The 54,421-nt window shown below is 69.8% G+C and carries 61 protein-coding genes (2 of these 61 only partly in view); 27 read left to right on the forward strand and 34 right to left on the reverse strand.

The annotated features are described in order from the left end of the window. From NF557_RS16685 to NF557_RS16705, 5 genes are all read right to left on the reverse strand, one after another. A protein-coding gene (locus NF557_RS16685; RefSeq protein WP_252620896.1) for an amidase crosses the window boundary here: on the reverse strand, positions 1–657 show its 5' end (the start). The gene continues 750 nt to the left of window position 1, outside the view; only the first 657 of its 1,407 coding nucleotides appear in the window; its start codon is at positions 655–657; its stop codon lies off the left edge, out of view. A 68-nt stretch (positions 658–725) separates the two neighbouring features. Continuing rightward, positions 726–1,955, reverse strand: a complete 1,230-nt coding sequence (locus NF557_RS16690; protein WP_252620897.1) for a M20 metallopeptidase family protein — start codon at positions 1,953–1,955, stop codon at positions 726–728. A 30-nt stretch (positions 1,956–1,985) separates the two neighbouring features. After that, positions 1,986–3,095, reverse strand: coding sequence for a C40 family peptidase (locus tag NF557_RS16695; protein WP_252620898.1), 1,110 nt, complete (start codon positions 3,093–3,095; stop codon positions 1,986–1,988). A gap of 367 nt (positions 3,096–3,462) precedes the next feature. Further along, positions 3,463–3,720: a hypothetical protein gene (locus NF557_RS16700; protein WP_252620899.1), complete on the reverse strand. Its 258-nt coding sequence runs from the start codon at positions 3,718–3,720 to the stop codon at positions 3,463–3,465. Continuing rightward, complete coding sequence (locus NF557_RS16705; protein ID WP_252620900.1) at positions 3,717–4,580, reverse strand: hypothetical protein; 864 nt, start codon at positions 4,578–4,580, stop codon at positions 3,717–3,719. The genes NF557_RS16700 and NF557_RS16705 overlap by 4 nt, the downstream gene beginning before the upstream one ends. 68 nt (positions 4,581–4,648) lie before the next feature. On the opposite strand from NF557_RS16705, the gene NF557_RS16710 reads away from it, so the two are divergent. From NF557_RS16710 to NF557_RS16730, 5 genes are all read left to right on the forward strand, one after another. After that, positions 4,649–5,800, forward strand: coding sequence for a MauE/DoxX family redox-associated membrane protein (locus NF557_RS16710; protein ID WP_252620901.1), 1,152 nt, complete (start codon positions 4,649–4,651; stop codon positions 5,798–5,800). Next, on the forward strand, positions 5,801–6,301 hold the full coding sequence (locus NF557_RS16715) for an SNARE-associated domain-containing protein (protein WP_252620902.1): 501 nt from the start codon (positions 5,801–5,803) through the stop codon (positions 6,299–6,301). 30 nt (positions 6,302–6,331) lie between these two features. Then, the gene (locus NF557_RS16720; protein WP_252620903.1) at positions 6,332–8,719 is read left to right on the forward strand and encodes an ATP-binding cassette domain-containing protein; all 2,388 of its coding nucleotides are present in this window, start codon (positions 6,332–6,334) and stop codon (positions 8,717–8,719) included. Continuing rightward, entirely contained in the window at positions 8,716–9,501 is a 786-nt protein-coding gene (locus NF557_RS16725; protein ID WP_370584417.1) for a DNA alkylation repair protein, read from the forward strand. Before NF557_RS16720 ends, NF557_RS16725 begins: the two co-directional genes overlap by 4 nt. Positions 9,502–9,721: 220 nt before the next feature. Then, positions 9,722–12,193, forward strand: a complete 2,472-nt coding sequence (locus NF557_RS16730) for an HNH endonuclease signature motif containing protein (RefSeq protein WP_252620905.1) — start codon at positions 9,722–9,724, stop codon at positions 12,191–12,193. 28 nt (positions 12,194–12,221) lie between these two features. On the opposite strand, the gene NF557_RS16735 is transcribed toward NF557_RS16730, so the two are convergent. The 3 genes from NF557_RS16735 to NF557_RS16745 form a co-directional block, all read right to left on the reverse strand. Continuing rightward, positions 12,222–12,575 (reverse strand): hypothetical protein, encoded by a 354-nt coding sequence (locus NF557_RS16735; RefSeq protein WP_252620906.1) that lies wholly within the window; start codon positions 12,573–12,575, stop codon positions 12,222–12,224. Positions 12,576–12,658: 83 nt separating this feature from the next. After that, a complete protein-coding gene (locus tag NF557_RS16740; protein WP_252620907.1) occupies positions 12,659–13,222 on the reverse strand; it encodes a cob(I)yrinic acid a,c-diamide adenosyltransferase in 564 nt (187 codons plus the stop codon). A gap of 36 nt (positions 13,223–13,258) precedes the next feature. Then, positions 13,259–13,996, reverse strand: coding sequence for an FAD-binding oxidoreductase (locus NF557_RS16745; protein ID WP_252620908.1), 738 nt, complete (start codon positions 13,994–13,996; stop codon positions 13,259–13,261). 51 nt (positions 13,997–14,047) lie between these two features. Between NF557_RS16745 and NF557_RS16750 the strand changes: the two genes are divergently transcribed. The 5 genes from NF557_RS16750 (at position 14,048) to NF557_RS16770 (ending at position 18,515) form a co-directional block, all read left to right on the forward strand. Further along, entirely contained in the window at positions 14,048–15,244 is a 1,197-nt protein-coding gene (locus NF557_RS16750) for a hypothetical protein (protein ID WP_252620909.1), read from the forward strand. A 1-nt stretch (position 15,245) separates the two neighbouring features. Next, a complete protein-coding gene (locus NF557_RS16755) occupies positions 15,246–16,106 on the forward strand; it encodes a phosphotransferase (protein WP_252620910.1) in 861 nt (286 codons plus the stop codon). Between the two features lie 68 nt (positions 16,107–16,174). Then, positions 16,175–16,504: a hypothetical protein gene (locus NF557_RS16760; RefSeq protein WP_252620911.1), complete on the forward strand. Its 330-nt coding sequence runs from the start codon at positions 16,175–16,177 to the stop codon at positions 16,502–16,504. Positions 16,505–16,656: 152 nt separating this feature from the next. Further along, positions 16,657–17,457 carry a crotonase/enoyl-CoA hydratase family protein gene (locus tag NF557_RS16765; protein WP_252620912.1) on the forward strand — a complete coding sequence of 267 codons (801 nt, stop codon included), beginning with the start codon at positions 16,657–16,659 and terminating at the stop codon, positions 17,455–17,457. Positions 17,458–17,480: 23 nt separating this feature from the next. Then, entirely contained in the window at positions 17,481–18,515 is a 1,035-nt protein-coding gene (locus NF557_RS16770) for an NAD-dependent epimerase/dehydratase family protein (protein ID WP_252620913.1), read from the forward strand. On the opposite strand, the gene NF557_RS16775 is transcribed toward NF557_RS16770, so the two are convergent. The 3 genes from NF557_RS16775 to NF557_RS16785 form a co-directional block, all read right to left on the reverse strand. Continuing rightward, complete coding sequence (locus tag NF557_RS16775; RefSeq protein ID WP_252620914.1) at positions 18,505–19,332, reverse strand: MOSC domain-containing protein; 828 nt, start codon at positions 19,330–19,332, stop codon at positions 18,505–18,507. The genes NF557_RS16770 and NF557_RS16775 overlap by 11 nt on opposite strands. A 9-nt stretch (positions 19,333–19,341) precedes the next feature. Then, a complete protein-coding gene (locus NF557_RS16780; RefSeq protein ID WP_252620915.1) occupies positions 19,342–19,839 on the reverse strand; it encodes a glutathione peroxidase in 498 nt (165 codons plus the stop codon). Positions 19,840–19,914: 75 nt separating this feature from the next. After that, the gene (locus NF557_RS16785; RefSeq protein WP_252620916.1) at positions 19,915–21,132 is read right to left on the reverse strand and encodes an alanine racemase; all 1,218 of its coding nucleotides are present in this window, start codon (positions 21,130–21,132) and stop codon (positions 19,915–19,917) included. An 82-nt stretch (positions 21,133–21,214) separates the two neighbouring features. Here NF557_RS16785 and NF557_RS16790 point away from each other — a divergent pair, with 82 nt between their 5' ends. Both NF557_RS16790 and NF557_RS16795 read left to right on the forward strand, forming a co-directional pair. Continuing rightward, a complete protein-coding gene (locus NF557_RS16790; RefSeq protein WP_252620917.1) occupies positions 21,215–21,961 on the forward strand; it encodes a class I SAM-dependent methyltransferase in 747 nt (248 codons plus the stop codon). 117 nt (positions 21,962–22,078) lie between these two features. Continuing rightward, complete coding sequence (locus NF557_RS16795; RefSeq protein WP_252620918.1) at positions 22,079–23,104, forward strand: 6-phosphofructokinase; 1,026 nt, start codon at positions 22,079–22,081, stop codon at positions 23,102–23,104. A gap of 94 nt (positions 23,105–23,198) precedes the next feature. Here the strand turns inward: NF557_RS16795 and NF557_RS16800 are convergent, their stop codons facing one another. Together NF557_RS16800 and NF557_RS16805 are read right to left on the reverse strand one after the other, a co-directional pair. Continuing rightward, the gene (locus tag NF557_RS16800) at positions 23,199–23,639 is read right to left on the reverse strand and encodes a TA system VapC family ribonuclease toxin (protein ID WP_252620919.1); all 441 of its coding nucleotides are present in this window, start codon (positions 23,637–23,639) and stop codon (positions 23,199–23,201) included. Position 23,640: 1 nt separating this feature from the next. Further along, entirely contained in the window at positions 23,641–23,907 is a 267-nt protein-coding gene (locus NF557_RS16805; protein WP_252620920.1) for a type II toxin-antitoxin system VapB family antitoxin, read from the reverse strand. A gap of 225 nt (positions 23,908–24,132) precedes the next feature. Between NF557_RS16805 and ilvA the strand changes: the two genes are divergently transcribed. Next, entirely contained in the window at positions 24,133–25,413 is a 1,281-nt protein-coding gene (ilvA, locus tag NF557_RS16810; RefSeq protein ID WP_252620921.1) for a threonine ammonia-lyase IlvA, read from the forward strand. 15 nt (positions 25,414–25,428) lie between these two features. On the opposite strand, the gene NF557_RS16815 is transcribed toward ilvA, so the two are convergent. Next, a complete protein-coding gene (locus tag NF557_RS16815) occupies positions 25,429–26,415 on the reverse strand; it encodes a GNAT family N-acetyltransferase (protein WP_252620922.1) in 987 nt (328 codons plus the stop codon). A 51-nt stretch (positions 26,416–26,466) separates the two neighbouring features. After that, positions 26,467–27,162, reverse strand: coding sequence for a M50 family metallopeptidase (locus NF557_RS16820; RefSeq protein ID WP_252620923.1), 696 nt, complete (start codon positions 27,160–27,162; stop codon positions 26,467–26,469). A gap of 40 nt (positions 27,163–27,202) precedes the next feature. On the opposite strand from NF557_RS16820, the gene NF557_RS16825 reads away from it, so the two are divergent. Then, positions 27,203–27,583, forward strand: coding sequence for a DUF1304 domain-containing protein (locus NF557_RS16825; protein WP_252620924.1), 381 nt, complete (start codon positions 27,203–27,205; stop codon positions 27,581–27,583). A 43-nt stretch (positions 27,584–27,626) separates the two neighbouring features. Here the strand turns inward: NF557_RS16825 and NF557_RS16830 are convergent, their stop codons facing one another. Then, positions 27,627–28,109: a nucleoside deaminase gene (locus tag NF557_RS16830; protein ID WP_252620925.1), complete on the reverse strand. Its 483-nt coding sequence runs from the start codon at positions 28,107–28,109 to the stop codon at positions 27,627–27,629. A gap of 89 nt (positions 28,110–28,198) precedes the next feature. Between NF557_RS16830 and NF557_RS16835 the strand changes: the two genes are divergently transcribed. The 5 genes from NF557_RS16835 to moaA all read left to right on the forward strand — a co-directional run bounded on the left by NF557_RS16835 (position 28,199) and on the right by moaA (position 31,135). Continuing rightward, complete coding sequence (locus NF557_RS16835) at positions 28,199–28,717, forward strand: universal stress protein (RefSeq protein ID WP_252620926.1); 519 nt, start codon at positions 28,199–28,201, stop codon at positions 28,715–28,717. 6 nt (positions 28,718–28,723) lie between these two features. Next, a complete protein-coding gene (gene crcB / locus NF557_RS16840) occupies positions 28,724–29,149 on the forward strand; it encodes a fluoride efflux transporter CrcB (RefSeq protein ID WP_252620927.1) in 426 nt (141 codons plus the stop codon). After that, positions 29,142–29,525, forward strand: coding sequence for a fluoride efflux transporter FluC (locus NF557_RS16845; protein ID WP_252620928.1), 384 nt, complete (start codon positions 29,142–29,144; stop codon positions 29,523–29,525). The genes crcB and NF557_RS16845 overlap by 8 nt, the downstream gene beginning before the upstream one ends. 114 nt (positions 29,526–29,639) lie before the next feature. After that, complete coding sequence (locus tag NF557_RS16850) at positions 29,640–30,158, forward strand: MogA/MoaB family molybdenum cofactor biosynthesis protein (protein ID WP_252620929.1); 519 nt, start codon at positions 29,640–29,642, stop codon at positions 30,156–30,158. Continuing rightward, on the forward strand, positions 30,158–31,135 hold the full coding sequence (moaA, locus tag NF557_RS16855; RefSeq protein ID WP_252620930.1) for a GTP 3',8-cyclase MoaA: 978 nt from the start codon (positions 30,158–30,160) through the stop codon (positions 31,133–31,135). Before NF557_RS16850 ends, moaA begins: the two co-directional genes overlap by 1 nt. 21 nt (positions 31,136–31,156) lie before the next feature. Here moaA and NF557_RS16860 read toward each other — a convergent pair whose 3' ends face one another. After that, positions 31,157–31,495: a cupin domain-containing protein gene (locus NF557_RS16860; protein WP_252620931.1), complete on the reverse strand. Its 339-nt coding sequence runs from the start codon at positions 31,493–31,495 to the stop codon at positions 31,157–31,159. Positions 31,496–31,512: 17 nt separating this feature from the next. Continuing rightward, the gene (locus NF557_RS16865) at positions 31,513–32,121 is read right to left on the reverse strand and encodes a biotin transporter BioY (protein ID WP_252620932.1); all 609 of its coding nucleotides are present in this window, start codon (positions 32,119–32,121) and stop codon (positions 31,513–31,515) included. Between the two features lie 102 nt (positions 32,122–32,223). Here NF557_RS16865 and thiD point away from each other — a divergent pair, with 102 nt between their 5' ends. The 3 genes from thiD to NF557_RS16880 are packed head-to-tail and all read left to right on the forward strand — an operon-like array spanning position 32,224 to position 34,761. Further along, on the forward strand, positions 32,224–33,030 hold the full coding sequence (gene thiD, locus NF557_RS16870) for a bifunctional hydroxymethylpyrimidine kinase/phosphomethylpyrimidine kinase (RefSeq protein WP_252620933.1): 807 nt from the start codon (positions 32,224–32,226) through the stop codon (positions 33,028–33,030). Continuing rightward, positions 33,027–33,965 (forward strand): EamA family transporter, encoded by a 939-nt coding sequence (locus NF557_RS16875; RefSeq protein WP_252620934.1) that lies wholly within the window; start codon positions 33,027–33,029, stop codon positions 33,963–33,965. The genes thiD and NF557_RS16875 overlap by 4 nt, the downstream gene beginning before the upstream one ends. Before the next feature lie 49 nt (positions 33,966–34,014). Further along, a complete protein-coding gene (locus tag NF557_RS16880) occupies positions 34,015–34,761 on the forward strand; it encodes a B3/B4 domain-containing protein (protein ID WP_370584229.1) in 747 nt (248 codons plus the stop codon). Positions 34,762–34,842: 81 nt separating this feature from the next. Here NF557_RS16880 and mgrA read toward each other — a convergent pair whose 3' ends face one another. The 3 genes from mgrA to NF557_RS16895 all read right to left on the reverse strand — a co-directional run bounded on the left by mgrA (position 34,843) and on the right by NF557_RS16895 (position 38,432). After that, positions 34,843–35,877 carry an L-glyceraldehyde 3-phosphate reductase gene (gene mgrA, locus NF557_RS16885; protein WP_252620935.1) on the reverse strand — a complete coding sequence of 345 codons (1,035 nt, stop codon included), beginning with the start codon at positions 35,875–35,877 and terminating at the stop codon, positions 34,843–34,845. Then, complete coding sequence (locus NF557_RS16890; protein WP_252620936.1) at positions 35,877–37,691, reverse strand: alpha-amylase family glycosyl hydrolase; 1,815 nt, start codon at positions 37,689–37,691, stop codon at positions 35,877–35,879. The genes mgrA and NF557_RS16890 overlap by 1 nt, the downstream gene beginning before the upstream one ends. A gap of 255 nt (positions 37,692–37,946) precedes the next feature. Continuing rightward, positions 37,947–38,432 (reverse strand): mycothiol transferase, encoded by a 486-nt coding sequence (locus NF557_RS16895; protein WP_252620937.1) that lies wholly within the window; start codon positions 38,430–38,432, stop codon positions 37,947–37,949. 212 nt (positions 38,433–38,644) lie between these two features. Here NF557_RS16895 and NF557_RS16900 point away from each other — a divergent pair, with 212 nt between their 5' ends. Beyond that, a complete protein-coding gene (locus NF557_RS16900) occupies positions 38,645–39,085 on the forward strand; it encodes a VOC family protein (protein ID WP_252620938.1) in 441 nt (146 codons plus the stop codon). A 207-nt stretch (positions 39,086–39,292) separates the two neighbouring features. Here the strand turns inward: NF557_RS16900 and NF557_RS16905 are convergent, their stop codons facing one another. The 9 genes from NF557_RS16905 to NF557_RS16945 all read right to left on the reverse strand — a co-directional run bounded on the left by NF557_RS16905 (position 39,293) and on the right by NF557_RS16945 (position 47,449). Then, complete coding sequence (locus NF557_RS16905; protein WP_252620939.1) at positions 39,293–39,598, reverse strand: MTH1187 family thiamine-binding protein; 306 nt, start codon at positions 39,596–39,598, stop codon at positions 39,293–39,295. A 128-nt stretch (positions 39,599–39,726) separates the two neighbouring features. Beyond that, positions 39,727–41,214, reverse strand: coding sequence for an HNH endonuclease signature motif containing protein (locus NF557_RS16910; protein ID WP_252620940.1), 1,488 nt, complete (start codon positions 41,212–41,214; stop codon positions 39,727–39,729). 12 nt (positions 41,215–41,226) lie between these two features. Continuing rightward, positions 41,227–42,519 (reverse strand): MFS transporter, encoded by a 1,293-nt coding sequence (locus NF557_RS16915; protein ID WP_252620941.1) that lies wholly within the window; start codon positions 42,517–42,519, stop codon positions 41,227–41,229. 122 nt (positions 42,520–42,641) lie between these two features. After that, entirely contained in the window at positions 42,642–43,163 is a 522-nt protein-coding gene (locus NF557_RS16920; protein ID WP_252620942.1) for a hypothetical protein, read from the reverse strand. A gap of 99 nt (positions 43,164–43,262) precedes the next feature. Then, complete coding sequence (locus NF557_RS16925) at positions 43,263–43,934, reverse strand: response regulator transcription factor (protein ID WP_252620943.1); 672 nt, start codon at positions 43,932–43,934, stop codon at positions 43,263–43,265. 10 nt (positions 43,935–43,944) lie between these two features. Beyond that, a complete protein-coding gene (locus NF557_RS16930; protein ID WP_252620944.1) occupies positions 43,945–45,459 on the reverse strand; it encodes a sensor histidine kinase in 1,515 nt (504 codons plus the stop codon). A gap of 90 nt (positions 45,460–45,549) precedes the next feature. Then, on the reverse strand, positions 45,550–45,750 hold the full coding sequence (locus NF557_RS16935; protein ID WP_252620945.1) for a hypothetical protein: 201 nt from the start codon (positions 45,748–45,750) through the stop codon (positions 45,550–45,552). Beyond that, positions 45,747–46,406: a DsbA family oxidoreductase gene (locus tag NF557_RS16940; protein WP_252620946.1), complete on the reverse strand. Its 660-nt coding sequence runs from the start codon at positions 46,404–46,406 to the stop codon at positions 45,747–45,749. Before NF557_RS16940 ends, NF557_RS16935 begins: the two co-directional genes overlap by 4 nt. Before the next feature lie 92 nt (positions 46,407–46,498). Beyond that, a complete protein-coding gene (locus NF557_RS16945) occupies positions 46,499–47,449 on the reverse strand; it encodes an SDR family NAD(P)-dependent oxidoreductase (RefSeq protein WP_252620947.1) in 951 nt (316 codons plus the stop codon). Between the two features lie 65 nt (positions 47,450–47,514). Between NF557_RS16945 and NF557_RS16950 the strand changes: the two genes are divergently transcribed. Continuing rightward, positions 47,515–48,699: a zinc-dependent alcohol dehydrogenase gene (locus NF557_RS16950; RefSeq protein ID WP_252620948.1), complete on the forward strand. Its 1,185-nt coding sequence runs from the start codon at positions 47,515–47,517 to the stop codon at positions 48,697–48,699. Here NF557_RS16950 and NF557_RS16955 read toward each other — a convergent pair. The 3 genes from NF557_RS16955 to NF557_RS16965 all read right to left on the reverse strand — a co-directional run bounded on the left by NF557_RS16955 (position 48,683) and on the right by NF557_RS16965 (position 50,732). Then, entirely contained in the window at positions 48,683–49,543 is an 861-nt protein-coding gene (locus NF557_RS16955) for a glycosyltransferase family 2 protein (RefSeq protein ID WP_252620949.1), read from the reverse strand. The two genes, NF557_RS16950 and NF557_RS16955, sit on opposite strands and share 17 nt — an antisense overlap. Continuing rightward, the gene (locus NF557_RS16960) at positions 49,540–49,803 is read right to left on the reverse strand and encodes a WhiB family transcriptional regulator (protein ID WP_332460470.1); all 264 of its coding nucleotides are present in this window, start codon (positions 49,801–49,803) and stop codon (positions 49,540–49,542) included. Before NF557_RS16960 ends, NF557_RS16955 begins: the two co-directional genes overlap by 4 nt. A 200-nt stretch (positions 49,804–50,003) precedes the next feature. After that, positions 50,004–50,732: a GAF and ANTAR domain-containing protein gene (locus NF557_RS16965; protein ID WP_252620951.1), complete on the reverse strand. Its 729-nt coding sequence runs from the start codon at positions 50,730–50,732 to the stop codon at positions 50,004–50,006. Positions 50,733–50,960: 228 nt separating this feature from the next. Here NF557_RS16965 and NF557_RS16970 point away from each other — a divergent pair, with 228 nt between their 5' ends. From NF557_RS16970 to fdxA, 3 genes are all read left to right on the forward strand, one after another. After that, positions 50,961–52,178, forward strand: a complete 1,218-nt coding sequence (locus NF557_RS16970; protein WP_252620952.1) for an amidohydrolase — start codon at positions 50,961–50,963, stop codon at positions 52,176–52,178. A 27-nt stretch (positions 52,179–52,205) separates the two neighbouring features. Beyond that, positions 52,206–53,306 carry a DNA glycosylase AlkZ-like family protein gene (locus NF557_RS16975; protein WP_252620953.1) on the forward strand — a complete coding sequence of 367 codons (1,101 nt, stop codon included), beginning with the start codon at positions 52,206–52,208 and terminating at the stop codon, positions 53,304–53,306. Positions 53,307–53,396: 90 nt separating this feature from the next. After that, positions 53,397–53,741, forward strand: coding sequence for a ferredoxin (fdxA, locus tag NF557_RS16980; RefSeq protein WP_252620954.1), 345 nt, complete (start codon positions 53,397–53,399; stop codon positions 53,739–53,741). A gap of 7 nt (positions 53,742–53,748) precedes the next feature. Here the strand turns inward: fdxA and NF557_RS16985 are convergent, their stop codons facing one another. Continuing rightward, positions 53,749–54,421: the 3' portion of a helix-turn-helix transcriptional regulator gene (locus NF557_RS16985; RefSeq protein ID WP_252620955.1), read on the reverse strand. It continues 44 nt past the right edge of the window; only the last 673 of its 717 coding nucleotides appear in the window; the start codon falls outside the window, past its right edge; its stop codon occupies positions 53,749–53,751.

Raw genomic sequence — 54,421 nt, forward strand, 5'->3', positions numbered from 1 at the left:
CCCGCGCGTCGGCTTCAGCCCGACGACCCCGCACAGCGCGGCCGGGATGCGGATCGAGCCGGAGGTGTCGGTCCCGAGCGTGAGCGCTGCGCTGCGCTCGGCGACGGCCACCGCCGAGCCGCTGCTCGAACCACCGGGGATAGCACCAGGGGAGGCAGGGTTGCGTGGGACGCCCCAGTCACTGCTGGTGCCCGTGGCGCCATAGGCGAGGGCGTGCAGGTTGGTCGTCCCGCGGATCGTCGCTCCCGCAGCCCGCAGCGCGTGCACGGCGGGAGCGTCGCGGACCGCGGGACCAGCGCGGTGCGCCCGCGTCCCGGCCGTGACCGTGCAGCCCTCGACGTCCAGCAGGTCCTTGATGCCGACCTCGAAGCCGGTGAGCCGTCCACCGGGGTGCACACGTGGAGCGTCGAGCACCGTGATCCAGGTCGGCGCCTCGCGGGCCACCACCGGCAGAGCCGGCGGCGTGGGGAGCGGCCGGCGTCCGGCCCAGCTCAACTCCGGCAGACCACCTGGACGCTCAGCGTCCATCGAGTGGGCGTCAAAAGCGCGCAGCGTCTCCAGCGTCGCCTCGTCCTGACGATGTCGCTGCTCCAGTTCGTCGGCCGAAGAGAGGAGGGTCAGGCCGAGCGACTCGGCGCGCTCTCGCAGCTGCGACAAGTTCCTGCTGACCAGCGCCGCCACTGGTCAGCGGCCCCCGGTGCGTCCACCACCGTGGGTGAGCATGCTCAGCCGTGCTCCGTGCCGACCTGAGCGGTCCGACGCAGCGCCACCTCGGCATACCAGGCAGCGGCGTCCGGGACGACGACGTCGTCAAACTCCGCCCTCGGCGAGTGGTTGGTCGGTGCGTTGCGATAGTCCTGCGCCGGGCAGGCACTGACGAAGAAGTAGGCACCGGGCACCTCGTTCAGCACGAACGACATGTCTTCCGAGCCCATCTCGGGGGTGGGGCGGTCGACATACTGCTCGGGGCCGAACAGGTCCTCGACGGCCCGGCGAGCGAGCGCATACTCCCGCTCGTCGTTGATCGTCGCGGGATAGGCCTCCGTCGTCCACATCCGCGCGGTCTGCCCATGCGCGGCGGCGACGTGGTGCGTGACGCGCTCGATGTTGGCCAGCGCCAGCTCGCGGGTCTCGGGCGAGAAGGTGCGCAGGGTCGCGGACAGCTCGCCGGTGTCGCCGATGATGTTGTCCTTGGTGCCGGCTGCGATGCGCCCCACCGTCAGCACCACGGTGTCAAAGGGGTCGAAGCTGCGGCTGAGCATCGTCTGCAGCGCCAGCACGATCTCGCACAGGACCGGCACGGGGTCGAGCGAGAAGTGCGGCTGCGACCCGTGACCGCCCCGACCGGTCACCTCGATGTGCACCGTGTCGGCCGCCGCCATGATGGCGGTCGGCCGCGAGAACCACTGGCGCAGAGGGAACTCCGAGGACGAGACGTGCATCGCATAGGCCGCCTCGACCGGCCGGCCGGCCGCGGACAGCAGCCCCTCGGCCAGCATTGGCTCAGCCCCGCCCGGTCCCTCCTCGGCGGGCTGGAACATCAGGACGACGTCGCCCGCCAGCTCATCGCGCAGTCGGTGCAGGATGCGCGCGGCACCGACCAGGGAGGCCGTATGCAGATCGTGCCCGCAGGCGTGCATCTGTCCGACGTGGGTGGACTGGTAGTCCAGGTGGGCCAGGTCCTCGGTCACCGGCAGGCCGTCCATATCGCCGCGCAGGAGCACGACGGGACGGTCGGTCCGGCCCTCGGGAGGCGGCGCGGTGCCACGCAGGACGGCCACGACCGAGGAGAGCCCCTCGCCGGTGGTGATCTCCAGGTCGAGGCCGGCCAGCTCGTCCAGCACCTTCTGCTGGGTCAGCGGGAGGTGGAGCCCCAGCTCCGGGATCTGGTGCAGCTCACGCCGGAGGGCGACCAGCTCGGGTCGCAGCTCCTCGGCGATCTCACGGGTGCGCATAGCCCCCATCCTGACAGCACCGGGTGTGGCTCAGTTGACCCGTCCGTAGCCGGAGACGCCGGAGAAGATGTTGCGCTTCTGGACCGGGATGCCGGGCTTGCCCGAGTCCCAGATCTGCCCGCCGCCGGCATAGATGCCGACGTGGTAGGCGGGGGAGCCCCAGAAGACGAGGTCGCCGGGCTGCGGGCTGCTGACCGGGGTGGCGTAGGACTGCTGGGCGGCGGCGGAGCGCGGGAGGCTGATGCCGAGCTGGCCGAAGACATACTGCGTGTAGCCGGAGCAGTCGAAGCCGGTGCTCGGGCTGGTGCCGCCGTAGCGGTACATGATGCCCGCGTACTTCTCAGCCTCGGCCAGGATCGCGCTGCCCGAGACGTTGTCCGTCGGGTCCTCGGTGACGAGCACGCTGCCGGCCACGTAGCGGCTCGCGGAGGTCTGCAGCCAGCCGTTGCTGGTCAGCGTCCCGGTCAGCTCGGTGCCCTTGGCGTGGCCGCCGACGACCGAGTGGCTCGTGCTCGGGCCGGAGCGCACGTTGACACTGGTCCGGGTGTAGCGGGTGACCTCGGTGCTGGACTCCGGCGGGGTCGACACGAGCACCGTGCCGGCGACATAGCGCCCGTTGCCGATGTGCAGCCAGCCGTTAGTCCACGTGCCGGTCACCTTCGTACCCTTGGGGTAGCCACCGACGACCGAGTGGCTCGTGCTCGGGCCGGAGCGCACGTTGACGCTGGTGCGGGTGTAGCGGGTGACGTCACCGGAGGACGGCGGCGTGGAGACCAGAACACTGCCTGCGACATAGCGGCCGTTCCCGAGGTGCAACCAGCCGTTGCTGGTCCAGGTGCCGGTCACCTTCGTGCCCTTGGCGTAACCGCCGACGACCGAGTGGCTCGTGCTCGGGCCGGAGCGCACGTTGACGCTGGTGCGGGTATACATCGTCACGCTCAGGACGTTGTCCATCGGCAGCACGACCGGGGTAGCCGGGACCGGCACAGTCGGGGCGGCAGAGCTGGGTCCGGCGGTCAGCAGCGGGACCGCGAGCGCGATCGCCAGCGCGGTCGTCAGCGCGCGCCGCGGACGGCAGGTGACCACCGGCTTGGGCGTGGTGGCGCGGACAGAGCTGTGGCAGGGCAGGGACGTGGGCATAGGGCAGTCCAGAGTGTCAGAGGCGATGAGGATGGCCGGGGGCCACCACCAGTGAACCCAAACCCCGCGAGTGAACGCAAGTTGCGTCATACACCGTTGTGCACGCTGTGTTGCGCCATCTGCCCGTGATGTTGCTCACAACACCGTTGTGGTTCTGCAGGTCAGGGCGACGGGTGGGGCGGACGGGTCGAAGTTGCCAGAAATGTGCCCGTCTCGGGGGCCGCGCAGCGATTCTGCGCGCGTCGCGCGGTCACAATTGCAGCTGGAGGCGCAGCGCTTCGTCGACCGCAGCCATGAGGCACATGCGCGGCGTGACGGCGGCCGGTTGGGGAACTACCGCGGCCCGCCGCGCGGCGCTGGCTGCACCTCAGTCGCGGGTCTCGACCAGCCCTGCGGAGGCCAGGTCCGCCACGACCGGGGTCAGGGCGTCCATCAGGTCACCGTCCGGCGCACCGTGCCGTTGCGCGAGCGCCACCGCCAGGTCGGACAGCTCGATCCAGTCCCTCGAGAGCTCACGGATGCTGTGTGCGAGCGCGCTCACCCGCAGGATCTGGCCGTCCCACAGGACCACCGCCTCGTCTCCGCGCACGACCTCGTCCAGGACCTGCTGGGCCCGCACCCTCACCGCTGCCTCCCGCAGATCTCGTCGACCAGCGGCCGCAGGTCCTCGGCCGCACCATAGGTCACCCGGCGGACACCGCCGGTGGACTCCAGCACCTGCGCCAACCAGGTCAGGGGTCGCTCGGTCGCCATGAAGCCCGAGGTCTCCGGCGCGATCTCGGTCAGTGCCTCCAGGGTCTCCAGCGTCGTGATCTCCGGCGGCTCCTGCCGGTCCGGCTCCCGGCGCAGCACCAGCACCCCCGCGGCCCAGGCCGGCACCGGCGGCGCGACCAGGTCCAGGGCGGATGGGGCCACCTCGTCCTTGATGCCCGACCAGTCGGCGCGGCGGGTGGAAATCGGCTTCAGATAGGGCGCGATCGTGCCGTCTCTGCGGATGCCGACCGTCTCGTCGCTCAGATAGGCACGCTCGGGCCCCAGCACCCGACAGGCCGTCGACTTGCCGGTCCCTCCGGGGGCGATGAAGATCGCCGCCGCCCCGGTGTCCCGGTGGGACAGGGCTCCCGCGTGCAGCATCAGCAGGTCTCCGGTCCGCTCCGCGATCACGGCCCGCGTCACCTGCTGGGTGAGCCGCTGCAGCAGCATCCGCTCGTCGGTCCCGCGCAGCACGCCATCCGACAGCGACTCCCGCGGCATCTCCTCGAGCAGCTCAACCTCGACGGTGACGGGCGCGCCGGCCGACTCCCGTGCGCCGCCCTCCCGAGCATCATCAACCCGTGCGCCACCGACCCGGCCGGCCAGCTCGGCGACGGCCAGGTGCCAGCGCTCGGCCACGGTCTGGGCAAACTCCTCGGCCTTGGGGCCCCCGGAGACCAGGATGTCCACATCCGTGTCGAGCACGTGCAGCGGCACGACGGCGGTCTCCATGGGCCACAGCCTAGAGAGCGAGGCGGCGGGACGTGCCACTGCCACCTGACGCCACGTAACCTAGTGGGGTGGACATCTCTGCTGCACTCACCGGCTGGCTCGTGCTCGCCGCCGTCCTGGTCGCCAGCGGCGTCGGCAAGCTGCGCCACCCGGAGGGGACGGCCGAGGCCTTCGTCGCGCTCGGCGTGCCGGATGCGCTGAACCGGTCGTGGATCGTCAGGGCGCACCCGTGGGCGGAGATCGCCCTGGCGGCCCTCCTCCTGGCGCTGCCCCACCCGGCCTCCGTGGTCGCCGCAGTCCTCACGCTCGGCCTCTTCACGGCATACCTCATCCTGGTATGGCGGGTGGTCGCCTCCGGTGAGGAGGCCTCCTGCAACTGCTTCGGCTCGGTCGGGTCCAGCACCGTGGACTGGTGGACCGTGGCCCGCAACGGGCTGCTGGTCGCGGTCTCGCTGCTGGTGCTCGTCGATGCAGCTCTCGGCGGCTCCGCGATCGCCCGGTTCGGTGACCTCGGCGAGGGCTGGTGGTGGGTGGTCGGCCTGGTCGTCGCCGCCGCCGTGACCTATCTGGTGACGCGCGAGGGCGCGAGCGAGCCGGAGGCGGTCGAGGGCTACGAGCCGGAGGAGGACTACCTGCGCCTGCCGATCCCGGACGTGCCGGTGCGCACCGAGGATGGCGACGAGCCGGTCTCCCTGCGCGACCTCGCCGCCGAGCGTGCCCAGGTGCTGCTGCTGCTCAACCCCGGCTGCGGCCCCTGCAAGATGATCACCGGCAAGCTCGCCGACTGGGCCCGCGCGGTCCCCGAGATCGACTTCCGCGTGCTGCACGCGATGAGCCACGACAACATGCGCCAGATCACGCCCCTGTGGGAGCCGTTCTATGTCGAGGAGGTCGGTGGCGCGGTCGGCAGCGTCTTCGGCAACCCGGGTCGTCCCTCGGCCGTGCTGCTGGGCATGGACGGGCTGCTCGCCGGTGGCCCGGTCCAGGGCATGACCGCCGTCGAGCAGCTGGTCGCGGACATCACACAACAGATCGCGCCCGCGCGCGAGGCGCTCGCCGAGGCCGAGGCTGCCGCCGCCGAGACGGAGCGGCTCGAGGCTCAGGCGCAGTGGCAGGCGGCTGAGGGTGCCCCTGAGGGTGCCGCCGAGGATGCCGCCGAGGATGCCGCCGAGGACTCCACCCACGAGCCCGCCTCCGGCCCCGCGTCCGGGGCCCGCTGAGTGGACTGGCTCACCGAGGGACCGTTCTGGATCGCACTGACCGGGTTGTTCCTGATCGGGATGGCGCGCGGTCAGGGGACCTACTGGATCGCCCGCGTCGTCACCGAGCAGACGCTGCGGCACACGCACCCCGTCGAGGGCTGGCGGGCGAGCGTGCACCAGTGGCTGCAGGGCGAGGGCACGGCGCGGGGTCGGCAGGCCATCGAGCGGTGGGGCCTGGTGATGATCCCGCTGTGCTACCTGACCGTCGGCTTCCAGACCCTGGTGCTCGCCGCGGCCGGCCTGCTGCGGATCAGGTGGCCCATCTTCACCCTCGTGCAGATCCCGGGGGCGCTGGCGTGGGCGCTGCTCTATGCCACGATCGGCTTCGCGATGTGGGCGGCTGCAGCGGCTGCGCTCGCCGGCTCGCCGCTCATGCTGGCTGGGTTGATCGCCATACTCCTGGTCGTGGTGGTGACGATCGTCCTGTCGCACCGGCGCAGGGATCCACACCTGGGGTGAGTGTCGGCATCAGGTGGCACCATCTGTCGTATGCCGTCTCGCACCTCGTCCAGGCCCGCTCCCGCCGCGTCCCGCGCCAGTGACGCGCACGACGTCATCCGGGTCCGCGGTGCGCGGGAGAACAACCTCAAGGACGTCAGCGTCGAGATTCCCAAACGGCGCATCACCGTGCTCACCGGGGTCTCCGGGTCGGGCAAGAGCTCCCTGGTGTTCGACACCATCGCCGCGGAGTCCCAGCGGCTGATCAACGAGACCTACAGCACCTTCGTCCAGGGGTTCATGCCGTCGTTGGCCAGGCCCGACGTGGACGTGCTCGAGGGGCTGACCACGGCGATCATCGTGGACCAGGAGCCGATGGGTGCCAACCCTCGCTCGACCGTCGGCACCGCCACGGACGCCAACGCCATGCTGCGGATCATCTTCAGCCGGCTCGGCACGCCCCACATCGGCAGCTCCAACGCCTTCTCCTTCAACGTGCCGACCGTCCAGGCCAGCGGCGCCATCACCGTGCAGAAGGGCGAGCGGACCATCGCCAAGAAGGCATCCTTCAACCAGACCGGCGGCATGTGCCCACGCTGTGAGGGTCGCGGTGCGGTGAGCGACTTCGACCTCACCGCGCTCTTCGACGAGGACAAGTCACTGGCTGAGGGCGCGCTGACCGTCCCGGGCTACACGATGGACGGGTGGTACGGCCGGATCTATCGCAGCTCCGGCTTCCTGGACGCCGACAAGCCGATCAAGGACTACACCAAGCGCGAGCTCCACGACCTGCTCTACAAGGAGCCGACCCGGATCAAGGTCGAGGGCATCAACGTGACCTTCGAGGGGCTGGTCCCCAAGATCCAGAAGTCGTTCCTGAGCAAGGACCGGGAGGCGATGCAGCCGCACATCCGGGCGTTCGTGGACCGGGCCATCACGTTCCAGACCTGCCCGGACTGCGACGGCACCCGGCTGAGCGAGCAGGCCAGGTCGGTGAAGGTCAAGGGCATCAACATCGCCGACGCGTGCGCGATGCAGATCAGCGACCTGGCCGAGTGGGTCGCCGGCCTGGACGAGCCGTCCGTGGGGCCGCTGCTGGAGTCGTTGCGAGACACCCTCGACTCGTTCGTGGACATCGGGCTGGGCTATCTCTCCCTCGAGCGACCTTCCGGCACGCTCTCGGGTGGTGAGGCGCAGCGCACCAAGATGATCCGCCACCTCGGGTCGCCGCTGACCGACATCACCTACGTCTTTGACGAGCCGTCGATCGGGTTGCACCCGCACGACATCCAGCGGATGAACGAGCTGCTCGTCCAGTTGCGCGACAAGGGCAACACGGTCCTGGTCGTCGAGCACAAGCCGGAGATGATCGGGGTCGCCGACCATGTCATCGACCTGGGACCGCTCGCGGGGAGCGAGGGCGGGCAGGTCATGTTCGAGGGGACCGTCGAGGGGTTGCGGGCCAGCGACACGATCACGGGTCGGCACATCGATGACCGGGCCACGCTCAAGGAGTCGGTGCGGGAGTCGGCGGAGAGCCTGCAGATCCGCGGCGCGTCGACCCACAACCTGCGAGACATCGACGTCGACATCCCGCTCGGGGTCCTGACCGTGGTCACCGGCGTGGCCGGCTCGGGCAAGAGCTCGCTGATCACCGGCTCGGTCTCGGGCAGAGACGGCGTCGTCACCATCGACCAGTCCGTGATCAAGGGCTCGCGACGCAGCAACCCGGCGACCTACACCGGCATGCTCGAGCCGATCCGCAAGGCGTTCGCGAAGGCCAACGGGGTCAAGCCCTCGCTGTTCAGCGCCAACTCCGAGGGCGCCTGCCCGACCTGCAAGGGCGCGGGCGTGATCTACACCGACCTCGGCATGATGGCCGGCGTCACCACCACCTGCGAGGACTGCGGCGGCAAGCGGTTCGACGCGTCGGTGCTGGAGTTCCACCTCGGTGGTCGCGACATCAGTCAGGTCCTGGAGATGTCGGTCGTGCAGGCCGAGGCGTTCTTCGGCGAGGGTGACGCACGCACCCCCGCGGCCCACAAGATCCTGCAGCGCATGGTGGACGTGGGACTCGGCTATCTCACGGTGGGCCAGCCGCTGACCACCCTCTCCGGTGGTGAGCGCCAACGGCTGAAGCTGGCGGTCCACATGGGCGAGAAGGGCGGCACCTACGTCCTGGACGAGCCCACCACCGGGCTGCACCTGGCGGATGTCGAGCAGCTGCTGGCGCTGCTGGACCGCTTGGTGGACTCCGGCAAGTCCGTGATCGTCATCGAGCACCACCAGGCCGTCATGGCGCACGCCGACTGGATCATCGACCTCGGCCCCGGCGCTGGTCACGACGGTGGGCAGGTCGTCTTCGAGGGCACCCCGGCAGCACTGGTGAAGGATGGCTCCACCCTCACCGGGCAGCACCTGCGCGACTACGTGGCATGAGTGCGTCCGGCGGTCCCGAACCGGCCGATCCACCCCCGGCGCTGGTGCCATCCGCGCGACCGCCGCGTGCCCCAGCCAACTCGGCACTGGTCGACGCGGTCCGCGAGGCACTCGCTGCGGCAGGTGATCCGGTGCGGGCGGTGGGACAGCAGCGATACATGAAGTCGCAGCTGCCGTTTCGTGGCCTCACCACGCCCCTGCTGCGGTTGACGCTGCGACCGATCCTCAGCGACTCGGCATACATCTTCGACGATCGGGCCGTGTGGGAGGCGACGATCCGGATGCTGTGGGACCAGGCGGCCTATCGGGAGGAGCGATATGCCGCGCTGGCGCTCGCGGGCCACCGACGTTCGAGGCCGTTCCGCGACGTGGAGGCACTGTCCCTGTATGCCGACCTCGTCCAGTCCGGCGCCTGGTGGGACCTGGTCGACGACCTGGCGACCCACCACGTCGCCGCCGTGCTGCAGAACGACCCAGCGCGGGCCACACCCATCGTTCGCCCGTGGGCGACCGACCAGGACATGTGGCTGCGGCGCACCGCGATCCTGTCCCAGCTGCCGGCGAAGAGTGCCACCGACACCGCACTGCTGGAGCACGCCCTGACTGCCAACCTGCCGGGGAGCCGGTTCGGTGCGGAGTTCTTCATCCGCAAGGCGATCGGCTGGGCGTTGCGCGAGCACGCCAAGACCGATCCCTCGTGGGTGCTGGAGTTCGTCGACGCTCATGAGCTGAGTCCGTTGAGTCGACGGGAAGCGCTTAAACACCTGCACCGGAGCCGCTGAGCCAGTGAGCCGGCGGGAAGCGTTGTCGCATTGATGCTTAGCGATGTGGGTGTCGATCGGCAACGGCCGACTGCTCGCGCTCGAGTTGAACGTCAGTGCCGCACCAGGGACTCGTGCCCCCGCTGTCCACAGGTTCGGACGTGCCCCATCACCATGTTCGAACATATGTGCTATCGTAAGCCTTAGTTGGCAGGACTGGACGTGTGGGAAGGGGGTAGTGATGTCGACCGAAGTGTTAGCGGACCGGCTGGAGCGGTTGTTGACTGCTGCTCCTGGGCTGGAGCTGGGTCGAGACGGGCTCTGGCGTGGGACCTGGCCGTTGCCGCCCATCGTGCCGGAGCCGGCGGAGGAGACAGCCTCGCAGTCCGGGGACGCACCCCAGCGTGACGACGCGGCTTCGCGGACCGCCGACTCGACACCACCCGAGGACGCTGAGCAGCGGCTGCGGGCGGCGTTGACTGACCTCGGTGTCGAGCCTGGGGCGGCGGAGGCGTTGACGCGTGCGTCGCTGGCCTGTGCGACCGTCGCCGAGCGGCCGAGCACGTCTGAGGCCCCGCAGTTGGTGGAGCGCGGCAGTGACCTGCTGAGGGCGATCGAGTCCCTGACCGGCGTGGCCGGGCACCTGGAGTCGGTCGTCCTCTCGGCGACGAATCAGTTGACCTGGGTGCACGGCAAGTTGCTGCTGCTCGAGAAAGGCGCGACCAGCTCGGACGACCTTTCTGCTTCCCAGCAGGAGCTGTGGCGTGCGCGGGCGAAGTCGAAGACCTGCGCAGAGATCGAGGCAGGCATCGGGTGGGGTGTCAGCGAAGTCCGCGACCTGGTCTCGGTCGCCAACGCCGCACCCGAGGTCGCCGGCCCGGTCCACCACTCCCTGAGGTGTGGTGAGTCGTCCTGGCGGTTGGTGCGCCGCTACTACCGGGCCTGCACCGGCATGGCTCACGAGGACGGGGCCGCGATCGCCAACGGCTTCTTCGGCACCGACCCAGGCGCTGCGGTCACCGAACGCCTCGACTCCGCCGGGAGCTTTCTGGGTGGCCCGTGGCGGCACAAGGAGTTCTACCGTGCCCTGAAACGCGAGATCGCCCGGGTCAACGCCCAAGACCCCGAGAAGCAGAAAGAGGCTGACGCTGCCGCGAAAGCCAACGCCGACACCCACCTGATGCTCGATGAGAACGGCACCGGCACCTTCATGATCGGGACCACCCCTTTAGAGGGGACCGCGATCAACGAACGGATCGACGCCGCCGCCCGTAGGGCCCGCGCCCTGGGCGACCCACGCAGCCAGCGTCAGCTCCGGTGCGCGATCGCCACCGCCCTCCTGCTGAAAGGGACAGTCGACCTCTCAGCCATCCCCGACGACCCCGACCAGGTCACCATCGAACAGTCCGAACAGCTGGCCCGGGTCCTGTCCGGGCTACCGCCGGCCACCCTCGATGTCATCGTCCCCCTCACCACCCTCCTCGGCACCGACCCCGCAGGGACCCCGATCCCGGCAGCGTTCGCCGCCCAGCACGGCACCACCGGCAGCACCGAAGGTCCCGGGGGGCCAGGCGGGCCGGGTTGCACCTGCACCTGCACCTGCGAGGCCACCGCGAAGACGCCCGCGGACCCACCAGGTCCCGGCCTGGGGGGACAACCCTGTCCCGACCCCGCCGCTCACCACCACCGCGACCGTCCGGGCCCCAGCGCTGACGGGGCCCCACCCGACCAGCAAGCCCCGAACCACCCTGATGCCGGCCCTGATGCTGATGCTGATGATCCCTACGGCCTGGTCGATGAGCAGATCCGCCTACCCGATGTCGGTGTCGGTGAGGTCGTCGGGCGCGACTCACTGTTCCTGTCCCCGACACAGGTGCGTGACCTGGCCCTGGTGCCCGGCTCCACGCTGCACCGCCTGCTGACCGACCCGGCCACCGGCCGGTGCCTGGAACGCTCGATCACCGCCTACCGCTTCGATGCGACGATGCGGGCCCAGATCATCGCCGCTGACCGGTTCTGCCGCGCCCCCGGCTGCGTCAAACCCGCCAAGATCTCCCAGCTGGATCACGTCCAGGAGTACGGCACCACCGGTGGCCACACCTGTGAGGCCAACGCGATGGCCCTGAGCACTACCCACCACGACAAGAAGACCAAGAAAGACGTCGACGCGATCATCAACGCCGACCGTGACGTCACCTGGACCACGTTGTTGGGCCGGATCTACACCACCAAGGCCTTCGATTACAACCAGTACACCAAGCTCCTGACCGCGGCGAAGACCCAGATCGACCAGGAGATCGCCGCAGGAGCCACGAAGGGCGACGCGATCGACGCCGCGATCTACCAGGCCCTGTCCTACCGGCCCCCCGGATCACCCTTCGAAGCCCGCGAAGACAACCCCGGGTTCGAGGACGACTTCACCGGCTGGGACCAGATCACCCTGACCCACACCGGCCCCGACGGACAACGGGCCTACCGCCCCGCCCCCGACACCACCCGAGCCGAACACGAGCGCCATAGGGCCACCCGTAGCGACCACGACGAGCCCACAGACGCCGACGCCGGTGACCCGAACTGTGACGAGCAGCAGGCAGGTGACCAGCACGACAGCGAGCAGCCGCACGACCGCGGGCAACACGACCGCGGGAAGGACGCCGGCGGCACCGGACAAGGGCCCTGGTCCAGGCCCCACGACGACCCACCGCCGTTCTAATCCTGGCGGGGTTGTCCCCGCCTATGGGCTACTCCCCAGCAGGTCTCAGCCTGGCCGTCCCGTCGCCGACCACGATCGCCGTGTCCGGGCAGACTGGCCCCGCGAGGACGACCTCGTGGCCTGCAGCGAACCGGACGGTGACGTCGCCCGGAGTGCAGCCATAGTCCAGGATGACCACCCCGGCCTCGGCCTCGGTCTCGATGGTCACGTTCTCGTCTCCGGTCAGCACCGTGAAGCCACCGGGTCCCTCGTTGACGATCTGGAGGTCGCCGGCGTCGCTGCAGGCCGACAGGCCCACCACCAGTGCCGCGCCCAGGAGACTGCAGGCAGCCAGCCGCGCGGCACGTGCCGGGACGCTCACCTGTCGGGTCAACTGATCCATGCCCAGAACCATAGGCAGGAATCAGCGCTTCGATCCCCGAACTCACAAGACCTCCACAGAACCTGCACGACCCCGCTGAGCAGTCAGTCGTGGCTCGGCGCTTCCTCGGCGTCACCGGCCGCGTGCCGAGCCAGGACGTAGAGCAGGTCGCTGAGCCGGTTGAGATAGACGAGCACGTGGTCCGAGACGGCCGCGCCCTCGCGTGCCGCCCGGATCGTGTGGCGCTCGGCTCGCCTTGCCACGGTGCGCGCCAGGTCGAGCGCCGCCGACGCCCGGGTCGCCCCCGGCACGATGAACACCGGCCGCAGCGGTCGATCAGCCACCAGTCGGTCGATGGTGCGCTCCACCTCGTCAACCATCCCAGCACCGACCTCCGACACACCTTCGGTGAGCCGGTCGCGGGCCCGGGGGTTGGTCATCAGGTCGGCCCCGACGACAAACAGGTGCCGTTGCAGACGCAGCACCAGCTCTGCCAGCTCCGGGTCCTCCAGCGCCTCGCGGGCCACGCCGAGAGCGGCCACGGCCTCGTCAACGTCTCCGCACGCGTCCATGACCGCGTCGTCCTTGCCCACGCGACCGCCGAAGAGCCGTCCGGTGGTGCCGTCGTCACCGGTCTTGGTGTAGATGCTCGATGCCTCGCCCGTCATGTCTCCTCCAGGTTGCTTGGTCGGCTGTCCACGCGGTCACCAGGGTTGCGGTTCGGCATAGAACTCCTCCGTGTGCAGCCGCCCCGGACTCGCGCCAAGGTCACGGACGGTCTGGACGGTCGCCGACACAAGTCCCGGGGCGCCGGCGACAAAGACCTCGTGGCCGGACAGGTCCGGTTGCAGCTGGGGCAGCACCTCCGGCACCCGGCCGGCCGGCGGCGGTCCGTCCTCACGGGTCAGCGTGCGCACGAACGTGAAGTTCTCATGCTCACGGGCCCAGCCCGTGAAGCGGTCCCGGTCGATCACGTCCGCCTCCGTGCGCCCCGAGAAGAGCACGGTGAACGGGACGGGGACGCCACGGCGCACCGCCTCCTCCGCGAGTGCTCTGATCGGCGCCACACCAGAACCACCGGCCACGCACAGGATCGGTGTCGGCGAGTCCGGGTCGGCGACAAAGCTGCCATAAGGCCCCGAGACCAGCAGCGTCTCGCCGACCGGCACCTCGTGGGCCAACCAGGGACTCGTCGCCCCCTCCGGCACCGTGGTCACCAAAAGGGTGATTCGCCCGGCGACGTCAGGGGCGTTGGCGATGGAGTAGGAGCGGACGGGGACCCGGTAGTCCGCGTCGCCGACCAGCACATACTGGCCCGGCAGGAAGGACATGGGCTCTGCGACGGGAGCCAGCTCGAGCTCGACCACGACGGGCGTGCGGTGCTCGCGGGACACGACGACGAACTCCTGGTCATCGACCGGAGCAGCGGCCAGCGGAGCCATCAGCTCCTCCTTCCGTCGGCCATCAGTATCCCCGATCCGTAGGCTGGACCGGTGGCCCCCAGCGACAGACCCGACCCGCGCGGCACGGCCGAGGACGAGCGTCAGAACTCCGAGGACCGCGAGGACGAAGCCCACGCCCTGGTCCGCGCCGCGGCCAGCCGCTTGTATGCCGAGGCACCAGCTGACTTCATCGCGACCCGGACGGCTCTGGTCAAGGAGGCGAAGGCAGCCGGGGCCAAGGACGTTGCCAAGGAGATTGGTGCGCTGCGCAAACCGAGCGTGGCCGCGTGGTTCATCAACCAGGTCGCGCACGCACAACATCCCGTCATCGCCGAGCTGGCCGATCTCGGGGCACGGCTGCGTCAGGCCACCTCGACGCTCGATGCGGCGGCCATCACCAGCATGCGCGGCGACCGAGACGCGGTGCTGGCTGACCTGGTGCGCGCTGTCCATGAGGTCGCAGACGACCAGGAGCAGTCGGTCAGCGCCTCCGTCGAGGCCGAGGTGCGTGACACCGGCATCGCCGCGCTGGCTGACGAGGCAGCCGAAGAGGTCCTCCGGTCGGGCACCATGACCCGGGCCCTGGCCTATGCCGGCTTCGGAGAGGTGGACCTGTCCCAGTCCGCGGCCACGACCAGCACCGGCGTGGTGCTGACCTCAATCCCCGGTGGCCGGAAGAAGTCCGACAAGGCTGAGCGTGCCCAGCAGGCGAGTGACGCGCCTACTGCTGAGGAGGACACCACTGACGAGGTCGAGGTCGAGGAGGACTCAGAGGCAGCTGAACTGGCCGAGGTCGAAGAGGACTCAGAGGCAGCTGAACTGGTCGAGGACGAGAACGAGTCAGGCGACGGTGACGACCACGACGTCGAGGACAACGAGGACGACGAGGACAGCGAGGACGACGATGACGGCGCAGACGCTCTGGCGGAGGCAGCGGCTGAGGAAGAGCACGAGCGCCGCATCGCCCAGGCGGAGCAGGCCGTCGACAGTGCGAGCCGGGAGATCGGCCGACGCCGCGCGGCCCTCGATGCGGCCCGCAACCGCAGCGACGCCACCCGGCAGCGCATCCAGAAGCTCGAGGCGCAGCTCGAGCGGGCCCGCGCCGACGACGACGATGCCCTGGACAAGGTCAGCCAGGCAGTCGCCGCCGCCAAGCGCGCCGAGGCCGACCTAAAGACCGCCCGCGCCGCCCTGTCCGACCTGAGCGAGCAGGCCGAGCAGACGCCGCAGCCCGAGCCGACGGAGTGACGTGACGGCGCTCAGCACCCACCCCGGGTTGTCAGCCGAGCAGTCGCGGCTGCTCCATCTGTGGCTCCCGGACGCGACGATCCGCCACGACCACGGGTGGGATCTCGGGATTCGCTCCGTGCTCGAGGTGAGTCAGCGGGGCACACGGTTCATCGTCAAGGCAGGCTCTGCCGATGACCACCACATGGACCGCGAGATCACGGCACACGAGCGGTGGCTCACTCCCTGGGCCTCGCGCCACCGGGCACCCGAGCTCGTCCACGCCGACCGTCCGGTGCGGCTGCTGGTGACGACCTTCCTTCCCGGACACCTCGTCCTCGACACCCCGGCACAGGACGACCCCGACGTCTTCCGGCAGGCCGGGGAGCTGCTCTGCCAGCTGCACAGCCAGCTGTCGGTCGCCGATGCCGACGCTGAGGCCCGCGAGAATGCCCGTTCCCTCGCCTGGCTCGACAGCGACCACAGGATCACACCGCAGGTCGAGGCGCAGCTCCGGGCCGAGATCCGGTCCTGGCCCACCCCGCCGTCGGTCCTGGTGCCGACCCACGGCGACTGGCAGCCACGCAACTGGCTGAGGCATGCGGGACAGGTCTGCGTGATCGACTTCGGTCGAGCAGCCCTGCGACCGGCGATGACCGACCTCGGCCGACTCGCGGCCCAGGACTTCGCGCGTGACCGCGGGCTGGAAACGGCCTTCCTCGAGGGTTATGGATCGGACCCGCGCGAGCCGGCGGCCTGGCACCGCACCCGCCTGCGCGAGGCCATCGGGACGGCGGTCTGGGCGCACCAGGTGGGAGACGCTGGGTTCGAGGCCCAGGGCCACGCGATGATAGCCGCGGCGATGACCCCGATGGCGTTGTGACCCAGGTCATTTCGTAGAATGGAGGTGGACGCCGGAATGGCTCCGGCTCCGTTGGAAGGAGTCTGGCAATGACTGCCGAAACCGCCCGCCTGCTCGATCGCATCCGACTGCAGGACGGCACCAATCAGGACGATCTCCCCTTCCTCGAGCGGACCCTGGCCCAGCTCTTCACCCAGCTCGGCGGCCGCTTCGACGCCTCGCAGGTCGACATCGCGATCCGGATCAAGGACCGGGACAAGCCGGGCATGCGCACCTCGCTCGAGCTCAACGTCCACGGCCTGCCCCCCATGATCGGCACCTCGCACCTGACCGACACCAAGGACGCGGTCAACGACGCCGAGGCCAAGGTGATCTCGCAGCTGCAGACCGCCGTCGACCGTCGCAGCGAACGCCACTGACGATCTCGCCCGGAGGCGCCGGGTGCGAGTGGACCACAGTCGGTCGGAAGTTGCCTGCACAAGCTTCTGCGTGACGCCCCTGCGGCACTAGCCTGACCTCACCACCGTCCTGGCCGCCGGCCCGGAGCACTTCGACCGACGAACGGGAACCCATGAGTGAGCAGGTCACGTGCCACATCGACGGGCAGATCGCCCGCGTCACCCTGAACCGGCCGGACAAGCTGAACGCCCTCTCCCTGGGCATGCTCGGCGACCTCACCGAGGCGGCGCACGAGCTGCGGGGCCATCGGGACGTCCGCGCTGTCATCCTCAGCGGCAACGGCGAGTCCTTCTGTGCCGGACTGGACTTCGCCTCGGCCCTGAGCAACCGGACCGACCTGGCCAAGGCGTTCGTGCCTCGCCCCTGGCGGGGGACGAACACCTTCCAGGAGGCGTGCTTCGGTTGGCGCCGGCTCTCCGTCCCGGTGATCGCAGCCGTGCACGGCAACTGCCTCGGCGGGGGCCTGCAGATCGCGCTGGGCGCAGACTTCCGCATCACCACCCCGACGGCGAGATGGTCTGTGCTGGAGGGCAAGTGGGGCCTCATCCCCGACATGGCCGGCATCCGGCTGCTGGCCGACCAGGTCGGCATGGACCAGGCCAAGCTGCTGACCATGACCGCCCGCGTCATCGACGGCTCGGAGGCCGTCGCTCTCGGTCTGGCCACCCAGGTCGCCGACGACCCGGCGCAAGCCGCCGAAGAGCTGGCCGAGGAGCTGCTCGCCAGATCCCCGGACGCCCTGGCTGCGGCCAAGCGGCTGTTCGAACGCAGCTGGACCGCTGGTGCGCGGGCGACCTTCGGGCGGGAGCGCCGCGAGCAGCTGCACCTGCTCCGCGCGCCAAACACCGCCCGCGCCCGGCGAGCCGCCTTCCAGGGGGAACGCGCCGAATATCGCGAACGCGCGCGCCGCTAGGCCACCTGGGTCAGGATGGGGTGGTGAGACTCCTCATCTTCGGCGGCAGCGTCTTCCTCTCCAAGGCCGTGGCCAAGGCGGCCCTGGCCCGTGGCCACCATGTCGCGTGTGTGTCCCGTGGCGACAGCGGCTCGGTGCCCAAGGGCGCCCAGCACATCATCTTGGACCGCTCGGAGGAGACGAACCCCGCTGCCGGCTCTTGGGCCGGCCTGGCCTCGCACGACTGGGACGCCGTCATCGACGTGGCCCGCACGCCAAGCTGGGTGCAGACCGCGCTGACCGCCCTCGCCGACCGGGTCGCCCACTGGACGTTCGTCTCGTCGATCAGCGTCTATGCAGACCTGTCCGCGCCGGGGGGCACACCAGGCACGACTCCCCTGTTCGAGCCCGCCGAGGACGACCTCGACGACACCAGCAACCCGGAGGCCTACGGTCGCAACAAGGTCGCCTGCGAGCAGGCCGTGCAGCAGGCTATGGACGGTCACAACCTCATCGTGCGCCCCGGCCTGATCATCGGGCCGGGTGACCCGAGCGGGCGCTACACCTATTGGCCGCTGCGACTGTCTCGCGGGGGTCGGATCCTGGTGCCGGAGCCGCAGGACGCCCCGTCACAGGTGATCGATGTCCGCGACCTGGCGGAGTGGCTGGTCGGCGCCGCCGAGCAGCAGCTGACTGGCGTCTTTGACGCGACCGGGCCGAGCGTGTCCTTCCAGGACCTCCTCAAGGAGACGGCCAGGGGCATCAGCGAGCTCGCCGAGGACGAGCGAGGGAGCCACCTGCTCAACCGGCTTGTCTGGGTCGACCCGGACACCCTCCTGGCCCACGATGTCCGCCCATGGGCCGGCCCCCGCTCGCTCCCCCTGTGGCTGCCGGCACAGGAGTATGCCGGGATGTGCGACCGCGACATCAGCGCCACCCTCGCTGCTGGTCTGGCCCCTCGGCCGCTGTCCGAGACGGCGCACGACACCTTGCGCTGGGTCACGAGCAGGTCCGGTGCCCGCAAGTCCGGTCTGACCTGGGACGAGGAGCAGGACGTGCTCTCCTCGCTCAAGGACTGAGAGTCGGGAGGCCCGGAGCGACCTCGTCACCGACGCGCAGTGACCCTGAACCCATCGGGACCAACCGGGTGCCGAACCAGGTCTTGCCGCCCCACCTGCGGTGCCGGGCGAGGGTGGCGGTCGGCTCCTTGCCAGAGACGAGCTCCTCAGGGTGGATCGTGGCCATCACGCACCGGTCGCAGGTCTCGGCGGTGCGGAACTCCACCCCACCCAGGCGCACCGTCGACCACCCGTCCTCGGCGAACGGCTCGTCCCCGTCGATGACGACGTTGGGCCGGAAGCGGAGCATGCTCAGGTCTGGGTCCTCCTGCGCCCACTCCGCCCCGATCCACTCCCGGAGCCGGGTCAGCGAGGCGCGCGAGGTCAGCAGGAGCGGCCCGGCATCAGCCAGGGACAGCACGTCCCCGTCCTGGCCGCCGTGGGCACCGGAGACCCGGCGCACCGCGGGGTCCTCCTGCCAGACCAGACGCAGCGGGCGGCCCACCCGCTCGGCGATCCACCAGTTCACGTCCTCGTCGGCGGGGTTGGCGAACCCCTGGCGCGCGTGACTGACGGGCACCGGGCCGAGCCCGAGCGGGGTCTCAACCGGGATGCTCTGCCCGTCGCGGTCGTGGATGCGGATCGTGTCCTCGTCGATCTGCTCGGCCCGCAACCCGAGCAGCGCATGCTCCTCACGGGCGGTGACCTTCTCGCCAGCCTCGTCGACGAGCGCCCAGCGACGATCACCCGCCAGTCCCCAGGGCTCGACGACGGCCTCGTCCAACCGGTCACCGGCCAGTGACTTGACCGGATAGATCTGCAGGTCAGTGACGCGCACGTCGGGACCTCAGGCGGCCGGACCGGGCAGCGCGCCCTCGATCGCTCGGACGACCTCATCGGACTCCGGCTCGACCCGCGAGCGGAACCGTGCCACGGGCTCACCGCTCGGCGCAATCAGCCACTTCTCGAAGTTCCACCCCACGTCCCCCGCCGTGCCCTCGGCGTCCGCGACGCGAGTGAGCTCGGCAAAGAGGGCGTGCTGGTCCGCGCCGTTGACCTCGACCTTGTCCATCATCGGGAACGTCACGCCATACGTCGTGGCGCAGAAGGTCTGAATCTCCTCGGCGGTGCCCGGCTCCTGCCCGCCGAACTGGTTGCAGGGGAAGCCGATGACGGTCAGCCCGCGCTCGGCATACGTCTCCTGCAGCCGCTCCAGGCCGGCATACTGCGGCGTCATGCCGCACCGCGAGGCGACGTTGACCAGCAGCAGAGCGCGTCCGGCATGGTCACCCAGGGAGGTGGGCTCTCCGTCCAGGGTGGTCAGGGGGATGTCATAGAGGCTCACAAGATCACGATACGTCCCGGGTCGGCCGGGACCGCGACGGCTGCGGTATGCCGAGGCGCGGCGAAGCGGGCCTGCTCATCCGAAGTTCTGCCCCTCGCCGCGATAGGTCGGCACCGACTCGACGAGCTCCGCACCACGCACCAGGTGCACGGTGTCGAAGCGCTCGAACAGCTCACCGGACTTCGCGTGCCGCAGCCAGATCCGGTCACCCAGCGCCACCGCGTTGGCGGCATCGCCATGGACGGGCGTCTGCACCTCGCCGGCCCCCTCCGCGCGGAGCAGCTTGAGGCCACGCGGGTGCAGGACCGACGGCACCCGCGACCTGCCGGGCGGGCCCGAGGCGATGTAGCCGCCGCTGAACCCGGTGACGAAGCCTGGTCCTGGCCGTCGGACCACCGGGATGGCGTATGCCGCGGCGTGGCTCGGCGTGAAGGACCGGTAGCCGTCGAAGAGGGTGGGGCCGAGGAGTCCGCTGCCCGCAGCGAGCTCGGTCACGACCGGGTCCGCCCCGGTGACATGCAGGCTGCCGGTGCCACCACCGTTGACGAACTCCAGCTCGGTGACCTCCCGGGCCGCGGCGACCACGGCAGCACGACGGACCAGCAGCTCCTCTGCCGAGCGACGCTTGACCCAGCGCACGGCAGGAGAGCTGTCCGGCAGGCCGGCGATCTGGGCGTCATAGAACATCAGCCCCACCACGGTCAGTCCGCGGTCGCGGGCGGCCCTGGCCAGCGAGGCCACCTCACCCGGGTCGCGCAGATAGGAGCGGCGGACCCCGAGGTGGGCGGTGAGCCGTCCCCGGCCGAACCGCAGCGAGGAGTCGACATCGAGGGCGACCCGCAACGGATGCTCTCCGGCCGCCGACGCCAGCAGGTCGAGGTGCTCCATGCTGTCGATCGTCAGCGTGATGCGCGAGGCCACCACCGGGTCCGCCGTAATCTCCCGCACGGCTGCCGTGTCGACCGTCGGATAGGCGACGAAGACGTCCTCGATCCCGGCGTCACCAGTCTGAGCCCGAGCAGCCCCAGCCCCAGCAGTCCCAGCCCCAGCCCCAGCGCTGGGGCGAGCGAGCCACAGCGCCTCGCGCACGGCATACGCCATCACGCCGGCGAAGCCGGGCTTGTCCAGCGCCGCCTGGATGAGGGAGCGGACCCGCAGGCTCTTGGACGCGACGCGGATGGGGGTGCCCCCGGCCCGCCGCACCAGGTCAGCCGCGTTCGCGTCGAAGGCATCCAGGTCGACCACCGACAGTGGCGCCGTGAGGCCGGCGGTGGCCTCGTCCCAGGACTCCATGGGATCGACTCTAGGACGCGCTGGGTCGCTGGGAGCGAAAACCAGGTGGCACCGTTGCCGACCCCGTGCCAGCCTCGAGACCATGGACGCGGCCGACTACTACACCGGGATCGTGGCCGAGGGCTATGCGCTGCTCAAGGGCACCCACTTCCCCGCCGACCGCTATGCCGACCTCATCGCGGCCTCCGGGGAGCCGGCGCTGGAGCTCGGCTGTGGCGACGGCGACCCGCTCCTGGAGCTGCGCCGGCGTGGTCTCGAGGTGGAGGGCGTCGACTCCTCGGCGGACATGCTCGCGCGGTGCGCTCAACGGGCCGCGGCGGCCGGGCTGGAGGTCGTCACCCACCACCAGCGGATGGAGGACCTGGACCTCGACCGACGGTTTGCGACCATCTTCCTGGCGGGCCCGACCTTCACCCTGCTGCCCGACGACGACCTGGCCCGTCGCGCCCTCGCCGCGATCCGGGAGCATCTCACCGATCGCGGGGTCGCAGAGATCCCGCTGTGGGTCCCGCCGCCCAGGGACGACTTGGGGGCCTCCCGTCGCGTCCAGACCCAGGACGGGACCATGGTGGCGTTCACTGCCCTGTCCGAGGAGTATGACGTCACGCACCGCACGCGCACGACGCACGTGCGTTACGAGCGGTGGGCTCGGCAGCCCTCCGAGACGGTCGAGGTGGCGGAGCGGGACTGGGTGATCCACTGGCACACCCAGGAGTCGTTCGGCGTCCTCGCACAGGAGGCCGGGCTGCAGGTGGTCGCCATGACCGACCTGGACGGCACCGCGGTCACCGGCGACGAGGAGCAGTTCGTGGTCACCTTGACGCGCTGAACAACGGCCCCCTCCGTCCGGCCGGCTCCGATGGCGCCCGCGGGCGTGAATGTCGCCCGCAGACCCAGATGAAGCCCCGGGGTTGGCTCGGAACCTCAGAACAGACAGACTGTGCCCGTGAAGATCGGCATCCTGACCAGTGGGGGCGACTGCCCGGGGCTCAACGCGGTGATCCGAGGGATCGTGCTCAAGGGCGACAAGGTCTATGAGCACACCTTCCTCGGCATCCGCGACGGCTATCGAGGGCTCGTGGAGGACGACATCTTCACGCTGCCGCGCAAACAGGTCCGCGGCCTGTCCAAGCAGGGCGGCACAATTCTGGGCACCTCGCGCATGGGGCCCTACGGCGAGGGCAACGGGGGCGCCGAGCGGGTGCGGGAGGTGATGGACAAGCACGAGATGGACGGGTTCATCGCGATCGGCGGCGAGGGGACGCTGACCGTCGCGCGGATGCTCTTTGACGAAGGGATCCCGGTCCTCGGGGTGCCCAAGACGATCGACAACGACCTGTCCTCGACCGATGTCACCTTCGGTTTCGAGACGGCGGTCGCCATCGCCACCGAGTCGATCGACCGCCTGCGGACGACCGCGGAGTCGCACCACCGCTGCATGGTTGTGGAGGTGATGGGTCGCGACGCCGGCTGGATCGCCCTCAACGCCGGCATCGCCTCCGGCGCCCACGCGATCCTGATCCCCGAGGTGCCGGTCACCATCGAGCAGGTCACCGACTGGGTGCAGGCCACCGTCAACCGCGGTCGGGCACCGGTCGTCGTCGCCGCCGAGGGCTTCCGCCTGTCCGGTGCGGACGTCTCGGCCAAGCACGGCGTCGACCACATGGGCCGCCCCCGCTTTGGTGGCATCGCCGAGCAGCTCACCCCGATCATCGAGGAGCGGACCGGCATCGAGACGCGGAGCATGACGCTCGGTCATCTCCAACGCGGAGGTGTCCCCACCTCCTATGACCGCGTGCTGGCCACCCGCTTCGGCACCCACGCCATCGACGCGGTGCACCGCCGGGAGTGGGGCACGATGGTCGCCCTCAAGGGCACCGACATCGTCTCTGTCGGGCTGGCGGAGGCCACCAGGGAGCGCAAGTCCGTCCCCCGCGAGCGCTGGGACGAGGCCGCGATCCTCTTCGGGTGAGGACGCCGGCCCGGGTGTCGCCTTCGGCACGGCAAACAGGGCGACGCCGGCCGAGGGCTGAGCATCTGTAGCACCGAGTCGCACGCTGCGGCGCTTAAGCCTGCTCGATCGACGGATCGAGCATGCGCAGCCCGGGGAATCGCCCGATGCGACGATCTCGGGTGACGAAGGTTGCTGCGTGCTCCATGGCCAGGGCCGCGAGATAGGCGTCGGGGATGTGGTTGCCCCGCAGGTCGTAGGTCCTGGCCAGGTCGCTGAACAGACGCCAGTGGTGCCCGCCCGGCCGCACCACGGTGGTCGCGGGTGCCGCCAGCAACGCGTCCGCAAAGTCCAGTGCCGCACCCACAGGCGCGGGCTCGGCATAGATCTTCGGGTGCGTGGCGATGCGCACCATCGCCGACAGCACGAACTCGCTGACACCGAGCTGCTCATCGCCAGTCACCCGTGACGCCAGCCATGAGTGGACTCTGCCGGCATCCTCCGATGAGGTGGGACGGAAGGCATCGAGGCAGACGTTGACGTCGAGGAAGAGCACGTCAACTCCGCGAGGCAGTGGTGTTGTCCCCGAGCGCCTCCGCCAGAGCCTCGCGGTCCAGCAGGTCTATGCCGGGGCGAACACCAGGATCGGCCGGCTCGAAGGTCGGCAGGCTGAAGTCCCCCACCCCCTCGGCCCGCCTGGAGTGTTCCGCAAGAAGCAGCCGCAGCGCGTCCTCCAGCACCGACCCAATGGTCCGGTGCCCCCGCGCCGCCAGGATCTTGGCCTCAGCGAGGAGGCGTTCTTCGATATTCACTGTCGTGCGCATAGCGCATCATATCATCAGGGTAATGTCATCAAATCATCTCTCGCGGCCCTGCTAATCCTGAAGTCACGTAACCATGAGGGTCAAGGTGCATCTGCTGGGGGCCGTCCTGACCGGGCCAGTCAGGCGTCGGGACAGTCGACCACGATGCTGGGATAGGTCGCGATAGCCATGGTCCCGACGGTAGCCCCCATCCGGACGGACTCCTTCCGCGTGACACCATGAACCATGACGAACTCGGCACCGACTGACCGCCTGAACGCTGGGGCTCGCGTCACCGCCGCCGACGTCGACGCGGCAGCCGCGCGCGTGCAGGGCCTGGTCAGCATCACCCCGCTGACGCGCAGCCGGCGACTCTCGGAGGCGACCGGGGCCAAGGTGCTGCTCAAGCGCGAGGACCAGCAGCCGGTCCGCTCCTACAAGAACCGGGGCGCGATCAACCTCATCTCGCAGCTCGACCCGGCCGACCACCACAAGGGCGTCGTCGCCGCGAGCGCGGGCAACCACGCCCAGGGCGTCGCGTTTGCCTGCGCGAGCCTCGAGGTGCCGGCACGGATCTTCTTGCCCCGCACCACGCCCCGGCAGAAGCGAGACCGCGTCGCAGCCATCGGTGGGGAGCTCGTCGAGATCGTCGTCACCGGCTCGACCTATGACGCGGCGGCCGCTGCCGCCGCCGAGGACGCCGAGCGCACCGGCGCGACGCTGGTGCCTGCCTTCGACCACCCGATGACGATCGCCGGCCAGGGCACCGTCACGCGCGAGATCGTCGGGGTGCTCGGTCACGCACCCGACGTGCTGGTCATGCCGGTCGGCGGCGGGGGCCTGCTCGCAGGTGGCCTGGCCTGGCTGCGCGAGCACGACCAGGACGCCCGGGTCGTGGGGGTCGAACCCGCCGGAGCTGCCGGTATGGCGCGCGCCCTGTCTGCCGGTGGCCCGGTCACCCTGGAGCAGATCGATCCCTTCGTGGATGGCGCGGCGGTGCGCCGGGTGGGGGACCACACCTTCCCGATCGTGCGGGACGGGCGGGCCGAGCTCGTCTCGGTGGCGGAGGGGGCGGTCTGCGTCGAGATGCTCGCGCTCTATCAGACCGAGGGGATCATCACCGAGCCCGCGGGCGCCCTGGCCGCGGCGGCGCTGCCAGACCTCGGCATACAGCCTGGTCAGACCGTGGTCGTGGTGGTCTCTGGCGGCAACAACGACGTGCTGCGTTATGCCGAGGTCGCCGAGCGCGCCCTGGTGCACGAGGGGCGCAAGCACTACTTCCTGGTCGACTTCCCGCAGGAGCCCGGTGCCCTGCGCGGCTTCCTGCACGACGTGCTGGGTCCGGACGACGACATCGCACTGTTCGAATACACCAAGCGCAACAACCGCGAGACGGGTCCGGCGCTGGTCGGCATCGAACTGGGTTCCCGCGAGGACCTGCAGCCGCTGCTGGACCGCATGGAAGCGAGCCCGATCGAGGTCGAGCCCATCCCGCCGGACAGCCCGCTCTTCCGGTTCATCCTCTGAGCCGGACGGGGAGAGTCAGCCCTTGCGCTGGTAGGCCAGGCTGCGACCGATCACGTGGAAGCCCATCGCCTCGTTGACGGCGATCATGTGGTCGTTGGACGCTGCGTTCCAGGTATCGAACGAGCGGCACTGCGGCTCGACCCGTCGCAGGTAGTCCAGCATCAGCCCCTTGAGCACGATGCCCAGCCGGTGTCCGCGGTGCTCCCGCACGACCGTCGTGTCCTGCTGGTCTCCGTAGTCAGGACGCTCGCCCGACACCGCCACGATCGTGTGGCCGACCAGCTCCCCGGTCGCGGCGTGTCGTGCGATCACCCGGTGCAACCGTCTCCCGGACGCCGCCTGCGCCTGCTCGTAGCCGAGCAACCGCTCGATCGGGAAGACCTCCGGCTCCATGTCGATGTCATCCCAGGGGGCGTCGTTGATGGCCGCCTGCAGGTCGGTCATCTGCGCCAGCAGCTCCTGCGGCACGGGTCCTGACATCGTCAGGAACTCGTAGGCGCCTGCGTGGTCGCGGCGGGCCCGGTCGACCAGCTCGGCGAAGCCATCGGGCACATCGTCCACGTCCAGCCGGCGTGCCACCTCCTCCTGCCCGAAGGTGAAACCCGCTCCCTCCGCAAAACCCCGGGTGGCCGCCGACTCCCAGCCACCGATGCCCGTGCTGCTGCGGCCCAGCTCGCGCGCACGCTCGGTGACGGCCGCCAGGAGCGCGGTGCCGTGGCCGCGACGCCTGTGGTCGGGGTGCACACCCAGGTCAAACCACGCCAGGTCGAGGTTGTCGTAGTCACTGGTCCACAGGCGGGCCGAGCCGATGACGTGGCCCTCCAGCACGCCGGCATACTGCTCCGGTGGCTCGCCGTCCCAGCCATAGCGCAACATCCCCGTCAGCCTCGTCCTGGTGAAGGGGTGCTCCCACGGACAGTCGACCTTCACGATCGCCTCACTGAGGCCGACCAGCTGGTCCACGGTCGCGGTGTCGTCGGGCGTGACCCGCACGATGTCCATGCCTCCACGGTCCTCCTGTCGATCCCGGCCCGCCAGTGGTTTTTCCACCGCTCAACCGAGCAGGAGCAGACCACCGCCCACCAGCGCGAGGACGCACACGGTCCAGAAGACCGCGATCCAGACGAGGGCAGGCAGGCCGGTCAGGTGCGCCAGCTGGTCGGCGTCAGACGTCCGCACGGCCCCGCGGCGCCGCAACCGTTGCAGCTCGACCACCGACCGGGGTGCGGCCAGCAGGAGTGCCCAGACCAGCAGATGGGCGATCCACGACGCGACGTGGGCCGGCAGCCACCAGGTGAGAGCGCCGACCGCGACGCCGGCGACGAGCAGCACCCAGAGCCCATAGAAGTTGCGGATCTGCGCCAGCATCACCGCGCAGAGCAGGACGAACCCCCAGAGGGCCCCCACGGCATACTCCCGGTGGAGCACGAACGCCCCAGCAAGCCCGAGGAGGGCCGGTGCGGGATAGCCGGCCGCGACCGTGGCGACCATGCCCGGCCCGCGCGCCCGACCCCGGCTGACCGTGACTCCCGAGGTGTCGGCATGCAGCCGGATGCCGCGCAGCTGCCGGCCGGTGAGCACGGCGACAGTGGCGTGTCCGGCCTCGTGGACGATCGTGACCGCGTGCCGCACGATGCGATAGCCCGTCGGCGACCAGGTCAGCACGAGTGCCAGGGCAGCGAGCAGCACCGCGCCGGTCGTCCCCGGCGGGGGCTGGGTGGACGTCGCGGCGTCCCAGATCTCGCGCACGCTGCAGTGAACCACGCGCTCATGGGCCTACGCTGCGAGGATGACGATCCTGGCGACGGTCGTGGTCGGGCTGGCGGCCCTCCTGCACGGCTACATCTTCCTGATGGAGAGTCTCTGGTGGCGCCGCCCCGCGATCTGGAGGCGGTTCGGGCTGCGCGACCAGCAGACCGCGGAGACGGTCGCGCCGATGGCCTACAACCAGGGGTTCTACAACCTCTTCCTGGGCGTCGGAGCGGCGGTCGGGCTGGTGTTGTTCCTGACCGGCTCGCAGACGGCTGGGCGCACGCTGGTGCTCTTCACCACCGCCTCCATGGTGCTGGCGGCCGTCGTGCTGCTGACCACCGGCCGCAGGTTCCTGGTGGCTGCCCTGACCCAGGGGACCCTGCCGGCGATCGGGTTCGTGCTGTTCCTGTTGGTGTGAGCAGCGTTGGGGGAGTGGGACGCTGGCGTGCGGCAGGCGTGGGTCAGTAGTCAGTGCGCCCCGGCCAGGTCCGCCACAGCTCAAAGACCTCGGTGGCACCGGCCACCTCGAGCCGGTGGAAGGGCAGCGACCGGTGCGTGTGCTCCAGCCCGACCTGGTCATAGATCTCGGAGTCGTCGAAACCCGCCTGCTCGGCGTGCGTTCGGGTGGACGTGAAATAGACCGCGGACGGTCGGGTCCAGAAGATCGCTCCCAGACACATGGGGCACGGTTCGCAGGAGGCGTAGATGGTGGCGCCCGGCAACTGGAAGGTCCCCAGCGCGGAGCAGGCCGACCGGATGGCAGTGACCTCGGCGTGCGCAGTCGGGTCGTTGGTGGCGATCACCCTGTTCCACCCCTCGGCCAGCACCTCGCCGTCCTGCACCACGACGGCACCGAACGGGCCGCCGTCCCCAGACTCCACGGCACGCCGCGCCAGGGCCACCGCATGCTCCAGGTGGCGGATGTGGTGCTCGGTCTGCGACATCCGGACACGATAGCCCGGTCGTCAACCGCGCCGGGGCTGCGCTGCACGGCTGTTCACGACAAGATGGGGCCAGCAACCAGGAGGTTCCCGTGACCGAGAGCAGCAACTCCCCCACCCCACCGACCTGGCCCTCGCCCGGTCCAGACACCATCATCGTGGTCGGCGTGGATGTCGACCAACGCCCCGACGTGGTGCTCGAGGCAGCCGGCGTGGCCGCCCGCATGGGCGCAGGCCTGGTCTGTGCGTGGGTCGACTCGACCCAGGTCGTCTATGGCGCCAGCCTGGACGGCACCCGGCTGATCACCCCGCTCGACCCGGACCTGGCGACCGGCAGCAGCGAGGTCCTCAAGGAGCAGGTCCACCGGCAGATCGCGGACGCGCTGGCCGGTGTCAACGTGCCCTGGCGGCTGGAGCAGACGGTCGGCGACATCGCCAGCGGGCTGACCGAGGTCGCCCAGCAGTGGGACGCCCTGATGATCGCCATCGGCGGTCGGCGTCCCGGCTTCAGCGGCTGGATGAACGAGGTGATCGGTGGGTCCATCGCCGGCCACCTGGTCCACACCCAGCACCGGGCGGTGCTGGTGATCCCCGGCACGAAGGACCGCTAACCCACGGTGCGGCTCACTCCCCTCCTGGTCGTGGTCGTCGCGGTCGGCGGCGTCCTCGGCACGACCGGTCGGTATGCCGCGGCTCACCTGATCCCCACCGCACAGGACATCCCGTGGGCCACCCTGGCAGTGAACCTGGTCGGAGCATTCCTGCTCGGCCTGCTCCTGGAGTCCCTGTCCCGCACCGGCGCGGAGACCCCGCGCCGGCAGCTGGCCCGACTCGGTCTCGGGACGGGGCTGCTCGGGGGCTTCACGACATACTCCACCCTGGCCCTGGAGGTGCTCGAGCTGTGGTCTGACGGACAGCCTGCCCGGGCGGTCGGTTATGGCGCGGGCAGCGTCAGCGCGGGCCTGCTCGCCGCCCTGGCGGGCATGGTCCTGGCCCACCGGCTGGGTGGTCAGCGTGCCGGCGGCGGTGCCCGGCATGACTGAGCTGGCGCCGGTGTCGGTGCTCCTGCTGGCCCTGCTGGGTGGCGTCGGGGCCGCGACACGGCTCGTGGTCGACTCGCTGGTGAACCGGAGGTGGCGCCATGGGTTCCCGGCTGCCACGCTGCTGGTCAACGTCACCGGCTCGTTCCTGATCGGGGTGCTGAGCGCGACGGTCGCCACCGACCACCCCGACGTCTTCGCGGTCGCCGCCACGGGCTTCTGCGGGGGCTACACAACCTTCTCGACCGCCATGGTGGAGTCGGTCCGGCTCGCGCGCGAGGGCGCCTGGCGGGTCGCCGCCTGGTCGGCCGTGGGCACTCTGCTGCTGTGCGTCACGGCAGCCGCGGCGGGCGTCCTCCTGGGCCGGGCCCTCACCTGACCGTGCCTCGGCACGGAAACACCGACCTCATAGCGCTGCGGCGCACGGAAGGAACCCGGCGATGTCCAGGTAGGGGCTGGCGGTCCCCGGCGCGATGGTGCCTACCATGGGGTCATGAGCCACCTCGCAGATGCACCGACGCCCCGTGTCCTGGTGATCACGGTGTCGGATCGCGCCGCTCATGGTGCCCGCGAGGACCGCTCGGGACCGCGGCTGGTGGAGCTGCTCACCGAGGCGGGCTACGACACCATGGGGCCACGAGTGGTCACCGACGGGGTCGAACCTGTCACCGAGGGGCTCCGGGCGGGCATCGACGAAGGATTCGGCGTCATCGTGACAACCGGAGGCACGGGAGTGTCTCCGCGTGACTTCACGCCCGAGGCCACCAGCAGCTTGGTGACCCGTGAGCTCCACGGAGTTGCCGAGCACCTGCGCCGGGAGGGCACCCGGCATACTCCTCTGGCGGTCTTGTCCCGCGGGGTGATTGGAGTTGCTGACGCGACCGAGGAGGGTGCCGTGGGCACTCTCCTGGTCAACCTGCCGGGCAGCGTCAAGGGCGTCGAGCAGTCGACGCAGGCCCTGTTGCCGCTGCTGCCACACCTCCTTTCCCAGATCGTAGGGTTTGATCACTGATGACTCTCGTCGACAGTTATGGCCGGGTCCACCGCGACCTGCGCATCTCGCTGACCGACCGTTGTTCGCTGCGCTGCACCTATTGCATGCCGGAGCAGGGGCTGCCGTGGCTGGCCAAGCCGACCCTGCTGACGACGGAGGAGCTCATCCACCTGGCACGCATCGCCGTCGGTCTCGGCATCGACGAGGTGCGGCTGACCGGTGGTGAGCCGCTCCTGCGACGCGACGTCGTCGACGTGGTCGCCGGCATCTCGGCGCTCGGTGTCGAGGTCTCGATGACGACCAACGGGCTCGGGCTGGACAAGATGGCCCCCTCGCTCGTCGAGGCCGGCCTGACCCGGGTCAACATCAGCCTCGACACCCTGGACCGCGAGACGTTCCGCACGCTGGCTCGTCGCGACCGTCTCGACGACACGCTCAAGGGCATCGAGGCTGCTGCAGCCGCCGGGCTCAAGCCGGTGAAGATCAACACCGTGCTGATGCGCGACATCAACGACCACGAGTCCCCGGACCTGCTGCGTTTTGCCCTGGACCACGGCTACCAGCTGCGGTTCATCGAGCAGATGCCGCTCGATGCCGGGCACACCTGGCGCCGGGAGAACATGGTCACCGGCGAGGAGGTGCTGGCACGGCTGCGCGAGCACTTTGAGCTTGAGCCGGTGCAGGACCGTGGCAGTGCGCCTGCCGAACGGTTCCTGGTCAACGGCGGTCCCGACACGGTCGGGGTCATCGCCTCGGTCACGATGCCGTTCTGCGGCGCGTGCGACCGGGTCCGGCTCACGGCCGACGGGCAGGTGCGCAACTGCCTGTTCGCCAACACCGAGACCGACCTGCGCACGCCGCTGCGCGAGGGAGCCTCCGACGAGGAGCTCGCCACCCTGGTCCGCGCCTGCATCACCGCCAAGCTGCCCGGCCACGGCATCAACGACCCGGGGTTCCTGCAGCCCGGCCGACCGATGAGCGCCATCGGCGGCTGAGGTCCACCACCCCAAAATGGGTCAGCGGTGGATCGTCAGCAGGCAGACCGCGTCCGTCGCGGCGTCGACACGGTGCCGCGCCTGCGGGATCGGCAGCAGCTCACCGGCGCCCAACGTCCAGGACTGCTCGCCCGCCACGAGCACGACCCGACCGCGCAGGACCTGCAGCGAGGCAGCGGGCGGCGACGCGTGCTCGGGCAACGAGCTGCCGGCGCGGAGGGCAAACAGGACCGCGCTCATCAACGGGCCGCGCAGGACGGGCCGGGTGCGCAGCCCGTCGGGCCGCTCGGTCGCCTCCTGCAGCAACTGGTCCCCCATGACCCCCAGGTCGGCCGCTGTCGCGCTCTGCGACTCCGCCATCGGCAGACCACCCTGCATCACGACAGGTCGCGACCCTTGGCGGCGTCGAGCCGGCGCACGCCCTGCCAGACGGCGGGGATGATGGCCGCCGCGATGAGCGCCTTGACGATGCCACCGGGGACGAAGGGCCACAGCCCCCAGGCGAGCGTCTGCTGCAGGTCAGCACCGGTCACCACGGCCAGCCAGGGCAGCCCGACCAGGAAGACCACACCAGAGCCTGCGAGGAAGGTCACGGCCGCGTGCAGGAACTTGCGGTCCCACTGGCGCTGGGCCAGCCACCCGGTGAGCGCGGCCGCCAGCACGAAGCCGACGATGTAACCTCCACTCGACCCCAGCAGCACCCCGATGCCGTGCCCCGTGTCAGAGAACCAGGGGATCCCCGCGACTCCTGCCACGGCATACGCCAGCATCGCCAGCGCACCGCGACTGGCCCCGAGCGTCGACCCGACCAGCAGCACGGCCAGCGTCTGACCGGTGATGGGCACCGGCCAGAGCGGGATCGCGACCTGGGCGAGCAGCCCGGTGAGCGCAGCGCCACCGGCCACCAGCGCGATGTCGGTCACCAGACCGCGGGGGACAACGTGGTCGGCGAGGGTGGGGCGGCCGACAGCGAGCGAGAGCGTCATGGCACCGATAGTAGGGGGTACCCAGGATGCTGCGCTGGGGAGGCGGACAGACCTGCGCCGACCCATGGAGAGCAGCAGCGCAGACAGTGGCATCATCGGAGGATGACTTCCGTCCCACTCGCCCTGACCATCGCCGGATCCGAGGCCACCGGCGGTGCCGGCGCCCAGGCCGACCTGCGCACCTTCGCCGCCCTCGACGTCTTTGGCATAGTGGCACTGACCTGCATCGTCTCCTTCGATCCCCAGGCCGACTGGGAGCACCGGTTCGTCCCCGTCGAGCCCCAGGTCATCTCCGACCAGCTCGAGGCGATCACCTCGGCCTATGCACCGGACCAGCTCCCCACGGTCAAGATCGGCATGCTCGGCACCCCGGCCACGATCGAGACCGTCGCCGGCGTCCTGCAGCAGCGTCAGTTCCGCCAGGTCGTCCTCGACCCCGTCCTGATCTGCAAGGGTCAGGAGCCCGGTGCCGCGCTGGACACGGACACGGCGCTGAAGGCACAGATCCTGCCGCTGGCCACGTTTGTCACGCCCAACCACTTCGAGGCCGAGTCGCTCTCGGGGATGACGATCACCTCCGTCGAGGAGCTCACCGAGGCCGCCCGCCGGATCCATGAGACCTCGGGGGCCGTCGTGCTGGCCAAGGGTGGCGTGCACCTGCCCGGCGACGAGGCGATCGACGTCTTCTATGACGGCACCACCACCGAGCTGCTCGCCGCCCCGAAGGTCGGCGACGTCGCGGTCGCCGGCGCGGGCTGCACCCTGGCGGCGGCAGTGACCGCTCGCCTCGCCCACGGCGACTCTCCCCTGGAGGCGGCGCGGGCGGCCAAGGAGTTCGTCACCGCGGGCATCCGGGCCCGGCTGGCCTCGCAGGCCCCCTTTGACGTGGTGTGCCAGCAGGCCGTATGACGGACGGCCGGGTGGGCGGTCCGGGGACGGCACCGGCGGACGCCCGCACGGCCGCTCGAAGCGGGGCGATGATGGCGCTCGGCTCGATGTTCTGCGTCCAGCTCGGGGTCGTCGCCGCGTTCTCGGTCTTTGACCGGATCGGACCGGACGGCGCGGCCTGGCTGCGGTTGACCTGGGCCGGCCTGATCTTCCTGGTCTTCGTGCGACCCCGACCCCTCAAGATGCCCCGGCGGGACCTGATGGCCTGCCTGGCGCTGGGCGTGGTCACGGGCGGCATCACGATCCTGTTCATGTATGCCGTCGAGCGCATCCCCGTCGGCACCGCGAGCGCTCTGGAGTTCCTCGGACCTTTGGGCGTCGCCGTATTCCGCAGCAAGGACCGCCGCGGCGTGATCTGGCCCGTGCTGGCCCTGGTCGGCGTGCTCCTGCTGACGGAGCCGTGGCGCAGCAGCGTCGACCCGGTCGGCGTCGCGCTCGCCCTGGCCGCGGCGGGTTGCTGGGCGCTCTACATCCTGCTCACGCAGCGGGTCGGGGACGCGGTCTCCGGGCTGGAGGGGCTTGCGATCTCGATGCCGGTGGCGGCGCTGGTCGCCACCGCTCTGTTGGGCTGGTCGGTCATCCCGGAGCTGACCTGGCAGAACGCCCTCATCGGCCTGGGCCTGGCCGTGCTGCTGCCGGTGGTGCCTTTCGCCCTCGAGATGCTCGCCCTGCGCCGGATGCGGACCGCGACGTTCGGCACCTTGATGGCACTGGAGCCAGCCATGGCGCTCCTGCTCGGGCTGCTCATCCTCAGCCAGCAGCCCGGCTCGCTCCCGGTGATCGGCATCCTGTTTGTCGTCGCGGCCGGCATCGGTGCCGAACGCACGGCGGCGCGCTCCCCGGACGAGCTGCTGCCGGACTCGCATGACGCTGACCCCGGCTATGTCGTGCCGTAGCTCCTACCGCACCGACAGCTCAGCGTCAGTGGCTCGCTATCGTGGCCACGTGACGTTGGGTGACGGGACGGCGGGCGATGAGACGGTGGTTGCAGCCTCGGCAGACCTGGGCTCGGTGGCACCGGAGGTGCTGGAGCTGCGGCCCGACTACCGCGCACTGCTGCTCACGGTGGACGGACTCATCCCTGGCCCGGGCGACGCCATGAGTGAGGCCCTGCTGACCCGGGCGGAGGAGTTCGCCCGTGCAGCCCTGGCAGAGAGCGCCGTCGAGGATCTGCCGCACGTCGCAGCCTGGCGGGAGGCCTATCGTGCCTTCGACGCCAAGCCGCAGCGCACCCGCAACAGCCTGGAGGCCCTGACGCGACGCGCTCCGGCCGGGCTGCCGCGGATCAACCGGCTCACCGACACCTACAACGCCATCTCCGTGCTGCACCAGGTCCCCATCGGCGGCGAGGACCTGGATCGCTATGTCGGGGTGCCGCGTCTCGTCCGGGCCAGCGGCGAAGAGCCCTTCGACACCACCGCCGAGGGTGTCGGGGTCATGGAACACCCCGAGCCAGGTGAGGTCGTGTGGCGTGACGACGAGGGCGTCACCTGCCGGCGGTGGAACTGGCGCCAGGCCCGCCGGACGCAGCTGAGCGAAAGCACCACCCGCGCGCTGTTCATCATCGACGCGCTGGACCCGTGCACCGACGAGGAGCTGGCCACCGTGGCAGACGAACTCGTCGCGCACCTGAGCACCTCCGGGGCAGAGCTCACCGTGCGGCGCCAGCTGCTGGGCCGACCGAGCGGCTGACCCTGCGCCACCGCACACACCTGTTCCTCTCCCCCACCTCGGGGGGCAGCACCGACCCACCCAGCCGTTTCCGGGGTTGGGTCAGGACCCCTCGCGGGCCTGCTTCCACAGGTCGATGCCGGCGTCCACGGCGTGCTGGTCGATCTGTGCCAGCTCCGCCTGGGAGAAGGTCAGGTTGTCCATGGCTGCCACGTTCTGCTCCAGCTGAGCCACGCTGCTCGCCCCGATGAGCACGGACGTCATCCGCGGATCCCGCAACACCCAGGCGAGCGCCATCTGAGCCAGGCTTTGCCCCCGTGCCGCCGCGATGTCGTTGAGGGCCCGGACGTGCTGCAGCGACTCGTCGCTGAGCAGGTCGGGAGAGAGTGACTTGCCCTGGCTGGCTCGCGAGCCCTCGGGGATGCCGTCGAGATACTTGTCCGTCAGCATCCCCTGCGCCAGCGGCGAGAAGGCGATGCAGCCCGCGCCGACCTCCTCGAGGGTGTCCAGCAGGCCGTCGTTCTCCACCCACCGGTTGAGCATCGAGTAGACGGGCTGGTGGATGAGCAGCGGCGTGCCCAGGTCGGCCAGGATCCCGGCGGCCTGTTGCGTCGCCTCGGCGGAGTAGGACGAGATGCCGACATAGAGTGCCTTGCCGGACCGCACGATGGCGTCGAGGGCGCCCATCGTCTCCTCCAGCGGCGTGCTCGGGTCCGGCCGGTGGTGATAGAAGATGTCAACGTAGTCAAGACCCATCCGCCTCAGCGACTGGTCGAGGCTGGCCACCAGATACTTCCGCGAGCCGCCGACCTGGCCATAGGGCCCGGGCCACATGTCCCACCCGGCCTTGCTGGAGATGACCAGCTCGTCGCGCAGCCCGGCGAACGACCGGCTCAGGTGACGGCCGAAGTTCTCCTCAGCCGCGCCATACGGCGGTCCGTAGTTGTTGGCCAGGTCGAAGTGCGTGATGCCGAGGTCGAAGGCGCGACGCAGCACCTGCTCCTGGCGCTCAAACGAGACGTCATCACCAAAGTTGTGCCACAGGCCCAGACAGACCGCAGGCAGGTCCAGTCCGGACCGTCCGCTGCGGCGGTAGGGCATCGTGTCGTAGCGACCAGCGTCCGGGGTGTGCGGCATCAGGGCTCCAGTGAGAGGACGACAAAACTGTAGGCCCCCACCGCCAGCGTCGCGCTCTGCGCGCAGTTGTCGGCCGGGGTCGGGTCCGTCTCCACGTCGAAGACGGGGTGGTCACTGAACGCGCTGTCGTAGACGGACGAGTCAGCGTTGAGCCGGACCGCCCACCGCCCGGGGCGAGGTGCCCCGACCCGGTAGTCGACGACCGGCGAGGCCGAGAAGTTGAGCACCACGATCGTGTCGTCGTGCGGCCCTCCCTGGGCCCAGCGGTGCAGCACGATCAGGCCATGCTCCTGGTCGGCGCGGATCACGTCCGCGTTGGGTCCGCGCAGACCGGCGGTCGTGCCCGCCCGGTTGCGGCGCAGGGCGATCATGTGGCGATGCAGGTTGGCGATGCCGTAATGGGTCCTCAGGTCGCTCCAGTCCAACGGCACCGAGTCATCGAAGTAGCGATCGGCCAGCATCTCCTGACCCTGGAAGAACATCGGCACACCGGGCGAGAAGAAGACCGCGGCCGAGCCCAGGGTGGCCCGCTTCTTGGCGGCCAGGCTGTCTGCTGCGCCGGGTGCGATCGCCTCCGGCACGCGGGTCTTGCCGTTGGCCACCTCGTCGTGGGACTCGGTGTAGATGACCCGGGTCCCAGCGGCGCCACGACCGGTGCCGAGGATGCCGTCCGCCACTGCATTCATGTCGCGGTTGTCGTCGTCGAGCTGGGTCAGTGCGTCCCGGACGACGTGCACGAAGCCAGCGTCCCACTGGGCGTGGAAACCCAGACCGCCCTGGTCCACCGGCATGGTGACGGTCGCATCGTTCTGCAGGTCCTCGGCGATCAGCAGCTTCCACGGCTGCGCGCCAGACAGGCCGGCGGTCAGCGCCTGGAGGTATTCCGTCGCGTCGGGGATCAGCTTGTCCGCCTCATAGACCGTGCCGTCGACCGACCGGATGAAGGACGTGGCATCGAAGCGCAGCCCGTCGCAGCGGAACTCCTGGAGCCACAGCTTGGCGCTGTCATAGAGGAACTGCCGCACCATCGGCCGGCCGTAGTCCGGCCGGGTCGCACCCCACGGTGTCTCGGCTCGCCAGTCGTTGTAGAAGTAGATCCCGCCGCCGTCGTTCTCGGACCAGCCGTCGAAGCGCCACAGGTCTAGGTCGGACGGCCCGATGTGGTTGTGCACGACATCGACGATGACGGCGATCTCGTGCTCGTGGGCCGCCTTGATGAACCGTTTGAACGCGTCCGGCCCGCCGTAGGAGGACTCGACCGCAAACATATGCGCCGGGTTGTAGCCCCAGCTGATGTCACCGGCATACTCCGACGGCGGCATCACCTGGACCACCGAGACGCCCAGCTCGCGCAGGTAGGGCAGCCGATCGGCCGCGCGGTCGAAGGTGCCCCGGTGGTGCTCGTCGGCGGCAAAGGTGCCGACGTGCAGCTCATAGATGACCACGTCGTCCCAGGAAGGCATCGTGAAGTCGTCTGCGCCCCAGTCGAACGCGTGAGGGTCATAGACGATGGAGTTGCCCACCGAGTTGGTCATCATCCGCGCATAAGGGTCGGCGCGCCATACGTCCTCGCCGCCATTGGTGCGGACCCGGAACTGGTACTCAGTCCCTGGCTCGACGCCGGGGACGTGCACCGACCAGGTCCCCGCGGAGCCGTCACCGTCGCGAGACATCTCGTCTGGAGAGTCCCAGCCATCGTGCGATCCGGTGATGGCAACGCCCTCAGCGTTGGGCGCCCAGACGCGGAAGGTGACGCCGTCCTCGTGCAGGGTCGCCCCCATGCCGGCGTGGGGAGAGGGAGCAGTGAGAGCCATGAGCCAAACCTACGTTCAGAAAGATTACTGTGCGATTCCGATGGCACCTGTCTGCCCTGCGCGAAAAGGGTCTCGACGGGCCCGCACCCGGATCGTGCGAGCCTCCCGGTGCCGGTGGTCGTCAGCCGTTGACGCGGAGCGCGGCCAGCGCCGCTTCTCCAGGGTCCGCGCCCTGTTGCCGTAGGACTCCTTTTTTGCCAGCAGGGGGTTAGGGGTTCGAGTCCCCTCGCCGCCACCCAGGTAGCAGCGTCGGGATCAATTGACGACCAGGTGCTGGTGTCCGTCGATCCCCTCGCGAGCCATGTCCAGATGACCGGCGTGGGTGGCGGTCTCCAGGAGGAGCCTGAACAGGCATTGGCGAGCGTCCGCGAACGGGGGAAAGGGAAACACTTCCTCCGAAGGCCACCAGCGCGGTGGGGCGTCAAGGTCTACCTCGGCAAGCACGGCGTCGGCGCGGCGTGCCCAGTGACGGTACAACTCCACGGCCTCATCGCCAGAGGTCACTGGAACCTTCCAGCCGTCTTGGATCAGTCCAATAGCTTCTTGATCACCACCGATTATGGCGTTTCCCCAGAAGATCTCATCGTCGTAGGTCAGGTGATTCAGCAACTGGGCGATTGACCAACCCGAAAGAGCGATAGTGCGGGTCAGGTTCGCTTCGTCCAACCCGTCCACGGCAGCCAGCACATGGTTCCGTTCTGCCTCGAGGTGGTCCAAGAGCAGGGACCGTTCGCGCGTCATACCGGCACCGTACGTGAGACCACCCGGACACTCTCCGGCCGCTGGCCGCTCGTTCCGGCGGTGCGTCAGATCGCCGCGAGAGCAATATGCCGTCCCAGGGCCTTCTCACGATCGGGGGTGACCACAAGTTTGCAGCAAGAATATGTGGAGATCCCGGCCCCGGGTCAGTCCCAGCATCGAATCCACTAGCCCACCAGCAGAGGATGGATTGCATGACACACGTACAACGTTTCGACCACATCGGTATCACCGTCGCGGACTTGGAGTCAGTGACGGCGTTCTTCGTCGGGCTGGGGCTCGAGGTCGAGGGCACCGGATCCGTGCGGGGTGAGTTCGTCGAGACCGTCTGCGGCATCCTTGGCGCGCACTGTGAGATCGCGATGCTGCAACTGCCCGGAGGTGGAACTCGGCTGGAGCTCTCAAGCTTCATCGCGCCCGACCACGTGCCTGGATCGCCGACGGCGATGGCCAACGAGCTGGGTCTGCGCAACGTGTCCTTCGAGGTCGGCGACCTCCAGGCGGCCATCGACGCCCTGGCCGCGGACGGGTACGGGCTCGTGGGTGGTGTCGGCGAGTACGAGGGCAGTGTCCGGATGGCCTACGTCCGCGGGCCCGAAGGGATCATCGTGTCCCTGTTCGAACGTACAGGTTAGGAATCCGCTGACCGATGTCGCTGGCCCCTCGCCCAGCCCGACCGAGCGGACGTACCCCACTCGGACCCAGAAGGTACTGCAATGGGGTAGCGATAGGTGCTGTCGAGCGCTCCAGCACCCGGATCTGCACGGATTCAGTTGTGCAAGCGGGGTCCTCATGGACCCTTGCAAGCAGGATGTTGCGCATTGCCGGGCGTGGCTGGCGCTTCAGCCCTCGTCGGTCAGGACGGCCTCGACCCGATCGACCTTGGCGGCGAGCTGACCGGTGAAGCCTGGGCGGATGTCCGCCTTCAGGACCAGGCCCACGCGCGGGGACGTCTCGGCCACGACGTCCACCGCCTGTTTCACCACGGCCATGATTTCGTCCCACTCCCCCTCGATGTTGGTGAACATCGCGTTCGTCTCACAGGGGAGGCCTGAGTCTCGGATCACCTTGACGGCGCGGGCGACGGAGTCGCTGACTCCGCCCGTCTCGTCCCCGCCGGTCGGACTGATGCTGATGGCAACGATCATGTCGCCATGATGGCAGAGCGGGTTGCGGGGTTGGAACACAGCAGACTGGCGCACACCCGAACTATGAGGCGGTTTCAAGCTGCTGCCTGGAGAGAGAGCGCAGGCCGCATCCGTGAGGCGCTCTCGCGTCAAGCGATGGCGAGGGCTGTGTGGTCGATGGGTTTGGTGATGAACTCTTCGCCGTAGGGGCTGGTCCAGATGACGGTGCCGTCGGCGTGCAGGGCTGGTCGCCATCGGGTGCTGTGCTTGAGGCGGTGGTGGTGCTTGCACAGGCAGAGCAGGTTGGTCACGGTGGTCGGCCCGGCTGGCCAGGGGGTGATGTGGTCGATCTCGCAGCGTTCGGCCCGGCGGGCGCAGTTGGGGAAGCGGCAGGTGCCGTCGCGCAGGCGCACGTGTCTGGCGATCGCGGTGGTGGGCCGGTAGGTGGGGGCTGAGGTCTCGATCGTGGTGCCGGTCCTGGAGTCGACCAGCATCCGGGTGACTCGGGCACCGAGGGTGCCAGCCAGGGCCAGGGCCAGTGGGGCGGGGATGACTCCGATGCCGGGGATCTCGACACCGGTGCCGGTCGGGGTGTGCGGGGACAGGACCGCCCAGAGCTGCTCGAGCGTGCCTGGCTCCAGCTCACCGGTGGGCTCAGTCTCACCAGTGGGTTCTCCCTGGTCGCGGCCGTCTCCCTGGTCGCGGTCGTCTTCCTGGTCGGTGATGCCGAACGCGGCGCCCGTCCCGCTGGCCCCACCCGCGTCGGCCTGGGGGGTGATGGGGATGGCGATGGTGACGTGCGCCTCGATGGTCGCGTTGCCCAGGATCAGGTCGACCAGAGCATCAGCGCGGTGCTGGTCCAGGGTCTTGGTCGGGTCGTCGTTGAGCTTTTGGTGGGCCAGCGTATCGATCGCGGCCCAGGCCTTGGCGGAGTCCTCGGCCGGGAGCTGGGCATACCACTGGGTCAGCCCGGGCAGGTGCGAGGCGCGGGTGGACACGAACCGGTCCAGCTTGGCCCGGGCCGCCCGCTCACGCACCAGGTCGGGGTCGATCTTGGCCAGGGCGGTCCGGACCCGGTTGCGGGCTTTCATCGGGGTGTCACCGGTGATCTGGGGGTGGACCATCTGTTCCACGAGCGCACACACGTCGTGGTCGGCGTCGGCCAGCTCCTCAGCGATGCACTGGGCCCGGAACAGGTCCAGCTCTCCGGTCGCGAGCGCGGCCAGGGTCAGGGGCAGGTCCGCTGCCAGCTTCGCGGCCCGCACGACCTTGGTGCTGGCGGCGCCGTGGGACATGCCCAGCAGCGGGGCCAGGGTGTCTGAGGCGAACTCGTCGACGAACCCGACACCGCGATCGACCTGCTCACAGCCGGTGGTGTCGTTCTCGACCAGGGTCAGCGCGGCGAACCGGGCGATCCACGCGGTCTGTGCCGCGTGCAGCGCGCCGAGGGCCTCCTGGGCGCCCTTGACCAGCTCGACCCGGTCCTGCGCACTGGCCCAGGGCCCGCCCGGGGCCAGCGCGCTGTCGACCATCGCCTGACCCACCTGCGCGATCCCCGCCAACAGCTCAAGCGCCTCGCCCGGCGCCCCGGCCTGGGCGACACCGACGAGGTCGAGAACCTCCTGCTCCAACTCCATGGAACAAACGTACTAGACACCACCGACAGTGCCCCCACCTTGTCCACAACCCCGCCCACCACCGCCCCGTCGGTGCAGCAGCAGTGAGGCGCCGAGGAACACGAGCCCGCCAAGAGACAGGGCCACGCCGACCCAGCTGGCGGCCTGATAGCCCCAGCCGGCCGCGATCACCAGGCCGCCGAGCCACGCGCCGAGCGCATTAGCCATGTTCAGGGCCGCGTGGTTGCTGGCCGCGCCGATCGTCTCGGCGTCGCCGGCCACCTGCATCAGACGCAGCTGCAGGACCACGACCAACGACGAGGCCATGACCGACACCAGGAAGACGGTCAGCACGGCCGGCCAGGCCCACTGGGCGGTCAGGGTGAACAGTGCCAGGACGGCGCCGACGCCCACGAGGCTGAGCACGAGGCCACGGAGCACCGACCAGTCCGCCAGCCACCCACCGACCAGGCTGCCGAGCGCGCCGCCGAGGCCGAAGGCGAGCAGGAACCACGGCACCGCTGACTCCGCCAGACCGGTCACATCAGTCACCGTCGGGGCGATGTAGGAGTACATCGCAAACATCCCGCCGAAGCCCACGGCCCCCACGGCAAGAGTGAGCCAGAGCTGGGCGCTGCGCAGCGCTGCCAGCTCGCGACGGCCGCTGGCCTGCAGGTTCCCGGGCGTCACCGGCACCCAGAGGGCGACCAGGGCGATGGTCAGCACCGCGAGCCCGGCGACCAGCCAGTATGCCGAGCGCCAGCCGACCTCCTGGCCCAGCCAGGTGGCGGCCGGGACACCGATCATGTTGGCGATGGGGATGCCGAGCATCACCCGGCTGACCGCACGGCCGCGCTGGTGGGCAGGGGCGACGGACGCGACGATGAGCGCGGAGACGCCGAAGAAGGCACCGTGGGGCAGGCCGGCGAGGAAGCGGGCCAGGACCAGAGACTCATAGCTCGCAGCAACGGAGCTGGCGATGTTGCCGACCGCAAAGACAGCCATGAGTGCCAGCGCCAGGCCCCGACGCGGCCACCGGGCGCCGAGGACGGCGACCAGAGGAGTGCCGACCACGACACCCACGGCATACGCCGAGATGGTGTGGCCTGCGGTCGGGATGGAGACGGCCAGGCCGCTCGCGATCTGCGGCAGCAGTCCCATGGTGACGAACTCGGTGGTGCCGATCGCGAACCCGCCGACGATCAGCGCGAGGGTGATCAGCCCCAGCGGTGTGCGAGGTGCCTCCACCGGGGCGGCACCCAGCGTGACCGGCGCCGAGCCGACCGAGGCCGAGCCGAGCGGCGCGGGTTGCTGGGCAGTCGTCATACGAGCGGCTCCGGGGTCTGCGAGAAGTGGGCGGGCGCAGACCTCCGTGTCCGACCAGACGTTCCAAGGATCAGGCTCGGCGCGCTATTCCGACGCCCCGGTGCAGCGAACCGCCGCGTGCGTCAGTCGTCGCAGTCCCACTCGCCGTCGTCCCACTCACAGTCCCAGTCGTCGTCATCGTCGTCGTCATCGTCGTCGTCGTAGTCGTAGTCAGGTGGGGAGACCGGGGCCGGGGTGACGGCGCGCGCCCTGCGGTCGCTCTCTTCCTGCCGCGCCTTCTCCGCTGCTTCCTCTTCCTTGCGGGCCTTCTCAGCAGCGGCCAGCTCGGCTGCGACCGCCTCCTGGGCCTTGGTCACCGCACCCGCGAGCAGCTCGGGGTCGCCGAGGACTCCGGACGGAGTGCTCCGCCACACGTCCATCGCGGCCTGGAGACCGACGAACGCCGCGGCATACTCGTTGGAGATCGGACCTCGGGCCGCCACGTCGGCGACCTCCTGGGGCACGGGCTTCTGGAGGTTTGCGTCCGGCCCGGCGGTGATCGCCACCCCGTCAGTGACCGTGTCGGACGATCCCTGGCCGACCCACAGCCAAACACTGAGGACCCCGGCCAGGACCAGGGCAACGACGGAACTGATCAACTTCATGTCACCCAGTGTGCCCGCCGTTGGTGATGTGTCTATGAGGACCAGATGAGAGCTTTTTCATCTGCGGGCTGGAGCAGGCACTGGCTGCCGGCGCACCACTCACCCACTGCCCTCCGTGAGGCGGTAGCCGACGCCGCGCACGGTGTCGAACCGCTCGCTGCCCAGCTTGTTGCGCAGATAGCGGATATAGACGTCGACGACGTTGGAGGCACCGTCGAAGTCATAACCCCACACTCGTGAGAGGAGCTGCTCACGGGAGAGCACCTGACCGGGGTGCTCCAGGAACTCGCGCACCATCGAGAACTCCCGGGGGGACAGGTCGACCTCCTTGGACCCGACCGTCGCGATACGGGTCGTCAGGTCCAGGGACAGGTCGCCGTGCCTGAGCACGGTCGACTCGGAGCCGCCGGCCCGCGGACGCAGCCGAGTGCGCACCCGGGCGAGCAGCTCCTCGAACTTGAACGGCTTGGTCAGGTAGTCGTCGGCCCCTCCCTCCAGACCCGCGACCGTGTCGGTCACCGCATCGCGCGCCGTGACCATGATGATCGGGATGTCGTGCTCCAGAGTGCGCAGGACACGCAGCACCGTGAAGCCGTCCATCTTGGGCATCCCCACGTCGAGCACCATCAGGTCGTAGTCGCCACTGGAGGCGTGCTCCAGCGCGCTGACCCCGTCCCCCACGACGTGGGTCTGGTAGCCGGCCGCCTTGAGCCCCTTGGCGACGAACTGCGCAATGCGCTCCTCGTCCTCGGCAATCAGGATTTTCGACATGGGTCAAGCATCACATCACTGCTGGGACCCAGAGCCGGAAGGTGCTGCCGACACCTGCCTGGGAGTCGACGGTGACCGTCCCACGGTGCGCCTGCGCGATGGCCATCACGATCGTCAGCCCCAGGCCGGAGCCCTCAACGCGGCGGTGCTGGTCGGCGCGACCAAACCGGTCAAAGATGCGTCCGATCTCCTCAGGTGGGATGCCCGAACCACGGTCCTGGACCGACAGGACGAGGTATGTCGGCGCCGCCGGTTGCAGTTCCTCCATCACCTCTGCAGAGGGTGGAGACCAGTCCAGACGCACGTCGATCACGCTCCCCGGCGGGGAAAACTTGGCCGCGTTGGCCGCCAGCTGGAGCACGGCCTGCTGCAGTCGCTGACGGTCGCCCAGGATCGAGCCGTGTGCCGTGACCAGGGTGTTCCACCGGCGGTCTGCCAGCAGGTGCACCCGGTCTCGGATCTCGTGACCGAGGGTGAGCACATCGACCGACGCGAACTCCACAAAACCGGGGCGCTGCGAACGAGCCAGCATCAGCAGGTCGTCGACCAGCCGCTTCATGCGGTCCAGCTCCTCGAGCACCAGGGTGCGGGTCGAGTCGACGTCCTCGGCGTCTCCGACCTCCATCAGCTCAAGGTTGCCCCGGATGATGGTCAGCGGCGTGCGCAGCTCGTGGGCGGCATCGTCGAGGAACTGTCGCTGGTCGGCGACGCCCGCCTCCAGGCGGTCCAGCATCTGGTTGAAGTTCTCGGCCAGCTGGGCCACGTCGTTGTCTGCCGCCCGGATGGCGACCCGGCCCGTCAGGTCATCGGTGTTGATGGTGGCTGTTGCGCGGGAGAGCTCATCAAGAGGACGCAGCAGCCGCCCGGCCACGAGGTAGCCGGTGAGTCCCGTCAGGATCATGGTGCCCAGCGCGACCAGCGCATAGGTGCCCATCTGGTTCCAGATGATGCGGCGCTGAGCGCCGGCGTCGATGGCCACCACGAAGGCGCCCTGTCGGGTGTCCTGGGGCACGGACACGGCTGCCACCACCATGCGCAACTGGCGGCCGTTCAGGTCGAAGTCGGTGATGACTGCGCGGCCCGGCTCGTGGAGGCGGGCCACCTCTGCACGAATCTCTGGGACGTTGAGGTCGAAACTGAGCTCACCGCCGGGATAGAACGCGGTCTGCCCGTCGGTCATCGTGACCATCGACTCGTGCTCACCCGGCACCGAGGCCTGCAGGAAGGCAAGGAAGAGGTCGTCAAGGTCGGTGAACGGTCCCTCGCCCGGGGTCGGGCCACGCTGGGCCAGGTTGCGGAACTCCTCGACCTCCTGGAGCAGCTCGGTCTCGATCCGCTGGTTGAGCTGGTTGAACTGGACCGTGAAGGTCACCGCGCCCGCGACCGTCAGACCGAGCGCCAGCATGGCGACCACCAGAGCGATCACCCGGAAGCGGACGGACCAGGCACGTCGCGCCCGGCGCGGTGTCGCGCTGGGCGTGGCGCCCTGCGGTGTCGCGCTGGGCGGTGGCGCGCTCTGCGGCATGCGCACACTGTAGGCGAGGGGCGGCGCCGATCCGGACCGAGCGGGTCCGGGCCAGCGCGGCCAGGCCGACCCCTACCGCGCTGCGAAGAGTCAGTCGCCGGTGGGTGGCACCCAGCAGAGGTCACCCTCGCAGACGACGGCGTCGGCCGCTCCGAGCAGCTGCAGCCCACCCGCCTCGGCCATCGGCACGCTCTCCTCGAGCTGCGCCGACGACGCGCTCACCTCGGCGTCGGAGAACGAAGCGCTCACCTCGCCCTCCGGCAGCGACGCACCGACCGTGCGCCTCGTCATACCGCGTCCTGCTCGTCCCAGGCCTGGCCGAGCGCCTGGACGAAGGTGGTCGTCTCCTGCGCCCCCGAGACGCCGAACTTGCGGTCCAGGACGAAGAAGGGGACGCCACTGATGCCGTAGTTCCGGGCCTGGGCGATGTCGGCGCGCACGTCGGGCAGGAACTCCTCGGACTCCAGCGCGCTCAGCACCTCGTCGCGGTCCAGCCCGACCTCGGCGGCGAGGTCGGCCAGCTCCTCCGCGCGGCCGACGTGCCGGCCCTGCTCGAAGTAGGCCTTCAGCAGGCGTTCCTTGAGCTCGACCTGCAGGCCCTTGCCCTTGGCCAGGTGCAGCACCTGGTGGGCGCGCACCGTGTTGGTGTGCTGCATCGACTCGAAGTCATAGTCGAGGCCGACCGAGCTGGCGATCGAGGAGACCTGGGACAGCATCTGCTCGACCTGCTCAGCCGGCATCCCCTTGTGCGCGACCAGGAAGTCCACCTCGCTGCCCTCGAAGTCGACCGGGGTGTCCGGCGCCAGCTCGAAGGAGTGGTACTCCACCTCCACCTCGCGGCCGTCCGCGCTGAACTCCTCCACGGCTCGCTCAAACTTGCGCTTGCCGATGTAGCACCACGGGCAGGCGATGTCGGACCAGATGTCAACCTTCAGAGTCTTTGCCACACCAGGGACAACAGGTGCACACCGGACAGGTATTCCGGTGTGTCCGACCAGGGCTGCCTGGCCTGGACCCGCCCGGGGTGCGGCCGCAGGGCCTAGGACCGGCGCTGGTTGAACTGCTCGGCCGCACTGGAGCCCCACGTGGTCAGGGTGCCCACGACGCGCCGGCCACGCTCGGAGAGGCGCTGCATGGCCTGCCGGCCGAGGAGAATCGCGGACTCGTCGATCGATCCCGGTGCCTCGGGGAGCAGCCGGTTGCCCAGCCCCATGAGCCGCACCGTGGTAGCTGGCGCGATGCCGTGCACCCGCATGCCGACGTGCGCCAGTGCGCCGATCACCACGTGCGGCCGACCCGCGAGCACGCCACGGACGATCTTGCGGGCAGCCCGCTCGGCCGACACGGTGAGCAGCGGGAGAGAGGCCGCCGGGCCGAACCAGGCGTACTCATGCTCGTGCTCGCCCGTGAAGTGGGCCCGCTCGTGCGACCCGGTGCGCATCAGACCCGGCACGATCGTGGTCGAGCTCACCCCGGTCCCGGCCAGGTCGGCGGCCAGCCCCTCGGCGAAGCCGACCGCGCCGAACTTGGCCACGCTGTAGGGCAACAGGTGCGGCGGTGAGACCACGCCGCCGATCGACGTCACCGTGCCGATCCGTCCATGGCCCCGCTCCCGCATGCCGGGCACGACCGCCCGGGCGAACCGGACCGGAGCCCACAACATGGTGTCGACCGCGTCGCGGAAGTGCTCCTCGGTCATCGCCTCCGCCGGACCCACCTGGATGATCCCCGCCACGGTGATCAGCACCTCGATCGGCCCGTGCTCGCGCTCCACCCGGTCCACAAGGTCGGTGATCTGCTGCGGGTCACGCACGTCGCAGGTGAGCATCTGGGTCGGACCGTGGGGCGCCAGCAGCTCGGCGGCGCGGTCCAGGTCGGCCTGGGTGCGGGCACACCCCACGACGAGGAAGCCACGCTCCAGGAGCTCGCGCGCGACCAGCAGACCGAGCCCGCGCGAGGCACCGACGACGAGGGCTACCGGGGTCTCCATGTCCTTGACGCTAGGACCCACCCTCCGAAAGTGCACCGCGAGAGCGCGGCCCCTACCGTCGAAGGATGAAGGCACTCACCTGGCAAGGACTCGGCGACGTTCGCATCGACGAGGTGGCCGACCCGGTCATCAAGGACCCCACCGACTGCATCGTGCGGGTGACCTCCACCGCGATCTGCGGATCCGACCTGCATCTCTACAACGTCCTGGCGCCCTATCTCCAGCCCGGCGACATCCTCGGGCATGAGTTCATGGGCATCGTCGAGGAGGTCGGGCCGGAGGTGGGCAACCTGCGGGCAGGCGACCGGGTGGTCGTGCCGTTCAACATCTCCTGCGGCCGGTGCTGGATGTGCTCGCGCGGGCTGTTCGCCCAGTGCGAGACCACCCAGGTGCGCGACCAGAACAAGGGTGCGGCGCTGTTCGGCTACACCTCGCTCTATGGGTCTGTCCCCGGCGGCCAGGCCGAGCTGGTCCGTGTGCCGCACGCCGACTTCGGGCCGGTGAAGCTGGAGCATGACCACGAGGATGAGCGCTATCTGTATCTCTCCGACATCCTCCCCACCGCCTGGCAGGGTGTGCAGTATGCCGACGTGCCGGAGGGCGGATCGCTGGCCGTGATCGGTCTGGGACCCGTGGGCCAGCTCGCGGTCCGGGCTGCTCGGCACCTGGGCATCGAGCAGGTGATCGGCGTGGACCTGGTCGACGAGCGACTCGCCCTCGCGCGGGAGCATGGCGCCACGACGGTGGACCGCCGTTCCGTCAAGGACGTGGGCGACGCGTTGCGGGAGCTGACGGACGGGCGCGGACCCGACTCGGTCCTGGAGGCCGTCGGCATGGAGGCGCACGGCAACCCGGTGGCCCACGGCATCATCGCCACGGCCGCTCGCGCACCGAAACCTTTGGCGCGCAAGACGATTGAGACAGTCGGCATTGACCGCCTCGATGCCCTGCACACCAGCATCGACGCCGTCCGCCGCGGCGGCACCGTGTCGATCTCCGGGGTCTATGGCGGCAGCGCCGACCCGATGCCGATGCTGACGCTGTTCGACAAGGGCGTGCAGATGCGGATGGGCCAGTGCCACGTGCGTCGCTGGACGCCCGAGCTGCACGACCTCGTGGCAGGCGCCGACGACGTGCTGGCTCTGGAGTCGTTGGCCACGCATCGGGGGCCCCTGTCCGAGGCACCCGATGCCTATCGGATGTTTCGCGAGAAGTCCGACGGGTGCATCAAGGTCATCTTGCAGCCATGAGCTCCGCCGCGCCGCTCACCACGACGCACGTGCCGTCCTCGTGGAGGCGCACCAGGTTGGCATCGACCAGCTCGGTGAGCCACCGGACATCCGGCCAGCGACCCCATCGTTGGTGATAGAGGGTCGCGTTGGTGGCGGCCGACGCGAGGGTGACCTTATCTGGCATGGTGGTGGGCTGGTGTCGCTGGTATGCCGTGGCACCGGTCACCCGCACCACATCACCTCCGGCACCGATCACCGCTGTGGCCAGGTCGGTGTCGTGGCCCAGGCCGCTGACATAGTCGGTGCACAACCCACCGGCAGCGACGTAGTCCTCGCGGGTCATCGCGAAACAGGGGCTGGTGAACGCCGCGCCCTGGGCATAGACCTCCTCCACGCCCGGCGGCAGCAGCTGCGACTGGCCGCGGACGTGCTCGGACAGCCTGGCGAGCTCATAGCCACCCGGTCCGGCAGGCGGCAACCGTCCGGTCTCGGCATACCACAGCACAGGGCGAGGGTGGCCACCCCGCTGGACGCGTTCCGCGAACCGCGCGACGAGGTGCTGGTCCGGGATCGAGGTCGGCTCGATGAAGATGAGCAGCTCGGCGCCGGCGTCCAGTGCCGTGGTGACCCCGAGGTGGAGGGCGCGTGCCGTGGGGAGCTGCTGCTTGACGGTCGGCAGTCCGTCGATCAGCGTCTCCCACCTGTCACTGGTGATCGGCAGGCGACCCTGGGTCACCGCGCGGTCCGCGAGGGCGATCACGACATGGAAGTCGGGCACGACGGCCCCGAGGGAGATCCCGCCGACCTGGTCTAGGAGCTCATCGTGCTCCCGGCGCACGGTGGTAATCAGGGCAGTCTTCATCCCACGCTCCTCACGTCGGCAGCGCTGAGGATCTGCTCGCGCTCCTCCTCGGTCAGTCCTCCCCACACGCCATAGGGTTCGGGGACGCCGAGCGCGTGGGCCCGGCACTGCTCCATCACCGGGCACGCGTGGCAGAGGGCCGTGGCGCGCTCCTCGCGGGCGCGCTTGACCGCGCCACGCTCACCGTCGGGGTGGAAGAAGAGTTCCGGGCTGCGGGTGCGGCACAGTCCTTCGTGCTGCCAGTCCCACTGTGCGCTCACCGGATGAACTAATGAAGCCTCGTGCATGATCAAACCCATCGTTCAGGCATGACCCCGTCTGGGATGCTCGGTCCGGACGGAATCAGGAGATCGAGCCCCACTGCTAGAGGCACCTTCAGTATGCCGCGAAGCGCCTCGACCGGCAAGTGCAGGTGTGTCGTGGTCGGGTCCGCTCAGCCTGTCGGGCCGTGCTGGCGGTCCTAGTTCGCGAGCTCCGGGCTGGCGACCCGGACCTCGTCGTGAGTGGCCGGCAGGCTCCCGTCCTCCACGATCTGCGCGGCGACGTCGCGCACCTTGGTGTTGCTCTCCTGCGAGTGACGGGCCAGCACGTTGAAGGCCTGGTCGAGAGTGAGGCCATAGCGCTGGATCAGCATGCCCTGCGCGACCCCGATCAGGTGCCGCGAGCGCAGCGCCTCGCGCAGGCCCGAGACCTCCCGGGAGATCCCGATCGCGCCGCCGGCATGGGCGGCAAACAGGTGGGCCTCGTCCAGGTCGTTGCGGGAGAACGCGTTGACCTGCGGCGCATAGAGGTTGAGGGCGCCCAGCAGCTCACCCTCGGCGCCGAGGAGCTGGACGCTGAGGACCGAGAGGATGCCGAGGTCGGCGACCCGAGCGGCCCACTCGGGCCAGCGATGGTCGGTCCGGGTGTCCCCGATGATGTGGGTCTCGTTCTCGACGGAGGTGTCATAGCAGGGTCCCTGCTGGAGGCTCTCTTGCAGCTCGTCAGCGCGCTGCACCAGCGGGCCGGTCGAGGCCCCGGGCTCGGCGGGAGACCGGGCGGTGCGCAGCGAGATGCCCGCCCACTCACAGCCCGGCACGACCTGGACAGCCAGCTCCGCGATCCGCTCGAGCGTGAGGGGCTCATTCTTCTGCGCCAGCAGGTCTCGGCTGAGGTCGGCATACACCTTGGCACGCTCGACCGGGTTCATGGTGCCTCACTGGGATCGGGGACTGTGCGCTCAATGTTACGGCCTGCGGCTCGGACAACACGCAGCGCAAGCGCCAGGGTCGTGGTCAGCACAGTGGTGGACTGCCAGCACATTGATGGACGGTGGCCCCTCACCGAGTCCACCGTCCAGGGCCTAGCGTAAGAGGCCGCTTCGGGGGCCGCACGCTGTCAGCGCACCTTCTCCATACTCGCCCGAGGTTCTGCGAGTATGCCGTGTGTGAAAGCACTCTCCGAGTCCCTGACCGCAGACCTCCACGAGCTCTATCGGCACCTGCACGCGCACCCGGAGCTGTCCATGCAGGAGACGGCCACGGCCGCCCTGATCGAGGAGCGGATGGCCGCGCTCGGCTATGCCACGTCACGCTGCGGTGGCACCGGGGTGGTGGCGGTGCTGTCGAACGGGGACGGGCCGGTCGTGGGACTGCGCGCCGACACGGATGCCCTGCCCGTCGCCGAGGACACCGGGCTGGACTACGCGTCGACGGTGCGCGGCACCCTGCCGGACGGCAGCGACGTGCCGGTGATGCATGCCTGCGGTCACGACACGCACATCACCGCGGCCGTCGGCGCCGCGACCCTGCTCGCGGAGTCGCGGGACGACTGGTCAGGGACAGTCGTCCTCGTCTTCCAGCCCGGCGAGGAGACTGCCGCCGGGGCTGCGGCCATGCTCGCGGACGGGTTGTGGGACAAGACGCCACGACCGGAGGTGATGTATGCCCAGCACCTGTCCAACGACCTGGCCGGGACGGTGCACCTGTCGACCGGTCCGGCCCTGGCGATGGCTGACTCGCTGGAGGTGCTGGTGCGCGGCGAGGGAGGTCACGGTTCCCGGCCCGAGGACGCCATCGACCCGGTCGTGCTCGCGGCCCACATGGTCGTGCGGCTGCAGAGCCTGGTGTCCCGCGAGGTCGCCGCCCAGGACGCAGCAGTCGTGACGGTCGCCACCTTCCACGCCGGGCTGAAGGAGAACATCATCCCCGCCGAGGCGGTCTTCACGATCAACGTCCGCTCCCTCGACCAGGGCGTCCGCGAGTTTGTGCTGGCCGGGATCCGCCGGATCATCGCGGCCGAGGCGATGGCGTCGGGCGCACCGGAGCCACAGGTCCGCGAGCTCTACACCTTCCCGCTCGTGCACAACGACCCGCAGGAGACGGCCCGGGTCACCGAGGTGCTCACCGGCGCCCTCGGGGCCGAGCGGGTCAGCTCGCGCCCGCCGCAGATGGGCAGCGAGGACTTCGGTGCCCTGCCCGACGCCATCGGCGTGCCCGGCGTCTACTGGTTCTTCGGCGGGACCCCTCAGGAGGTCATCGACGCCGATGCTCCCACGCCGGCCAACCACTCGCCGTTCTTCGCGCCCGTGCTCGAGCCCACGCTGACTACTGCCGTCGTGGCGGCATACGAGGTGCTGCGCAGCAGGCTGGGTTGACCACGGCGACGGGCGTAGCGTCGGCGCATGGTCCACTCACTGACTCGGCGGGACGCGCGCCGCATCGCGGTGCGGGCTCAGCTGCTGGCCTCCCCGCGCCCGACCGACCTGCTGGCGGTGGCGCGCCAGCTCTCCGTCGTGCAGGTCGACCTGACCGCCGCGGTCGCGCCCAGCGCCGACCTGGTGTTCTGGAGCAGGCTCGGGTCGGCCTACTCCCCCGACGACCTTGACGACGTGGTGGCGGACCAGAGCCTCATCGAGTTCCAGGGGTTCCTGCGCCCGAGCGAGGACCTGGCGCTGTTCCGGGACCAGATGGTCCGGTGGCCGGGGCCTGGTGAGGTCGAGGGGTGGCGCCAGGACGTGGCCGAGTGGGTCGACGACAACGAGATCTGCCGCACCGACATCCTCGAGATGCTGCGTGCCGACGGTCCGCTGCCGGCGGCCGCGCTGCCGGACACCTGCGTGCGGCCCTGGCGCTCGAGCGGGTGGAACAACAACCGCAGCGTGCGGATGCTCGTCGAGCTGATGGAGGCTCGTGGCGAGGTCGCGCTCGCGGGGCGCGAGGGTCGCGAGCGGTTGTGGGACCTGGCCGAGCGGGTCTATCCCGACGGGCCGACCGTGCCGACCCACGCTGCCATCAGGACGCGCCGCGAGCGACGGCTGCGCGCGCTGGGCATCGCCCGGGCACGCAGCACCCAGGTGCCGGGTGAGCCCAACGACGTGGGCGAGGTCGGCGAGGAGGCTGTGGTCGACGGGGTCCGGGGCACGTGGCGGGTCGACCCCGCTCAGCTTGGGGCGCCCTTCTCCGGCCGGACCGCGATCCTGTCGCCGCTGGATCGGCTGGTCTTTGACCGCAAGCGCATGGTGGAGCTCTTCGAGTTCGACTACCAGCTGGAGATGTACAAGCCTGCGGCCAAGCGGCGCTGGGGCTACTTCGCGCTGCCGGTCCTGCGCGGTGACCAGCTGGTCGGCAAGGTCGACGCCACCGCCGACCCCGTGGCGGGGCTGCTGCGCGTCGACGCCGTGCATGACGACGTCGGCATGACCCGCACCGCCCAGGCCGAGGTCGACCACGAGGTCCGGGCTATGGCGCACTGGCTGGGCCTTCGGCTGCACCGTCCGGCCTGACCGGCGCCACCCTCCGTCCTGACCGGCGCCACCCTTGTTTCCACGAGATGCATCGTGAATACTGGAGGGAGTCCCCGAAGGAGGTATGTCGTGACTTATGTGATCGCCCAGCCGTGCATCGACATCGTCGACCGGGCCTGCGTCGACGAGTGCCCGGTCGACTGCATCTATGAGGGCGAGCGCGCCCTCTATATCCACCCGGACGAGTGCGTCGACTGCGGTGCCTGCGAGCCGGTGTGCCCGGTCGAGGCGATCTACTACGAGGACGACCTGGCCACCGAGCACATTCCCTATCTGCAGGACAACGCGGACTTCTTCTTCGACACCCTGCCCGGGCGCGATGAGCCCCTCGGCTCGCCGGGTGGTGCCGCCAAGATGGGCGCCCTCGGGGCCGACACCCCACTCGTGGCCGCGAACCCGCCACAAGGTGAGTGAGCCAGACCTAGGTGACGTCCTGCGCTGAGAGGTGCGCGACACAGAGCGTGGGCGTGACGAACGGCACGAGCTGGTCCACGGTTCCCGGGGCCCCCGCCGCCTCCAGGACACCTTCCATCAGCCCCAGGTGTACACCGCACGGCACAGCCTGGTCGGAACGGGCGATCGACAGGAACGGACAGTTGTGGACCCGCACAGTGGCGCCATCCGGAGCTGACTGGAGCTCGGGAGCGAACCCGGCGTCATCGAGCACCCGCGTCAGCTCGTCCAGCGCGGCGTCCCAGCCTGACGGGGCGTCGGCGCCCTGACCCTGCACGTCGCTGCGTGAAGCAGCCTGCCTGCGAGCCCAGACCCGCCCCGCCTCCTGGGCGACCACCCCTGGCTCCGCGCTCGTGCTGTCCACCAGGTCGGTCAGCACCGCGGCGATCAGCTCGTAGTTGTCCCGCCCGGCGCCTTCTCGGTCACGCCTCGCGACGAAGGTCAGCGGCGGGCGGCCCGGGCCCGACGACACGCCGCGCTGACGCTCCACCAGCCCGTCGTCGAGCAGACGACCGAGGTGGAACCGCACAGTGTTCTCGTGGATGCCAGTGGCCTCTGCCAGCGCCCGGATGCCCAGCCCTCGCGGTGCCGCGGTGATCGCCGCCAACAGGTCCGCACGGCGCTCCCCCGCACGTCGCGCA

Source organism: Ornithinimicrobium cryptoxanthini (genome assembly GCF_023923205.1).
Lineage (GTDB): Bacteria > Actinomycetota > Actinomycetes > Actinomycetales > Dermatophilaceae > Ornithinicoccus > Ornithinicoccus cryptoxanthini.

What these genes read in the sequence shown, in the direction of transcription:
- NF557_RS16790 (WP_252620917.1), top strand. Translation starts at nt 21,215, where the DNA reads ATGGACGCGGCCGACTACTACACCGGGATCGTGGCCGAGGGCTATGCG.
- NF557_RS16970 (WP_252620952.1), top strand. Translation starts at nt 50,961, where the DNA reads ATGCCGTGTGTGAAAGCACTCTCCGAGTCCCTGACCGCAGACCTCCAC.
- NF557_RS16705 (WP_252620900.1), bottom strand. Translation starts at nt 4,580, where the DNA reads ATGGAGACCGCCGTCGTGCCGCTGCACGTGCTCGACACGGATGTGGAC.
- NF557_RS16945 (WP_252620947.1), bottom strand. Translation starts at nt 47,449, where the DNA reads ATGGAGACCCCGGTAGCCCTCGTCGTCGGTGCCTCGCGCGGGCTCGGT.
- NF557_RS16850 (WP_252620929.1), top strand. Translation starts at nt 29,640, where the DNA reads ATGAGCCACCTCGCAGATGCACCGACGCCCCGTGTCCTGGTGATCACG.
- NF557_RS16895 (WP_252620937.1), bottom strand. Translation starts at nt 38,432, where the DNA reads ATGACGCGCGAACGGTCCCTGCTCTTGGACCACCTCGAGGCAGAACGG.
- NF557_RS16910 (WP_252620940.1), bottom strand. Translation starts at nt 41,214, where the DNA reads ATGGAGTTGGAGCAGGAGGTTCTCGACCTCGTCGGTGTCGCCCAGGCC.
- NF557_RS16875 (WP_252620934.1), top strand. Translation starts at nt 33,027, where the DNA reads ATGACGGACGGCCGGGTGGGCGGTCCGGGGACGGCACCGGCGGACGCC.
- NF557_RS16860 (WP_252620931.1), bottom strand. Translation starts at nt 31,495, where the DNA reads ATGGCGGAGTCGCAGAGCGCGACAGCGGCCGACCTGGGGGTCATGGGG.
- NF557_RS16740 (WP_252620907.1), bottom strand. Translation starts at nt 13,222, where the DNA reads ATGACGGGCGAGGCATCGAGCATCTACACCAAGACCGGTGACGACGGC.
- NF557_RS16865 (WP_252620932.1), bottom strand. Translation starts at nt 32,121, where the DNA reads ATGACGCTCTCGCTCGCTGTCGGCCGCCCCACCCTCGCCGACCACGTT.
- NF557_RS16900 (WP_252620938.1), top strand. Translation starts at nt 38,645, where the DNA reads ATGACACACGTACAACGTTTCGACCACATCGGTATCACCGTCGCGGAC.
- NF557_RS16825 (WP_252620924.1), top strand. Translation starts at nt 27,203, where the DNA reads ATGACGATCCTGGCGACGGTCGTGGTCGGGCTGGCGGCCCTCCTGCAC.
- NF557_RS16815 (WP_252620922.1), bottom strand. Translation starts at nt 26,415, where the DNA reads ATGGACATCGTGCGGGTCACGCCCGACGACACCGCGACCGTGGACCAG.
- NF557_RS16690 (WP_252620897.1), bottom strand. Translation starts at nt 1,955, where the DNA reads ATGCGCACCCGTGAGATCGCCGAGGAGCTGCGACCCGAGCTGGTCGCC.
- NF557_RS16950 (WP_252620948.1), top strand. Translation starts at nt 47,515, where the DNA reads ATGAAGGCACTCACCTGGCAAGGACTCGGCGACGTTCGCATCGACGAG.
- NF557_RS16845 (WP_252620928.1), top strand. Translation starts at nt 29,142, where the DNA reads ATGACTGAGCTGGCGCCGGTGTCGGTGCTCCTGCTGGCCCTGCTGGGT.
- NF557_RS16720 (WP_252620903.1), top strand. Translation starts at nt 6,332, where the DNA reads ATGCCGTCTCGCACCTCGTCCAGGCCCGCTCCCGCCGCGTCCCGCGCC.
- NF557_RS16725 (WP_370584417.1), top strand. Translation starts at nt 8,716, where the DNA reads ATGAGTGCGTCCGGCGGTCCCGAACCGGCCGATCCACCCCCGGCGCTG.
- NF557_RS16805 (WP_252620920.1), bottom strand. Translation starts at nt 23,907, where the DNA reads ATGCGCACGACAGTGAATATCGAAGAACGCCTCCTCGCTGAGGCCAAG.
- NF557_RS16695 (WP_252620898.1), bottom strand. Translation starts at nt 3,095, where the DNA reads ATGCCCACGTCCCTGCCCTGCCACAGCTCTGTCCGCGCCACCACGCCC.
- NF557_RS16925 (WP_252620943.1), bottom strand. Translation starts at nt 43,934, where the DNA reads ATGTCGAAAATCCTGATTGCCGAGGACGAGGAGCGCATTGCGCAGTTC.
- NF557_RS16915 (WP_252620941.1), bottom strand. Translation starts at nt 42,519, where the DNA reads ATGACGACTGCCCAGCAACCCGCGCCGCTCGGCTCGGCCTCGGTCGGC.
- mgrA (WP_252620935.1), bottom strand. Translation starts at nt 35,877, where the DNA reads ATGCCGCACACCCCGGACGCTGGTCGCTACGACACGATGCCCTACCGC.
- NF557_RS16930 (WP_252620944.1), bottom strand. Translation starts at nt 45,459, where the DNA reads ATGCCGCAGAGCGCGCCACCGCCCAGCGCGACACCGCAGGGCGCCACG.
- NF557_RS16890 (WP_252620936.1), bottom strand. Translation starts at nt 37,691, where the DNA reads ATGGCTCTCACTGCTCCCTCTCCCCACGCCGGCATGGGGGCGACCCTG.
- NF557_RS16935 (WP_252620945.1), bottom strand. Translation starts at nt 45,750, where the DNA reads ATGACGAGGCGCACGGTCGGTGCGTCGCTGCCGGAGGGCGAGGTGAGC.
- NF557_RS16830 (WP_252620925.1), bottom strand. Translation starts at nt 28,109, where the DNA reads ATGTCGCAGACCGAGCACCACATCCGCCACCTGGAGCATGCGGTGGCC.
- NF557_RS16955 (WP_252620949.1), bottom strand. Translation starts at nt 49,543, where the DNA reads ATGAAGACTGCCCTGATTACCACCGTGCGCCGGGAGCACGATGAGCTC.
- NF557_RS16735 (WP_252620906.1), bottom strand. Translation starts at nt 12,575, where the DNA reads ATGGATCAGTTGACCCGACAGGTGAGCGTCCCGGCACGTGCCGCGCGG.
- ilvA (WP_252620921.1), top strand. Translation starts at nt 24,133, where the DNA reads ATGACGAACTCGGCACCGACTGACCGCCTGAACGCTGGGGCTCGCGTC.
- moaA (WP_252620930.1), top strand. Translation starts at nt 30,158, where the DNA reads ATGACTCTCGTCGACAGTTATGGCCGGGTCCACCGCGACCTGCGCATC.
- NF557_RS16760 (WP_252620911.1), top strand. Translation starts at nt 16,175, where the DNA reads ATGACTGCCGAAACCGCCCGCCTGCTCGATCGCATCCGACTGCAGGAC.
- NF557_RS16730 (WP_252620905.1), top strand. Translation starts at nt 9,722, where the DNA reads ATGTCGACCGAAGTGTTAGCGGACCGGCTGGAGCGGTTGTTGACTGCT.
- NF557_RS16905 (WP_252620939.1), bottom strand. Translation starts at nt 39,598, where the DNA reads ATGATCGTTGCCATCAGCATCAGTCCGACCGGCGGGGACGAGACGGGC.
- NF557_RS16975 (WP_252620953.1), top strand. Translation starts at nt 52,206, where the DNA reads ATGGTCCACTCACTGACTCGGCGGGACGCGCGCCGCATCGCGGTGCGG.
- NF557_RS16785 (WP_252620916.1), bottom strand. Translation starts at nt 21,132, where the DNA reads ATGGAGTCCTGGGACGAGGCCACCGCCGGCCTCACGGCGCCACTGTCG.
- NF557_RS16765 (WP_252620912.1), top strand. Translation starts at nt 16,657, where the DNA reads ATGAGTGAGCAGGTCACGTGCCACATCGACGGGCAGATCGCCCGCGTC.
- NF557_RS16745 (WP_252620908.1), bottom strand. Translation starts at nt 13,996, where the DNA reads ATGGCTCCGCTGGCCGCTGCTCCGGTCGATGACCAGGAGTTCGTCGTC.
- NF557_RS16965 (WP_252620951.1), bottom strand. Translation starts at nt 50,732, where the DNA reads ATGAACCCGGTCGAGCGTGCCAAGGTGTATGCCGACCTCAGCCGAGAC.
- NF557_RS16920 (WP_252620942.1), bottom strand. Translation starts at nt 43,163, where the DNA reads ATGAAGTTGATCAGTTCCGTCGTTGCCCTGGTCCTGGCCGGGGTCCTC.
- thiD (WP_252620933.1), top strand. Translation starts at nt 32,224, where the DNA reads ATGACTTCCGTCCCACTCGCCCTGACCATCGCCGGATCCGAGGCCACC.